The following is a 57,671-nucleotide window of genomic DNA, read 5'->3' as shown; positions in this document are numbered from 1 at the left end:
ATAGCAATGTTTTGAATCTCAGGTCAAGGGGGCGAGCGAGTTTTTTGCTTAGTCGCCTCTTAGCTAGCAATTATGCCAAAAAGATATGGGATAAGCTTACTATGCGTGACAGACTTTTCGTCATCTAGATTCGGGATAGATATGACTTTAACGATAACTAAATGCCTTTCAATTTAGAAAGAATCACTGGTCGTAAGTTACGCCGCCTCAGCCATGTTAAGACTTTTAACAGGTAACTTCTCCCAGTCACTCATTTGCATGGTCAGTTTTACCGAGGGTTTACTATATTTTAATGCGCTGAAAGCAGTGAAGATCCGTTCCCTGAGCGAGGGTTAAAGCAAAGCACTGCTGTGCTCCGAGCGCCAGAGAAAATCGCTTAAAGGGGATTCTCTAAAAGACTAATAACTTATCTTAATGTAATAAATATAGCTAAGGCAGCCATGAGATGCGGTTTAGCCCCGATTGCAGCGGTATCCTGCTCGGCTGGGCGTGTTGCGGTGGCTAGAGTCTGAGATAGTCTCGCCGAGCAGGAATCTCTCAGCTCGTGCCACCGCCACGCCCAGCTGAGGAGATACAAGCGGAAAGCGGGATCGGCTCCATAAACGTCTATTAACTAGCGCTTAGGGAGCCAAAGAATCGCTCTCACTATCCTCACTCATCGAGCTTAATAATGCTCAATGGCTTTTTTGACGGCGTCGATGGCACTTGGGTCGTCAAGGGTGGACATGTCGCCCGGCTCTTGGCCTTCGGCAAGGGCGCGAATAGCACGGCGTAGAATCTTGCCAGAGCGAGTTTTTGGTAGCGCTTTGGGGAAGTAGACGGCAGCAGGTCTGGCGATAGCGCCTAGGGATTTGGAGACAGTACCGACGATTTGCTGCTCGATGCGGAAGCGGTTTTCGGTGTCATCGACGATAGTAGGGTCGCGCAGTACGCAAAAGGCCACGGGCAGCTCGCCTTTAAGCTCGTCATGGATGCCAACGACGCCGCACTCGGCGACTTCAGGGTGGTCGCTAATAGCGCCTTCAATCTCTTGGGTGCCAAGGCGGTGACCGGCGACATTGATGACGTCATCGGTGCGACCGAGGATGTAGTAGAAGCCTTCCTCGTCAGTCATAGCATAGTCTGAGGTGGAGTACTGCTGACCGTCAAAGAGGTTGAAGTAGCCATTGATAAAGCGCTTATCATTGCGCCAGACAGTGGTGAGGCAGCCGGGTGGTAGTGGGGCCTTGATAGCCAGTAAGCCTTTTTCGCCAGCACCGCACGCCTTTCCCGTCTCGGCATTGATGACTTGGGCGTTATAACCGTACATAGGGTAGCCAGGTGAGCCTTGCTTGTGCGTCTTGTCAGCGAATTTGGGCACGTGACTGAGGATAGGCCAGCCAGTTTCCGTCTGCCAATAGTGGTCTAAGATGGGGACGCCAAGATGACCAGAAAGCCACTCTGCGGTAGGCTCATCTAAAGGCTCACCGGCAAGGAAGAAGGATTTGACGCTACTGACATCGTAGCGGGTCATCCAAATCTCGTCTTGTTTTTTGAGCATGCGCACGCCTGTTGGTGCGGTAAAGAGGATATTGACTTTGTTGGCCTCAACGATGCGCCACCAGATACCTGGATTGGGGCGATGCGGCAGTCCTTCGTACATAATGCTGGTCATACCTGCCAAGAGCGGTGCATAAATGGTATAAGAGTGCCCCACTGCCCAACCGATATCGGATATCGCCCAAAAGGTCTCACCCGGCTTGCCATCATAGACATAGTCTATCGAGGCAGCCAAAGCCACCGCGTGACCACCAGTATCGCGCTGCACCCCTTTTGGCGCACCTGTAGTGCCTGAGGTATAAAGTAAGTACGACGGCTCATTGGACTCTACCCAGACTGGATCTACAGTAGCGTTATTATCACTACTGACCTGACGCTGCTCAGCATAATCGACATCGATATCTTCAGGCTCGTACGGCATGATACCGCGATCGATGACCAGCACATGCTCAGGCTTATGCTTGGCTTGCTCGACGCCTTGGCTAACTAGGTTCTTATAGTTAATCACCTTGCCGCCGCGCAGTCCTGCATCGACAGTAATGACCATTTTGGCTTCCGCATCATCCATGCGGACGGCTAGATTGTGCGCGGCAAAGCCACCGAATACCACCGAATGGACTGCGCCAATTCGTGTACACGCTAGCATGGCGAAGGCCGCCTCTAGCACCATTGGCATATAGATAACGACGCGGTCACCGCGGCCAATACCATGACGCTGTAACACATCGGCGAAGTAGTTAACTTCTTTATATAAGTTATTATAAGTTAGTCGGCACTTGGCGTAATCGGTATAAAATTCTACATGCGTGCCCAAGCGTTTAAAAGCGCCTTCGACATTAGGATGGTTATCTAATAGGTCTTGGTTAATCTCAGAGGAGACCCAGACAAAAGCATCTTGCTCGGCGCGCGCCTCTAAGTGACGGTCGACGCAGTTGTAGCAAAGATTGGTCTCGCCGCCCACATACCATTTGGCAAAGGGCAGCTTGCTGTCATCGAGGATTTGCTCGGGTGCTTTATGCCAATAAATACGCTCAGCTTGCCTGCCCCAAAAGCTCTCAGGGTCTGTCATAGAGGCTCGGTACAAATCATCAAAAGTCGTGGGGTCTTTGTCGATATTAAGCTGGCTAAACGGGGAGGTTTGGTTAGTCATAGTGGCTGTCCTTAGCGGCGTTGATGGTCAAAATTGCGAATCAATATGACGGTTGAGGTGGCAGTCCCTGCCGACCCTAATGCAAAATCTTAAAGATATTTGAATCGTTTAACGGTTAAACCGTAATAAAAAAGCTAGCTCACAGTTTAAAAACCGATACATAATGTATCATTTTAAAATGTAGGATTAAATTTAACAGAGTCAACGATAAAGGTCAATTCTTGATGGCGATAAAAAAGGCCACAAGGTATCTCATGGCCTTTTAAATAAACTGTCACTGACTTAAATAAACTGTCACTAACGGTTTAAAGCTTGCTACTTAATACCAGCAACTAGGTTTTAAATACCAGTTTGGTCAGCGAACAGTTCACGCATGGCTTTTTTGTCGTGCTTGCCTACCGAAGTCTTCGGTAGCTCATCGACAAATTTAAACTCACTTGGTACGCCATACTTTGGAATCATACCCTTTTCAACTGCTTGCTCAGCTACCGCTTTAATATCATCGGCAGTAGTGTCTTTATGATTTGGCTTTAAGATAATAGCCGCTATTGGGCGCTCACCCCACTTCTCATCACGAACACCAATCACGGCGACATCGGCCACAGACGGATGCAATGATAAAATAGTCTCAATCTCTAGTGAGGAGATCCACTCACCACCGGATTTAATGACGTCTTTTAGACGGTCGGTAATCTTAATAGTACCAGCTGGCGTCATATAGGCGATATCTGCGGTATGCATATAGCCGCCCTCCCAAAGCTCACGGCCTGCATCGTCATTTTTAAAGTAGCTTTGTGTGAGCCACGGTGCACGCAGAACCAGCTCACCTGTCTGCTTGCCATCATGCGGCAACGCTTTATCAGAGTCATTCCAAATCTGAGCATCGACCATCATGACAGGATTACCCGTCATACAGCGGCGGCTAATGTCTTCTTCTTCACTCATTTCAGGCTCAGCAGTACTGAACTTACTAAGACTAATCAGCGGCGCTGTCTCTGACATGCCGTAACCGGTATAGACTTCAATGTTGCTCGCTAAAGCAGCTTTGGCCAGACCTTCAGTCAAGCGTGAGCCACCGATGATCATCTTCAGACCAGCAAAGTCAACACCGCGCTTGTGCGCCTCGCCTAAGACCATCTGCAAGATAGTCGGTACACAGTGCGTAATACTGACCTTCTCATTGAGGATGAGATCCATCAAGGTATCCGGCGCATAACGGCCTGGATAGACTTGCTTGAGACCAATCATGGTCGCCGTGAATGGGAAGCCCCAAGCATGTACATGGAACATCGGCGTCATTGGCATATACACATCACCAAAGCTTACGCCTTGCTTGCTCGGCAATACGCCAAGTGAAGCCGCTTCAGTTAAGGTATGTAGCACAAGCTGGCGATGGCTAAAGAACACCCCTTTAGGGTCGCCTGTGGTCCCTGAGGTATAGAAGGTACTGGCGATGGTATTCTCATCGAAGTCTTGGAACTCAAACTCGTCGCTGGCTTGCTCTAGTAGTGCTTCGTACTCGCCGATCACACGGCTTTCATTACCACCAAAGACGCCTTCGTAGGAGACGCCGTTATCATCTAGCCAGATAATGTGCTCAATAGAGGAATTTTCAAACTGATAGTCTTTGACCAGCGGGGCAAATTCAGAATTAACCATCAATACTTTAGGCTTGGCATGGTTGATGGTGTATAGGATCTTTTCAGGCGACAGACGGATATTGACAGTCTGAATCACATACTGCGACATCGGCACCGCAAAGTATGACTCAAGATAGCGATGGCTGTCCCAGTCCATGACTGCCACCACATCACCATGCGCTAGGTTTAGGCCGTCTAGGACATTGGCAAGCTTAGCGATGCGCTTAAAAAAGTCTGCATAGCTCATGCGCATCTTGTCCGCATAGATGATCTCTTGCTCAGTCGAGACCGTCTTAGCACGGTTCAAAAGCTGCTTGATAATTAGCGGATAGGCGTACGCTGATGGGGCGCTGCTGTAATGGTTCGACATAAAGACGACTTCCTTGTAATAGGGTTAAAGATAAAAGGCAATATGGGTTTAACTATCATTTATCGTTCGATCTGATGTGCCCTCAAGGGTTACCGAGAGTTAGAAATTGATACACTAAGCAAGCTATTGTCTATCGGCACTATTTAAGATCGACATTATGTGAGACTAACCATAAAGCCTACAAAACCGAGCATGTCATTATTTGCCACTTTCGAACAACTGGTGCAAGAGAAGGTAATGAATTACTAATACCAACTCTTAAAAATCCTAGAAATTCTATAAGCTACTGCATAATCATGACTACTCTAACTCCTGATAGTAGGCAAAAAGTATAAGCTTGTAAAGCCACTCTAGTATTATTCAATTTTACTTCAATAATATAGGGTGATTATTTAGCCAATAAGCTGACATTAATTGATTAATGTTAACTATAACTTAAGTCTCTTAGCTATCATGCCCTTAATTAAATCGCGTATCAAGTCGCTTTATTCAGGCTTGTCTTCACCATGCCCAAGCTGGCAATAAGCAGCGCTACGACTTGAATAGCGAGCAATAACCAAACGGTCCAGAGCCACTGACCACGAGCATAAGCCAATCCACACGCCCACGCCCCCAAGGTGCCACCTGCATAGTAGCTCATATAGTATAGTCCAGATGCCAATGAGCGCCCCTTAGCGACATTGACCGCGATATAGCTGATGGTTGCCGATTGGGTAATAAACACCCCAGATGACATAACACTTAGCCCAACGATGATCAACCATAACGGTGCAGACAAAGTCAATAGAACCCCTAACATAGACATAATAACCGCAGCAATGACGGTCCGAGCAGAGCCAAAACGGCGCACAATACGCGAGGACAACGGCGTAATAATGACCCCAATTAAATAGACGGCAAAAATATTGGCCAGCTGACCGGTGCTTAAGGTATAAGGTGACTCGGCCAAATGTAGATTAATAAAGGTAAAGCAGCCGACTAAAGAAAACAGTACACAAGCACCAAGTAAGCATGCCGAGATGACATAGCGATTGGTCAAGTGACCCGCGAGTGTCTGCAGCGCCGAGCGGAAATTAGGATTTGCCTCAAAGTGCTGCGAGGCCGGTAAGGTCCTAGTCACCCAAATCGCCCCCGCTAGCGTCAGGCCCGCCATCACGTAATACGCATTGCGCCAGCCCATCCATTCATGCAAGTGCCCTAATATAAAACGCCCCATAAAGCCGCCAAAGACCGTCCCTGAGACATAATAAGACATCAGCTCTGTCACCGCGCGACCTTTGAACTCCTCACCGACATACGCAATCGTCACCACGGTAATCCCTGGCACAGAAAGCCCCTGCATAAAGCGCCAAAAGGTTAGCCACTCCATACTAGAGCTTAGCGCAATCAGCGCCGTAGGCACTGCTAAGAAAAACAGTGCTCCTGTGATAAGCAGCTTTCGACCGATGGCATCAGACAGCATGCCTAAAAACGGTGACATAATGGCAATCGCCATAACCGTCGCACCTACGCCCATCCCGACCTGAACCTCTGTGGCTGAGAAGCTGTGCATTAATACGGGTAGTATCGACTGAATCGAATAGACCTGTAAAAAGGCAAACATACCAATCAAGGCAATCGTAAGCTTTAAGATAAATGATGGCGACTCTGAAGGCGTATTCTGAGAAGCATTAGCGGATATATTGGAGCTTGAAGCTATTTTAGATGACATGAAACAGACCCTCTGATTCACCGAATCAAAGTAACAAAAAGATAATAGGGAATAAGGCTATAACCATAGTGCTGCAAATATGACCTTGGCATAAGGCTGACACGCCTATAGCGCTAATAAAAAAGCCAGCAGTCTAATCCTAAAGCCCAGTGTAAGTTGCTTCGCAATAAAAAGCATATATTAACGCAATAATAATAAAACCGCAGTCTTTCTTGAAGCTTATATAAAAACTTATCTTAAACTTCACAGGCGACAATTGTTGTCGTCTAGTTCCGCTTATCTATTGTGAACTTGAGAATGACCGAGTATGCTTTTTAAATACTTAGATTAATCATGGTTTTATAAAAAATATAAACGGAATAAATTATGGCAAAACGGAGTAACCCTTATACCGATAATAGCTTTGTCTCCTCTGACCTCAAGACTATATTGCACTCTAAGCGCGCCAATATCTACTATCTCTCGCACTGTAGGGTTATGCAAAAAGATGGCCGCGTTCTCTATCTAACTGAAGACGATAAGGCCAATGAGTACTACAACATCCCTATTGCCAATACTACCTCGCTACTACTCGGCACAGGCACATCCATCACCCAAGCCGCTATGCGGCTACTGTCGCAGGCAGGCGTATTGGTTGGCTTTTGCGGTGGCGGCGGTACACCGCTGTTTATGGGGTCAGAGCGTGAGGTCTATGTCGAGTGGCTAACGCCGCAATCTGAGTATCGCCCTACTGACTATATGCAAGGTTGGATGCAGTGGTGGTGGGATGATGACAAACGCCTGCAAGCGGCCAAACAAATTCAGCATGCCCGTTTGGATTTTTTAAAAAAAGTCTGGCGCAAAGATGGCGATTTAAAACAGCAGGGCTTTGATAGTGGTAATGATGAAATTGCTAGGTTAATCGATAGCAACCAGCGTCAAATTGATAAGCAAGAACAAACCATGCATTTATTGCAATTAGAGGCGCGTCTGACCAAACAGCTGTATAAACTCGCTGCTGAAAATACGGGCTATTCTGGCTTTAGCCGAGACCATGAGGGTATCGACAAGGCCAATGGCTTCCTCAATCATGGTAACTATCTCGCTTATGGATTAGGTGCAACGACTGCTTGGGTATTGGGTATTCCGCATGGCTTTGCAGTGATGCATGGTAAGACCCGTCGCGGGGCATTGGTTTTTGATATTGCTGATATCGTCAAAGATGCCTTGGTGCTGCCACTAGCCTTTATTTGCGCTAGCGAAAACTTAAGTGAACAGGAATTCCGCCAAGAGTGTCTCAATATGTTTACCACGCATAAGGCGCTGGATGTCATGTTTGAGGTAGTGAAGGCTTTGGCTTTGAAGACGGATTGGGAGGTTTAGATGATCGTCACCTTTGTCTCCCAGTGCGAAAAGAAGGTGCTTAAGCGTACTCGGCGAATATTGGACAGTTTTGCCAATCGCATCGGTAGCAATGTTTGGCAGACAGCGATTACGGAAGATGGTCTGGCTACTGTCAAACAGTTGCTGCGCAAGTCGGCTACCAAATCTACGGCTGTAAGTTGCCATCGTATCAAGACTCGTAGGCAGTCTGAGCTGGTTTGGATCGTGGGTAATAAGCGTAAGTTTAATGAGGTAGGAATTGTGCCTGTGAATACGACTCGGCGGAATTTATTGCACGCGGAATGGGAGAATGGTTGGCAAATCACTCAGTTGATGGCTGTTGTAGCAGGTATAGCCGGCCTATTTCATGACCTTGGCAAAGCCAATGATCTGTTCCAAGAAAAACTAAAGCCTCAAACTTCCTCTTTGAGATTCGAACCTTATCGCCATGAATGGGTTTCACTTCGTCTATTTGAAGCTTTCGTTAAAATGCATGACAATAAGAGTGATACGTCTTGGCTAGAGCAATTAGAACACTTACACACGCAAAATATTAATCAGCACCTGCTAAATCAATTAACGATTGATACTCCTACGGATGTCAAGTTCGTTAACCCTATAACTAACCTACCACCATTAGCTACCTTGATAGCTTGGTTGATAGTATCTCATCATAGACTGCCTCAATATAACAATAATCCAGAGCATGCTCCGTCTTTTTCTTTTGTGAATGAGTGGTTAAATAGATGTTTTGATAATAGCTGGAATTCACTCAATCATAATAATAGTAAAGTTGAACCTAAACACATTCAAAAAAACTGGCAGTTTAGTCTCGGCCTCCCTTTTGATAGTCAAACTTGGATAAGGAAAGCGCACGAACTCTCTAGGCGTGCGCTGGTTCAGCTTAATACTAACCCAAGTAAGGACTACCTCTCTCACCCCTTCTTAAGTCACATTAGCAGACTTTGTCTTATGCTGGCTGACCATCATTACTCTGCCCAAGAACCTAAAATTCAATGGCAAGATCAATCTTATAAGGCTTTTGCCAACACCTATAAAGCCACTAGGCTGTATAAACAGCGCCTAGATGAGCATAATGTTGGGGTCGCGCATCATGCTTACTTCATTGCAAAGCAACTGTTTAACTTTAGTCAAAACTCAAATGGCGAATTACCAGCATTAGATGATGACAAACGGATATTGCGAAATGGACTGCTCACACGTCAATCTAGCGACGCTAATAAGCGTGATTTTAAATGGCAAGATGATGCTTTCTTAATAGCCAAACGCTATCAAACTCAAGCTAATAAACACGGCTTTTTTGGGATTTGTATGGCTTCGACTGGTAAAGGTAAAACACTGGCTAACGCTCGTATCATGTATGCTTTAGCCGATAGAAATAAAGGCTGTCGATTCAGTATTGCCCTTGGGTTAAGAAGTTTGACACTACAAACTGGCAGGGCTTTGCAAGCTCTACTAAAAATCGATGATATGGATGTAGCTACTGTTATCGGCTCTCAGGCAATCTTAAATTTGGAGAATCAGATACCTCTAGATAATTTTGAAGAGGAAGTAAGGTCGGCTTGCGCAAAGATAGGCAGTGAAAGCTTAGATATCGGTGAGGAAGACTATGAGATTGAGTATGATGACATCGACATCAATGAAGGATTCACCTCTACTTATTTAGCCGATAATAGCAAGGCGCAAAAGCTCTTACACGCCCCTATATTAGTCAGTACTATTGATCACTTAACGCCAGCTACCGAAGGTGCCCGTGGTGGTCGGCAAATCGTACCTATGCTTCGTTTGCTTACAGCGGATCTAGTCTTAGATGAACCAGATGAGTTTGGCCCTGACGACCTACCAGCTCTATCCAGACTGGTGAACTGGGCAGGAATGCTGGGCGCTAAAGTTCTGTTATCTACTGCTAGTATGCCCCCCGATTTTGCTTATGCATTATTTGATGCCTACCAATCAGGGAGACAAGCTTATCATAAAGATACCTCAATAGACCCCATGCCAGCTGTCATATGTGGTTGGTTTGATGAATACAAACAGCATATCGCAGAAATTGCTGATTTCAAATCCTATCGGCAAAGCCATAATGAGTATGTTAAAACACGATGTCAAAACCTAATAAAAAACGCACAACCACTGCGTAAAGCCAAACTCATTAGTACTGATATCAAAGATGATGATACTGATTTGTATCAGTCCTTAGCCCAGCTCATTCAGCATAATTGTATCGAATTACATCACCACCATCATCAAATACATCCTGCTAACCAACAAGCTGTCTCTATTGGCTTGGTTAGATTTGCCAATATCAACCCACTGGTCGCTATAGCAAAAAGACTGTTTGCAATACCGGTTCCTGCTGACACCCAATTACATTATTGTGTCTACCACAGTCAATATCCATTACTACAACGAGCAGAAATTGAAAAGACTCTTGATTGTACCTTGGATAGGCACGATCCAAGTAGTTTATGGCAAAATTCTAGCATAGTGTCTGCGCTGAACGGCAGTAACGCTCAACATCATATATTTGTCGTTCTAGCCACCTCTGTGGCTGAGGTTGGACGGGATCATGATTATGATTGGGCCATTGCTGAACCAAGCTCTATGCGTTCATTAGTTCAATTGGCAGGTCGAATTCAACGACACCGCAAACAAGTTCCTGATACTCATAATTACTATATTTTAGAGCAAAATATTCGATCGCTTAAAGGTAGGGCTATTTGTTATACCAGGCCTGGGTTCGAGACTAAAAATAACCGTCTTGTATCTAAGAATATCCAAACACTATTAAGAAAAGATGAGTACACTCAAGTTAATGCTATTCCTTGTATTCAGTATCCCAGTCAATTATCACCACAAGACAAATTAGTCGATATGGAGCATTTAGCCTACCGTCATATATTGTTTGGTGGTCATGAAAATTATAAGTTAAATGCTAAAAACTGGTGGCGATATAACATGCACTGGAATAGTGAGATGCAAAGACGAACGCCCTTTAGAAAATCAATGGCTGATATAGGCTATTGTCTTAACGTCAGTGAAGAGTACCCAAACGGTATTTGGCAAAGAATTAATGAGCAGTCATCACCCCATGAATATTATGATACGGACGATATCCAAACAATTAATATCTCTATCTATCAAGGCAACAACGCATGGGGAAGTACGAATGTCAGTGAGGCTTATTTTCAGCTTGCTGAAAAGTTAAATAAACCCTTACCTTATATTAGTAGGGTCTATGGACAAGTAAGATTGATGAAATCAAAAAAAGTTGCCAACTGGCTGTATTCACCCTTACTAGGTATCCATCAAGCCCTTTAAAAGGAGTTAGCATGAATAATACATCGACCACTCAGCTAGGAGTAGAAAAGATAAAGCAATTTTTCGATGAAAAAATCGAAAAATCTCTCTTAGCTGAATACCAAGATATTATCAAAACCATCAAAGCTGATGGCTTAAAAGAAGAAGTGGAAAATATTACTAAAGGGTATGAGGCCACGCACCATCTGAATATACGGCTAAATCAATTACTGCAACTAAAACAACATTGGGAATCCATATCATTAAAAGATGACCAATGGCTAGCTCGATTAACCTTAATCATTGATGATCTTGACCTGATTGACAGCAATAATACTAATAACATTGAACAGAAAAAGCAGGTCGAAAAAGCTATTAGGATACTACAAAAAGTTATCGTTAAATCATCAGAAAGCAAAGAAGTTAAACAAGCTTTTGACCATATTCTGCAAGCGACTATTAAAGTGGATGAGATAGAAAAAAGTATCCATATTATCGATACACTAAAAAAGAATAATCCATCTATTGGTCATTTAATCATCGCTAAAAGGCAAAAAATTACTGAAAAGTTTGAACCTAATCAATGGATTACTGATGCTTCTATAAATGCAAAAAACATATATTTAAACGTAAGCCATGTTGGAAAACTGACTCACTCGAGTGCTCGAAGTAAAAAAATTAAGGAGAATCATGGAAATTTAAACGCTTTTAAATATGAAAAGTTACATAAAGATGGCTTTGTGTCCACATATCATATTAAAGACCCTATTTTGGACTATGCCTACACTGACTCTAAATATAGCCCTATAGCGGAATTTATGACTATTCCAGTTGGTAATAAATCACTTGGAGAAGCAGTCTGTGAGGATATTAATATCTTATCTGCTTTTTCTACAAATGATGAGCAATTGCAGTCATGGATAAATGGGTTCTTATTATCATTGGAAAGTGAAAAGATTTGTACTCATGAATTACTAAAACAGGTCTATTTCCCTGTTAAAGATGGTTATCACCTACTATGTCCACTAATGTCGTCAACCCTTGCACAAGCGGTAGATGAACGAGTTTGGCAAACTCGGCAAAAAGATATGCCTGCTAAGCTAGCTCGTAAAAATGCTCAGTTTTTTAACGAGCCAGATACTTTTTATCCCATTACTGCAAAGCTTCAGGTCACCCAGTCTAAACACCATAACGTCTCTAGTCTCAATGGCAAACGTTCTGGTAGTTTAACCCTACTCCCTAGTGCTCCACCTCCGATGCATCCAAGAGCACAACAGCCTATCGATCGCTACAAATTTAAGGAGAATACCGTTTTTAATCAGAACTTAGCCTATATCGCTAGAGCCTCATTTAGAGAACTAAGAAACCTCTTATTAGTATTAAGAAACAAACAACTAGAACAAAACTTAGTGAGAAAAAAACGCATCATATCTATCATCAATGACATTGTGGATGTGGTATTAGCAGAGGTAGCATTACTACAGAATAAATTAAAAGATGCGCCAGAATTTGATCTCAGTCAATTACCTTTGCATGAGCAGTATTGGTTGGGTAGCTACTGGCAGGACGAAGATTTTCAAAATGCAAGGCAAGCTACCGATTGGCAAGAAGATTTGGCCAAGAGCTTCGCTCACTGGATAAATGCTTTTATCGATCATAAAGGTGGCAAGCTGTCTTTAGGGACTCAGTATCGTCAGCAATGGCAAAAAATACTGACACCTGCTCTACGAGAATTTATCGCCCAAACTGAAGCTAGCAGACTAACAGAGTATGAGTTAAATGCTAATAAGGAGAGTCCATTATGAGTCGCACCTATATCCTTTTAGAACGAATTCATGTACAAAATGCCAACTGTGTGGCTGGTCTCACTTTTGGCTTTCCTGCTATCACCCATTTCTTAGGATTCAGTCACGCCTTAGGACTAAAACTTCGAGACAACTATCCCATTGATATTCAGGGTTGTGCGGTATTTTGCCACGCTCATGAGTCGCATACTTATCAAGCTAAAGGCTTTGGAGATTTTACCTTTATCCAGCGCAAAGCTTCGCCTACTTTTAAAAAGCACGCCTCTTCTTCTCCTCCTATTATTGAAGAAGGTAAAATGAACCTATGCGTGTCATTATTACTAAGTTGTGACCATTTATACCTTAGCCGTGAGCAAGAGATTTTAAATATTAAACAGCAAGTTATGAGTCAAGCCAATCGTCTTAAGCTAGCAGGCGGAAGTATTACCAAGATTGAAGGTATCTCTGTTTACAATCAGCCTGAAAGTGCTGATGACGCTGAATTACAAGTAAGACTGCTCAAACGAAAGCTGATGCCAAGCTTTGTATTGTGCGATCGTCATTCTGTACTAATTGAGCACTACAAAACCTTGAAAGCTGATAATAACGATATCGACCTACTAGAGGCTTGGCTGGACTTCTCACGTCTAACGTACCAAGCGAAGTCTGATTCGTTGACCGAGTCAATCAACACCTCTGATAGTTCTTTTGATCGAGTAGAATGGGTACTAAAGGAGAAGCCTGCAAAAGGCTGGTTAGTGCCGATAATGACAGGATATAGTGCTATCGCTCCTTTGCAAGAAAAAGGAGAAGTGATAGGCGCTAGAAGTCCAGAATATCCATTTAGCTTTGTAGAGGCTGTTTATAGCATTGGCGAATGGCTTAGCACTCATCGAATTAGTAGTATCGATGCTTTAATTTGGCAGTATCACTATGAAGCTGATTGGTATCTATGTCGTCAATCAGCTTTATCCAACCTAGAAACAACGAGCGACGATTATCAATACGAAAGCTCTGTTTATGAGTTTAACTACGACGACTAACCTATCATTATAAGGAGTTGAACATGAAATTCCCAGAAGTACTAGCCTTTAGCCGTAACCTTGAAATATCTGACGCACTAATGCATTCAGGCGTCTGGAACGACAATATGTCAGAAATGCAAAACTCAGCTTGGCAACCTATTGAGCTTCATGAAAAGCGTAACAGAGCTACGCACAGCCAATATAGTGCCAAAGATGCTGATAAATCGAAGTCTAACCTATCTTGGGGCGATGATGCTGCACTACCTCACGATTCTAATACCTTGAAACTGAGCTTCAGTCTTAAAATCATGGGTAGTTTAGAGGATGCTACAGCATGCAATCAGCCAGAATTTCAATTGGCTCTATCAAAAATTATTGAAGAGTATCGTGCAAGTTTGACATTCGAAGAACTATCTCGTCGCTATGCTTATAACTTAGTTAATGGTAGGTTTTTATGGCGTAATCGTGTGGGCGCTGAAAGCTTAAAAGTAGTAATAATTACTGCTGATAAACAATGGGTCTTTAATAGTTATGACTACCCTCTAAATGAAATGGATACCATTAGCAATGACACAAAGGACTATAATGAGTTGGTTAACTTGATTCAAAGTGGCTTGAGTGGAGATAGCTTTGAATATATTGAAGTCATCGCTTATGCAAAAATAGGTAAAGGACAACGAGTCTGGCCATCACAAGAAATGGTGTTAAACGTACCTGCTGGCGAGAAGTCGCGTATTCTATTTGCCATCAATGACTGTGCGGCAATGCATTCAGAGAAAATTGGTAATGCTATTCGAACCGTTGATACTTGGTATAATGTAGATCAAGCGAAAGTTTTACCTATTGCTATTGAACCATATGGATCAGTAACCACCAAAGGTGAAGCGCATCGTAGAGGTAATAATAGCTTCTATAAGTTATTAGCCAAATGGATAGATAAAAACAACATTACTGAGCAAGATAAACACTACGTTATCGCTACCTTAATCCGTGGTGGTGTATTCGGTGGTAAGGATTAGGTTATGAAATACTACCAAGAGCTAACCCTAGTACCCGACCCCGACATATCGCCCTACTTTATCTGGCAAAAGCTCTATACCCAGTTGCATATAGCCCTAGCCGATATCAAAAATAAACATGGCATCGACAGTATCGGAGTGAGCTTCCCAGACTATCATTACGATGATAAAAAGGAGAAGTCTTCAAAGCTGGGGCATAAGCTACGCGTCTTTGCCCCAAGCCAAGCAGACTTAGAAAAGCTGGACTTGAAAAACTGGCTATCTCGCCTCACCGACTACGTGCATATAAAAAGCATCGCTGAGGTAGGTAATAAAGCGACAGGCCATGCGGTAGTCAAACGCTATCGCTTTAAGCCAGCAGAGACTCAGGCGCAGACTCTCGCTAAAAAGCTAGGGGTTAGCTATGAAGACGCTATGGTAACGGTTAAAAAACGCAAGCCAGAGTTGAAAGTCCCTTTTATTAATATGAAAAGTGAAACAACTGGTGTTCCTTATAGGCTGTCTATCCTACAAAAATTGGTAGACAGCCCTCTTGAAGGGACTTTTAACACCTATGGTCTCAACACCATGACTACAGAGGTAACTGTACCCCATTGGTAAGTTAATAAATAGGTAATGACGAATTACCCAAAAATTGGAATTAAAAACCCTTTTTTTGAACTATTTAAAAATTTATAATGAAATCAACGAGTTGAAATAAGATAAAAAATGGAGGGTAATAAAGGGTTTTTAGCCCTCCAAACCTTGTTAAAACTACGTTTCGAGGTTTATAATTCCTCTTCACCACCGCACAGGTGGCTTAGAAAACAATGCAAGCTAAAGCGCAGAAATACAACTCCTTCACCACCGCACAGGTGGCTTAGAAACATGCAAAGCTTGCACCATGAACACGTTTAACCTTCACCACCGCACAGGTGGCTTAGAAAAGTGTCGCCATCGCTTCGTTTTTCTTATCCCACTTCACCACCGCATAGGTGGCTTAGAAAAATGAAGACCAGTTTAATAGACAGCTTGGCTTCTTCCACACCGCATAGGTGGCTTATGAGAACCGTTAAAACAAAGCACTGCTTTGTTAGGTTCGCAAGGAAAATCCTTTAAATAGGATTTTCAAAAGTTATGCTTCCAACGTAAGCCTAAAAAATAAGAAAACACCGCATAGGTGGCTTATGAGAACCGTTAAAACAAAGCGCTGCTTTGTTAGGTTCGCAAGGAAAATCCTTTAAATAGGATTTTCAAAAGTTATGCTTCCAACGTAAGCCTAAAAAATAAGAAAACACCGCATAGGTGGCTTATGAGCGCCGTTAAAAAATTGCATGCCAGAAAATCACAGATTTTCTCTTGCGTCGGGACAAAGGTTCCCCAAACCTTTGTTTTATCCCTCCTCATAGGCAGCGCAAGACCAATTTATCAAAACTACTTTGAATAGGACTCTCAAAGGTTTAATTTCCTATAAAGCTCTGTATCGAAAAATTATAGACTCTCCCTTGCGACAGGCTGATACTCATTACACTTCGTGTATTCCGTCTTGCGAAGCATTGATTCTCAACCACTCATGCATAAAACCCTTAACTCACACACGCATAGCCAACCGATAAATAGCGCTAAGTAGAATTGTCAAACTCATACTTTAACAAAGACTGCAGAAGCGAAACGATCATCAGCCAGACAATTAAGACGACTTAATACCTAACCTGAACCTTTGCAATTATTAATACAAAAAGCACTTTCTAAGATTGTACATCTAATAATACCGTGCTAAATTCTACTTAAATTAATAACTAGAAACCTAATATGACCAATAAAATACTATTAACCATCCTCCTATCCTGTAGTCTATTGTCCCTAGCTGCCTGTACCACCACAGGCTCAGGCTCTATGACCGGCGCTGCTAGCACTAACAAACTCGACGTCAAGCATCTGAGTAGATCCGAGCAAATCCGAGCTTACGAGAATCAGCTTATAACAGACCCTACAGCCCCCTATGCCACTTTGAGCAATTTACAAGTAGTCACAGACTATCGTACCGCCAGTAGCTATGCGCCCAATCCCTATGGTATCTATGCAGTAGACGGGGTCGAAGTGCGAAAACTGCCCTACAACCCTTTTACCAGCGTCGGTTGGTATCAACATGCTGCACAAATGGCCGTGGCCGATGTTAAAATACCTAGCGGTAAGCACGTCATTGAGCTAGGACAGATCACTGCTTGGAATAGAAGTGACTACACCCTACCTGTCATCGACTTCCAGCCCAATACTGCCTATATCACGGCCTTTGAGGGCAGTAAAGATGATCGCCATCTATCCGTCTATACCTACGAGCAGGACGATCGATTCTCTAGACTTGATCGAGACTCTATCATCCTAAAAGATAAAGTAGCCTCTATAAAAGTCAAATAAGCAAATGAGCTAAATAATAGCGCCGAAGCGAAAATACAGATTGGCTCTTAGCAGGACTTAATTCTTAATGAGTCACAGCAGTGCTCAAACCTTATGCTGAATACCAAAAAAGACGACCGATAGCTATCAGTCGTCTTTTTGCTTATTGTTTGTATTAAACTGTGGCTTTAGATACTCAGCTAATGAGTTTATCTTTACTCACAGCTTGCCTTACCGGTTCGATGATTGATCGCTCCATTCGCTGCCAGTAGCTTTTGCATCTCGACATGACCCCGAGTACAGGCATAGGAGTAGGCGCTTTGGTTGTACGAGCCCATACTCTTATTTTGTGTCGTCGCTACCAAGTTAGGATCTGCCCCTTGCGCCAATAGGTACTTCACCGTTTCGAGACGATTGTTACTGGCCGCTACCATAATCAATGTTTCACCATCGCTCTCTATGGTCTGATCATTTAAGTCCACTGGCTTGTCAGCATTTAGTAACCGATGTACTTTTTTGACAATATTGGTATTTTTACCCAATACCGCAGACTTCATAACATTATAGACATCACCTCTATCGGTGGCATAAAGGTCTGCACCTTGAGCGATTAGATAATCCACCATGTCTTCGTAACCGATGAATGCCGCCCAGCCCAATGCGGTTTGTCCAAGACTACCCGTATCTTTCGCCTCTATATCTTGGCCATTCTCTACCATATATTTTACGGTAGGTAAGTCACCACGTTTTACTGCATCGAACCATTTGGCATCAGCCCCTGTGGATGGCTGAGCATAGAAGATTCGGTGTGCCAGCTTGTTTTTATTAGCGATGTCGAAGTTTTCATCATCACTAAAGCGGAATCCAGACTGTAGAGGCGGCGCTGCATTGACATTAGACGTCGCACTATTATTAGCTTCAGCTGGGCTAGTAACTTTTGACTGGCCAGTAGCTTGCGATTGGCTAGGTACTTGCGCGCTAGTATCGGCTTTTTCTACTGCGATTGGATTCACATTGGAGCAGCCAGCTGTCAGCCCCACGCTCAGTATCGACGCCAGCCCAATAGACAAATACATATCTTTAGCAATTTTCATAAGGTCACTCTAATAGGGTTTGAGATTGTTGAAAGTGTTATTCTAAAGGGCAATTGTTTGACTGTTCAAGTGACATATCATTAATAACTTATTACAACGGTAATTACCCTATCGATCGCTTACACTATCTATGCTCTACTAGCTGTTATAGTTAATGTTATTTAGCGACTTAATTAGTTAATCAGTTAATTACTTAGTTACTTAGTTACCCTATTACAGTTAATAGCTAGCAGATTACCTAGCCTTTAATTATAAAACTCACTTACTTTACATATGCTATATGCTGGAGATCATTATGAGTCAAGAACATAACAGTCATAAAAGACATGAAATCGTCGAAAAACTGCTCAGCAAACTCACCCAAGATGACCCACAGATGTATTATGCGAGCACTGCTGTAGTAGCTCGGGCCATCCACAATATGATAAAAGAGCATGAAGCTCAGTTGCACACTGAAGACCAAATAATAGCCAAGCATATGACCATTGCAGATATCGAGCAGACTCTAAGCTATCATCATGATAACCAATAAAGATTAGTGTACGGACAAAGGTATACCAGCGACAAAGATTGGCAACGAGCTGAGCTGAGCTTAACCACCTTTTGCTTCCCAATAATAGCCATCAATTAAAATAGACCAGCGCGAATGTCACAGTAAGGCACTCAGATCCGTATTAGGACGATAGAGTGCCTTTACTGTTATGTGATGCCTTAATAATGACTTAACCCAATGAGAACGATATGATCGATGAAAGTGACGCCATCAAAAGGCGCAAAATTGTCAAAAGATTTTTGGCCAAGCTCACCCAACAAGACCCACAGATGTATTATGCCACCACCTCTGAGGTCGCTCGTGCTATTCAAATCATGATTAAGGAGCACCTCAATCGACTCGACATTGCAGAGCAACACCTTGTGCGACAGCTGACCATTAGAGATATCGAAGTCATACTAGGGTTTAATTATAAATAAATAGAGCTGGATCGTGTGCGACATAGCTAACTTAATCAAACAACAGAAGCTAGCACCCTACTGTTTTTGGCCGTGCAACTTACCGTCATAAAAAAGGCCACCGATTGGCAGCCTATTTACTCGTTGTTTAATTCGGGCTGGTTTCTCTTAGCATAACCCCACTAAAAAGCATACTGACGCGGCTGATGCTGCATCGAGATCCAATGCACGGTGGTAAATTCTTCGATTGCCATCTCGCCATTGAAGCGGCCAATACCAGAGTTTTTCTCCCCACCAAAGGGAACATGGCTTTCATCATTGACTGAGATGTCATTGATATGGGTCATGCCTGCCTTAATACCGCGAGCGAAGCGTAGTCCCTTCTCCATATCCTCAGTAAATACGGCGCTAGATAAACCAAACATAGAGTCGTTAGCTATGGCCAATGCATCCGCCTCATCTTTTGCACGGATAATCCCCACTAGCGGACCAAATACTTCATTCTTTGCTAAGTCCATATCTCGAGTGACTTTGGTGAAGATATGCGGCGGAACGACTTGACCTTGGATATCTCCCCCTAAGATCAGCTGCGCACCCTCTTTGCTAGCAGTAGCAATTTTCTCTTTGAGTGACGCTAACTGCTGCTCATTGATAATGGGGCCGACAGCAGTATCTTTTTCACTGGGATCACCGACTTTTAAGCTCTCAACATGCGCTTTAAAGCGGCTGACAAACTCATCGTAAACGCTGTCTTCGACGATAATTCGATTAATGGCGATACATATCTGACCTTGATGCAAGAACTTACCAAAAGCGGCTGCGCGAACAGCTTGCTCCATATCGGCATCTTTTAATACCACAAAAGGGCTGTTACCACCCAGCTCTAGCGCAACTCGTTTAATCCTATCGCCACCATTGGCCAGCTCACCGATATGTTTGCCGACAGCAGTAGAGCCGGTAAAAGAGACTAACCCTGACGCCTCATGAGTCACGATAGCATCACCGATCTCGCTACCTGCTCCAACGACGACGTTCAGTAGACCATTAGGCAGGCCAGCTTCTTCGAATATCTTGGCCAATAGAAGCCCCCCAGTTACTGGCGTGTCACTAGCAGGCTTAAGGACCACCGCATTACCCAATGCCAAGGCAGGAGCAATTGAGCGCTGGGTCAAGTGTAACGGAAAGTTCCAAGGACTAATGACGGCGATCACGCCTATCGGCTCACGGTAGATAAAGTTCTCTTTGCCAGGGATATTTGATGGCCGGATTTTACCATGTACTCGATTAGGGAAGCTTGCTGCCTCAAGAGTAATGGCTCGGGCGCTGCCCCACTCTACCATGGCCTTGATTCGAGTACTGCCCGACTCCTTTACCAGCCAATCGATGATCTCATCTTTACGCTGATCAAAAATATTTACCACCTTATACAGCACTTGAGCGCGATCTGCAGGCGTCTTCTGCGCCCATTCGACTTGGGCGGCCTTGGCGGCATTAAAGGCCTCATTGAGCTGGTCTTTATTGGCTTGCTTAATCTCTACCAGTGTCGCCCCATTATATGGATTGGTATTGGTATTGACGCTGTCATCCTTACCAGACGTCCACTCACCAGCGATGTATTGAAGGTGAAAATCTTTATATAAGACAGGATTATTAGCATTATTTGCAGTGTTTGATGGCATTGACATGATTGTCCTTAGTTATGGCTATTGTGATTATGCTCACTCTGATGGTCTTAATGACGGCTGTTTAATTGCCATTTGCTTTTATACTTTTATATAAGCAGCTTGGTTTAGTAGAAGTCGGTTTGGTAGAAGATAGGGCAATGCTAGCACCAATCACGAATGCTTCGCGCTAGTAGATGGTTAAGGCGTGTTGAATAATCGTAAGCCATTTACCGGCTCTTTGGGTCTGTTATATCTCATCTTAGAGATTAATTTTCGCGAAGGCTACTCATCAACGGATAAAACCCCCGAGACTCTGCTGTCAGCTCAAAAGCTAACGCTATAGCAAATTTACAGTACTATAATCATTGGTCCAATGTCTTTTATTAAGCTGGAGGTAGCTGCTAACGACACCCTACTCGTTCAGTCCCCCCTAAATAGCTATTTAATAATTTATATAGTTGTTATTTATGCAGTCGCTATTTATTTAACAGCGATAGACCCAATAAATAATGCTTAGACTTTCATTATTGTAGTTATTGTTACTTCTTTCAATATAATGCGTTAGCCCTCTATGAGCACCGACTATCAATTTAAGCCTCATGAGCAGCCCATCATGGTCGGCTCGCCTGCTAATCCAGACCACCCCACCCTGCGTAAATTTTGCTATCTACTCGTGGGCATTCTCATTGGCATCACGGCTGGGTTTCAAAATGGTTTGCTGGTGGCCAATTTGAGTCAGATTCAAGGGGTATTTGGATTAACACCGGTAGAGGGCGGCTGGATCTCCGTCGCGTACAATATGACCAATGCTTGTATTACCGTACTGCTATACAAGATACGTCAGCAGTTCGGTATGGCATTATTTACCAAAGCCACGCTGATATGCTTATTATTGGCTAATGTCTTACAGTGGCTTGCCAGTAGTGATGTGCTCTTATCAGGATGGCTGCCTTTGTCCACTTGGTTGGACCCTTATCATTTAGAGCTGTTTGCTCGCGGTCTTAGTGGTATGGTCGCCAGTGCTATGACCATTCTCTCTATTTTTTATTGCCTACAAGGCATGCCGACGGCCAAGCGTATTAGTGGTCTGATTATAGGCTTTGGTCTATTGCAGTTTGGTGTGCCTTTATCACGCATTGTCTCTCCATACATGGCAGCAGATGGCCAACTTGAATGGCTGTTCTTGTTTCAATTTGGCCTATCACTGATCTGCTTTGGGGCGATGAATTTATTAGAGCTGCCACCAGGTATCACCCAAAAGGTATTTGAAAAGCTAGATTTCTTAAGTTTTGCCTTATTGGCGATTGGACTGGCGTCTTTAGCGGTATTTTTAGTGCAAGGGCGAATATTATGGTGGGACACGCCGTGGCTAGGTTTTCCCCTGATGATAGCCCTAGTAACCATTACCACTGGCCTCTGGATTGAAACTCACCGTAAAAACCCGATGTTACAAGTTCGCTGGATGCGCAGTCGAACTATATTGGCCTTTATGATTACTGGCGCTATGCTACGACTGCTACTCTCCGAGCAGACCGTTGGTACTGCGGGGCTATTAAATGCCTTGGGCTATGGTCGCGACCAACTTATCTACTATTATGGCGTCATATTGGTCGCTAGCATATTATCGCTGGTCATTAGTGCTTGGCGGACCAATGCTACAGAGCTGCGTCGTCCAGTAATTTTTGCCGTTACCCTTATTGCTATCGGCGCGTGGATTGATACTGGGGTAGCTATAGACTCTACGCCAGAGATGTTTTATTTGAGTCAATTTATTATTGCCTTTGCCGCTATTTATTTTATGGGTCCTATGGTTTTTGAGGGAATGTTTCGTGCTATTGCTAATGGCCCAGCTTATATCATTAGCTTTTCAGTGATTTTTAGCATCTCTCAAACTGTGGGTGGTCTCGCCGGAGCAGCCGCCATTCAGGCTTTTACCACGATTCGCACCCAGTCCCACTACTTAGATATGATCAGTACCATGAATTGGGGTGACCCAGTGCTGTCCGCACAAATCAAAGGCGCAACCAGCGCTATGATGCCTATGACGCCTGATATTACACAGGCAAGTACCATAGCTGGCGGACAGATACTTCAAGGCATAAGGCGTGAAGCTATGGTGGCAGCCTATAATGATCTTTTTCTCATCATAGCGCTGGCCAGCACCCTTACCGCCATTGTGCTACTGATGAACTATGCCTATTATCGCCATAAGAAGCTCAACCCCTTGGCCAAAGAGCTACAGATCTTAGCCAAAATGCGTGAGAACAGATCCTAATTTCAATTCTATCTTTTACTAGCATCCTATTAGCCATCACTTTGTAATGAATGATGGTGAAACATTTTTAGATAAATATCGTTTTAGTCCGACAGGAGATCCCGATGAGTCCAGCGCCCAAAGCGGCAGAATCTATAGCGTCAGAGCGTAACGACACAAGCTCGACAAGCCATCGAGAAGTGACCGACTCTACTAGAGGGATGACAGACAATAGTCCCTCATCATCGACTGTTGACGAGCATAGTAAAGTTGCTAGCTCTAAGCCTAACTCTGCTAATTCCACCACCAATATACCCGTAGTCGATCACAAGCTAAAGAGCGATGCAGAAAAAGGAAAGGACCAAGCAGCTGACATTACTATTGACGTCAATACGGACGGTGGCGGGCCACCAAAAGAGCCTATCCCCTCAGCAGCAAGCTGGTCTCCTAAGAAGAAGTCTTGGCTCAGTATCTTGCTCTTTGTGAGCTTCATAGTCATCGGTGTATTACTTATATTATACACTTGGAAGCTGCCACCATTTATCCCCACTGTTCAGCATACTGATAATGCCTTTATCAAAGGCAGAACCACTGTTATCAGCCCACAGATTTCTGGCTATGTTACGCAAGTGATGGTCAATGACTTTGCTGCGGTAAAAGCCGGTGATGTACTGGTAAAATTAGATGACCGCAACTTTAAGCAGCAGTTAGAGCAAGCTCAGGCCAATATTGAAGTGACATTGACCGACTTATCGACGAATGATCAGGATGCAGCAACCAGTCAAGCGCAAATCAATGCCCGAATGGCCGACTTAAATAGCGCCAAAGTTAGCGTGGCGAGTGCCGCTCAAGACGTGGCACGCTATGAAGGTCTAGATGAGATTGGTGCCGTCTCAAAGGCAGAAGTCATGCACACAAGAGCGCAGCTGGCTCAAGCTCAAGCTGAGGTGCAGCAAGCCCAAGCCAACTTACAAGCCGCCATAGAAGCAGCTAAAAAGACCAGTGGCAGTAAGGCCTCCTTAGAGGCCAAAGTCCAAAACGCTGAAGCTGCTGCCAAACAAGCTCAGCTAAACCTTGATAACACCATAATTAGCGCACCAGAATCAGGTCAGCTAAGTCAGGTCAGTGTCAAGCCCGGACAATATGTGAATGCAGGCACGCAGCTGATGTATATCGTCCCTGATGGGGTTTGGGTGATTGCTAACTTCAAGGAAACTCAGGTTAAGAATATTCACATTGGCGAGCCTGCCAATATACGCGTTGATGCTTTAGGGGGTCAGACCTTCAGCGGTCATGTGAGTAATATCTCACCTGCCACGGGTAGCGAGTTTAGTGCGGGCGCTAACAATCCAGCAACGGGCAACTATATAAAAGTTGCACAAAGGATTCCGGTACGTATTGACTTGGATGCCAATCAGAGTGGTCTCAATCAGTTGCGCCCCGGTATGTCAGTGACCGCCAGCGTCGATACAGAGTCTAATACTTTGATAAAATCTCGCTAGTACAAAAACTCTACCACCCAACGATTTTTTAAGTTTACTTTACTTAAGCTCAATCTTGTTGTAGAGAAAACCTTAAAAGAATTGGCTTTAAAACGCTCAAACAACCGACTGTACCAAGAATAAAAACCCCCCTTTATAGGCTGATAAAGGGGGGGGGGTTATTAGCAAACGCTCGACTAGCCTTTAATGGCAAGCTTAGACTTTACGGCAATAGGCGCTTGGTCATCCAGCCACCACCTTGTTGCTGGCTATAGACAATGCGGTCATGCATCCGATTGGCACGACCTTGCCAAAACTCGACCTCGTGCGCGCTCAGCTCATACCCACCCCAAAACTCTGGGGTCGGCACATGACTGCCTTCAGGGTATTGCTGCTTTAATTCAGCAAATCGAGCCTCCATCACCTCACGAGACGATACTACGCCACTTTGTGGTTCACTAACCCAAGCAGCTAACTGACTGTCATGCGGGCGCTTATGAAAATAGGCGTCAGTTTTAGTCTGGGCCACTTTAGTAATTCGACCACGGATACGCACTTGCCGCTGCATCTCATGCCAAAAGAACAAGACTTCAGCATTAGGATTTTCAGTGAAATCTTGGCCTTTGGCACTCTCATAATTGGTATAGAACACGATACCTGATTCTGTGATCTCGCGCATCAACACAATACGCACCCCAGGTTGACCATCTGCGCCGCAGGTCGCTAGACTCATGGCATACGGCTCCGGAACTGCTTGAGCTATTGCTTCATCCAACCAGACTTGCAATAAATCGAGCGGCGCGCTAGGCAACTGCTGGCTATCGAGCGTCCCCTTCTCATACGAGAGGCGCTGATCGGTAAAGTCTTTGCTCATATCCTACTCCTATTGATAACGTCAAACTTGATGCTTGTAGCAGTTATAATTCTAAATTTAGTTGACAGCTTAAGACGCTAAATTCTCACAACTGCCCACGGCTAGCATGAGCTGTACAGCCCCACTGACTTATTGTCCTAATACACTTTGAATCTTATCCGCCAGCTCATTAGCCATAACGTCGCACTCGATCTCATCATCTGACTCAACCATGACCCGAATGACAGGCTCGGTACCTGATTTACGAATGAGTAACCGACCACGACCTTCTAAAGTCGCCGTAGCCGCCTTAAAAGTATCGACCAGCTCTTGGTGCTCATATGGGTCTTGCATGGTTTTTAGGCGTACGTTGACCAGCTTTTGCGGCAATAGCGTAAAGTCCTCTGTCAATTGAGCTAAGTTCTTGCCTGTCTCTTTCATAATCGCTAGTACCTGCAGCCCTGCCACAATAGCATCTCCAGTACGGCTCTTATCTAAGCAAAGAATGTGCCCTGATGGCTCACCACCGATGATCCAGCCCTGAGCCTCTAAGCCTTGCATGACATATCGATCACCGACCTTAGCTCGATCAAAGCTAATGCCTGCCTTTTTAAGTGCCAGCTCTAACGCCATATTGCTCATTTGAGTGCCGACTACCCCAGCGACATGAGTAGAGGCTTGGGTTGCCAGTATAAAAAGAATGCCATCACCATCGACGATTTTGCCATGCGCATCCACCATGACAATACGGTCTCCATCGCCATCAAGCGCGATACCGACATCAGCACCATGCTCTAGCACTGCTGCTTGCAAGGTTTCAGGGTGCGTGGAACCGCAGCCATCATTAATATTGACGCCATTGGGTTTATTATGAATCGCTATTACTGTGGCACCAAGCTCACGGAAGACTCGCGGCGCGACACTATAGCCTGCGCCATTAGCACAATCCACAACGATGGTCATACCGCTTAAATCATGCTGATAAGGAAAGCTGCCCTTACAGAACTCAATATAGCGACCTTTGGCGTCATCGACACGGTGATTTTTCCCTAATGCAGCGGGATCATGGATAGGCATGACAATATCAGACTTACTCTCAGTGTCTAAAATAGCAGCAAGCTTGGTATTGATTGCCTCTTGCATACTATCAGACAGTTTGCGCCCGTCAGCCGTAAAGAATTTTATCCCATTGTCTTGATAGGGGTTGTGCGACGCCGAAATCACCACACCTGCATCCGCGTGAAAGCTGCGTGTAAGGTGAGCAATTGCTGGTGTTGGTAGTGGACCTAGCATATAAACGTCGACACCAGCAGCATTAAATCCAGCTTGCAAAGCAGCTTCAATAACATACCCTGATAGCCGCGTGTCTTTTCCGATAACGACGCTAGGTCTACGCTCTGGCTGAGCATTATTTTCAATGAGCACCTGACCGGTGACATAGCCAAGCTTTAAGAGAAAGTCGGGCGTGATCGGTGCCTGACCAAATTGACCACGAATGCCATCGGTACCAAAATAGCTCATGATTGAGTGTCCTTATTATAGGGTTTAAATCGTAATTGCTGAGAGGATTGCAACGAGTATAGATAATAGAGAGTTTTGAGATATAAAGCTGCAGTAAGTCAACAACACTAGATAAGTTTTATTCTACAAAAAAACAGCCAACAAAGCACTAACCTTGTTGACTGTTCTTTAAATTGATCACTGATAATAAAAGCAAACAGTACAGTTACCAGTAACGCCTATACCGCTATTAGTTGACACGGTAGTTAGGGGCTTCTTTAGTAATCTGCACATCATGAACATGAGACTCTTTCATACCTGCAGAAGTCACTTTAATGAACTGCGGCTGACTGCGCATCTCATCAATTGTGGCGCAGCCAGTGTAGCCCATTGAAGAGCGTAGACCACCGACCAACTGATTGATGATACCATTAACTGGGCCTTTATAAGGCACTCGGCCTTCAATACCTTCTGGTACTAACTTCTCTACCCCATCTTTAGCATCTTGGAAATAGCGATCTGATGAGCCATTTTGACCAGACATAGCGCCTAAGCTACCCATACCGCGGTAAGCTTTGTAATAGCGGCCTTGGAACAACTCGACCTCACCTGGTGCTTCTTCGGTACCAGCAAGTAATGAGCCGACCATAATGCACGAGGCACCAGCAGCAATAGCTTTGGCCATGTCACCAGAAAAGCGAATTCCGCCATCAGCGATTAAAGGAATGCTATCTTTTAGCGCACTCGCCACATTATCAATAGCTGAGATCTGCGGCACACCGATACCAGCGATAATACGAGTGGTACAGATTGAACCAGGGCCGATACCTACCTTGACAGCATCTGCACCGGCATCACGAAGGGCCAAAGCAGCATCACCTGTGGCGATATTACCACCAATGACTTGAATGTGCGGGAAGGTCTTTTTGATCCAAGCGACTCTATCGATTACGCCTTTTGAATGCCCATGAGCGGTATCAACAATAATCACGTCGACATCAGCAGCGACAAGCGCTTCAACACGAGACTGAGTATCTGCCCCTGTGCCAACAGCAGCGCCGACTCGAAGGCGACCTTGATTGTCTTTACAAGCATTCGGATTGTTTTCTGCTTTGGTGAAGTCGTTAACCGTGATTAAGCCGCGAAGGTTAAAGTCATCATCAATCACCACGACTTTTTCGATTCGGTGCTCATGCAGCAGCTTCTTGATATTCTCGTTACTCTCACCTTCTTTTACGGTGACCAGCTTATCTTTAGGCGTCATGACATTTCTGACAGGCTGCGACAGATTGGTCTCAAATCGTAGGTCACGGTGCGTGACGATGCCGACGACCTTGTCAGTACCACGCTCTACCACAGGCACGCCTGAGATATTATTGTCTTGAGTAATCTTCAATAGCTCACCGACACTCATCTCTGGGTGCACGGTTATAGGATCAACGACCGTACCAGCTTCAAACTTCTTAACGCGGCGTACTTGGGTGGCTTGCTTGCTAATATCCATGTTCTTGTGCAAGATACCCATACCACCAAGCTGGGCCATGGTAATGGCCATCTCTGACTCTGTCACAGTATCCATAGCAGCTGAGACCACGGGCAGATTGAGGGTGATATCACGAGTTAGGCGGGTGGAGAGGCTAGCAGACTTAGGAAGGACTTCAGAATAGGCGGGTAACAACAATACATCATCAAAGGTTAAAGCTTCATCGACAATTCGCAACATACATACCCCTTAGCGTGGTCATGGTCATTTTGGGAATGAATTCGCCAACCTTGCCAAATAAGGAAAATTGGCGAACCCATTAAAATAACGCCATATTATAACAAACTCTAGAAGTAATCACAGGACCATTTATCGATTCAACTGATAGAAGATTGACTTTGGCTTAGCTTATTGAAGCAATGATTGCTGTGAAGATTTCGCTAGATTTAAACAATATCTCTCAGTCAAATGCTAGAGGTTATTTAAGCTTAGCATTTGACTGAGTTTTAGCTTTAAAGAGCAGCGACCATCGACAACCTTAATTCACCAGCTTATGTCTACAATTTTAGAGATTGCCATTAGTGATACGTTCAATGATCCCGCCCCTTTTCGCCTTTGACTTGTTTTGCCCATCATGTCCCGCCTCAGAGCCTTTTAAAGTGAAACGCTCCGTCGGTAGATAGGCTTTTTGCTCTTCGTTTAGATAGTTCAGCATTGCTTCACGGACTTCACACTCAAGCGACCACGCATCAGCCGGATTGCTAGCGGCTACCTTACCTCGTAAGGTAATGGTATTTTCATTCACTGAAGAGACTAGCATTGCTGGCTCCGACTCACCATCCCAAAGCTCATTAGCTTTGACCACATCGACGAATTTTTGCCGGATCTCCTCAATATCTGCCCCATAATCGACATATAGGTACACAGCACTGGCTTGATGAGCATCGGTATGCGACCAGTTCTCTAATATTTCAGTGACAAAATAACGCATAGGAACGATCAGACGGCGCTCGTCCCAAGTGAGTACCACCGCATAGGTATATCGCAGATCCTCGATAGTACTCCAAATATCATTGATTATTACGGTATCGCCAATACGCACAGGCTGGGTGACAGCGACTAACATGCCAGCAATGATATTGCCTAAGATAGGCTGCGCTGCGATACCAATCACTGCACCAGCGATACCTGCCGAAGTCAATAGTGTCTTGCCAAGACCTTCTAGATTAGCAAACTCACTTAAACCAATCCAAAAGCCGCCGAGTATCATAACGAAGATAAATATCCGGCGAAAGATAGACACATAGGTTCGGCGGCGACGCTCTTTATGAAACTCCTCATCACTGAGGCTCTCGATCTGAAAATCTTGGTAACGATTGGCAAAGAAATTAATCGTACGAATACCTAGCCATAAAGTAACAATGACCAATCCCACCCAAACGATGGGTCTCGTTGAAGAAGCGATTGCATCAATGTATGGAAAAGCACCGGATACCAATGCAAATACTAAGGTAAAGCTAATAGTAAAGGTAAGTGGAACCAGTAGCTTATTAATCAGGTCAGGTAAACTGTCCTTTTTGGTGTATTTAGGATTTTCAGTATTATCACTATCGGTATACCAATTGACTAGCATGGCTGTCGCTCGGCTAATCAGCCACCCTAACCCTAGAGTCAATGAGACAAACAGCACTAATGCTAGATATTCCCAAATGGCTATACCAAAGAACCGCGCGGTAAGCCAGTTTGGCAAATACTTGGCAAATTCTGCAGGCTTGTGCTGCTCATAAAGCATCTCAATATTTTCAACCGTCTGCGCAGAAAATACCCAAATAGGCGCTGCCTCCCCCACCCGTACTCGCTCTAAAAATATAGGTACTCTTCGTGAGTTATAGTCGATATAGCCTAGTTTGATAGAGCGGCGTGGGATACCTTCAATACTACTGCCACTACCTAGGGGAGGCTCTATTAACCCATCTGCTCGATCTGGCAAATCTTCAAATAAATACAGCTTTTTTTCAGTTAATAAGAAATCAAGCTTCTTTACTAAGTCTATGGCAGAGGCCACTTGTTGATCTTTTTCTAGCAAATTCATATTGAGCGCGTAGGATGCTAGCGCAAACTTCTTTTGCATTATCGCTGTCTGAAAGAACTCTAAAGTCGCAAGCGGCGTTAAAAGGTTAACTGGCTTATCCAGCTCTGGTAGACCAGCGTTTAACGCTTCGAGAGGGTAATAAGCTTCATTATACTCACCCGTTAGCGCGAGATTGGACTGTAGCTTGAGCGCCTGCTCTCGAGTATTTTCGCCCATAGCTGCCGCCGCTACTGACAGCTCGTCCTCATCACTATCGCTCGATGAGGTATTCTTATTAAGGCCTGCAGCTACCTTACCTTCGGCCTTTGCTAGCTGCTGATCGACATACTCCGTTAAGCTCTCTGGTTTACTTTCAAGTACTTCAGACGTCTGCTTCTTAGTACCAAGAGAATCAATAGCCTGATGATGTTGATGATTAACCTCGTCAGTGGCCGATTCAGAACTCATCACCGTAGTATCAGCAGCCAGACTGGTCAGTGGCGCAGCGAATAGACTGACCACTATCAACAATAAAATGCTGACTCTCCGGATTACCGGTGCTAACACATCATTTTCACGTGCCGAGCAGTCAGTCGCTTGCTCTGACTTCATTACTACCTTGTCCATTCTTTAAATATCCTTAACGTCTTAGCAGACTTTTAAATAATTTCTTAAATCAAATCAATATGATCTTTTGGTTTGAATAGTAACTTGTCATCTTGCGTAATTACCATAAAAAACACCTACGACTTAGACCAGCGGTTAAATTCGGTTATTAGAACTAACATTGACGTGGATAGCAAAGCTATTATGAGTAGAGTGCTCAATAGATAAGCCCTATAAAGAATCAAGCCAGCATAATGCTGGCTTGATCTGTAAATGTGCAAAATCTTATTAGCGTATTACTTGAGATATAAAACTAACTCACGCTTAAACAGCTCTAGGCGCGACGCCACGTAGTACCTGCGCGGCTATCTTCAAGCTCAATACCTGCCTCTTTAAGCAATGCTCTAATCTCATCAGCACGAGCGAAGTTTTTGTTGGCTTTCGCATCGGCTCGCTCTGCTATTAGCGACTCAATCCTATCATCGCTAAACGCATCTGCCGCGGCATCACCCACCACCGACTGTAAAAAGGCTTGCGCTGGCTGCTGCAAGATATTCAGGACTTGAGCTAAGGCTTTTAACGTCATCGCTTGCTGGTGTGCTGCCGATAGATCATCAGCTTTGATTGCTTTATTGACATCACGTGCCAGACCAAACAACACGCTGATGGCCTGCGCTGAATTAAAGTCATCATTCATCGCGTTGGTAAACGCTTGCCCAGCATCACTGGCATACGCATTAGTAATATCAGCATCAGTCAATACGATCTCGCCGGACTGCTGCTCGGTCGCCTTAATCGTTTGGTACAATCGGCTTAGGCTATTATGCGCTTCATCAAGCGCACTATCAGAGAAATTGACTTGACTGCGATAGTGGCTAGACAATAAGAAAAACCTGACGGTTTCAGGATGATACTTAGCAGTCACCTCACGAATGGTAAAAAAGTTACCCAATGATTTAGACATCTTCTCACCGTCAACATTGATAAAGCCAACGTGCATCCAGTTGCGTGCGTACTCACAGCCATTTGCCGCTTCTGACTGAGCAATCTCATTTTCGTGATGCGGGAATTGCAGGTCATGACCACCGCCATGAATATCAAAGGTCGAGCCAAGACACTGATTCGACATTGCTGAGCACTCAATGTGCCAGCCTGGGCGACCTTGCCCCCAAGGAGATTCCCATTGCGGCTCACCTGGCTTGGCAGCCTTCCACAGTACAAAGTCAAATGGATTGTTCTTTTTTGACTCAATCTCTACCCTAGACCCTGCTTGCATATCCTCTAATTTACGACCCGATAACTTGCCATAGCCGGCAAATTTTTCGACCGCATAATACACATCACCATTGTCAGCAGGATAAGCATAGTCATTATCTACTAGTGTCTGGATAAGCTGATGCATATTATCGATATAGTCAGTCGCTCGAGGCTCCTTATCTGGTAATTGACAACCTAGAGCCTGCTCGTCTTCATGCATCGCCTTGATAAAACGCTCGGTCAACTCATCAATAGGCTCATTATTCTCTGCAGCACGATTGATGATTTTGTCATCAATATCAGTGATATTGCGCACATAATTGACGTCATAGCCGACCTGACGCAACCACCTTGAGATAACGTCGTAGGCCACCATGATTCGTGCATGTCCAATATGACAATAATCATATATCGTCATGCCGCACACATACATACCGACTTTACCTGCCGTCATCGGTACAAAAGGGCGTTTGCTTGAGGTCATGGAATCATAAATGCTAAGTTCAGCCATCGCATTGGGCAGAGCTTGGGACATAAATCAGTCGCCTTATTTTGATTAGTAAGTTAGTCTCATGAGTCGTTTTATTTGCAGCTAGTTAGCAAAAAAGTCAGTCAAGATGATGCAAACTACCAAAAGCTGCTTGCTACTGACTACCTTCTATCTCGCTAGTCGCTTGCTTTAAGCGGTTATCTTAGCGAAATTGACTTAAAATTGCTATTAGACTGATGGTAATTTAGCAGATGACTGGGGTATTATCAGTGCCTATACTCTTCTAACAGGGAATAACTATGGGCAATCGCCTAAGCAAAATCTATACCCGCACAGGGGACGATGGCAGTACTGGTATGGCTGATGGCCGCCGCGTCAGTAAAGCCGATCTAATATTTGAGGTGATGGGCGATATCGATGAGCTCAACTCACATCTGGGTCTGGTCCGATCACACTATCAAGAGGTCTTAAACGCTTCGGCAGACGACTCAGCTCTTAGCGCCCTGCGCGCCCAGATTGGCTCACTTAATGCACCAGACTTTGAGACGACTTTGCAGGTTCTCCAGCATCTGTTATTCAATCTCGGTGGCGAGCTTGCTATGCCGGAGTTTGAAGCCATCAGTAACGACCATACTAGCTGGATTGAGCAGCAGATAGATATTATGAATGCTCAGCTACCAGCGCTCAAAGACTTCATCTTGCCGACAGGCTCACTGCTCGTAAGCCAGCTGCATGTTACTCGTAGCATCTGTCGCCGTGCTGAGCGTCATGGTGTGGCCCTGCGGCAGCATAACCCTGATGCCATCCGCCCTACTGCCCTGACTTTTATTAACCGGCTATCAGACTGGCTATTTGTCGCCGCCCGATTCTGCTGCGCCCCTGAGCGGCGTAAAGAGGTGCTTTGGGATGCCAAAATTCTTCAATCCTTATGAGCAAGTCTTATACTCTGGCTCAATTGCGGCCTATTTAATTCTAGTCTCTTGGCTAAATATGTTAATCAAACCTCTCAATAATAAGTCGTGACTGTGATTAACTAGAATAGCAACCTCGCTAGTTTAGCCAGTGAAAGTCAGTTAATAAAAAAGCGAGATAAGCCACTAACGCCTATCTCGCTTCTTTAAATGTCACTTAAATAAGCCTGTATGACAGGCCCGTTAAACCACTACTTACCAATATAATGGCTTGATAGTCACCTATTCTTAATAGGTAGCACTTTCGTCTTCGATGATTACCATGTCGATACTATCATCAGTGGGTACCTTTAGATTTTTATTACCACTAGTATCGATGTTTGATGAGCTACTATTAGCTTGCGGCGCACTAGGCGCAGCAGGTTTATTTTCTTCAGTAGCGTTTGTTTGTGGTGCTGGCGCTGCTGGTCTAGGTGTTGGCGTGGCCGGTGCTGCTGGACGCGTTGGCGCTGTAGGCTCCGCGGGACGAGGCTGGCGAATGCGTGACTCTTCAGGAGCCGTATTACGAGCCTGTTGCGCACGGCGCTCTTGTTGAGCTTGTGCTCTTTGTGCGTTAATCGCAGCTCGGCGAGCATCAATACTGGACTGAACCAAGGCGCTTGCCATCACATCTGAGATTAGCTCTAGGATAACAGGTTGGCCCGCAATTCGAGTTTTGACGCTACCATCTTGCTGCCCGACCACATAACTAAAGCCATCATCGACTAACATATTATTATTCAGGCGGATATTTTGCTCTGCAAGACGATCTTGTAAGCTTGGACGACCCGCTGCCGCATAGACTTGATTGGCTTGATACAAGTCTTGACTAGGCAGAGTCATACTGACGCTAGCCTGACAAGTCGTCATGCCTGAGCTGGTAGTAGACTGTAAGACGCTTGGGTTTTGAATATCAATCAACACATTTCTGACTCGGCCACTTACCTCGCCTGAATCAACAGTGATATCTGCTTGGTTGGCGTACGAGCCAGCAAAGCCTTGCACTTTTTGGTTCAAGGTAGACTGTAATACCAGTTTTAGTCGATCTAGGACCATCGGGTCATCACAAGCTACGACTGGTACGCTTTGTGTTTGCCCATCAGTGGCAACTGGCTCACCTTCTTGAGCAGTGGTTGTGTCGGCAGTCTCTTTTTCGCTTCGATCACAGCCTGTTAAGGCCAAAGTGCTGATCAATCCAACGCCGGCTAGTGCTAACCAACCTGACTGTTTATGCTTTTTGCAATTCTCTGCGAAGTTCATAATGACCTCATATTAATATTAATAGTAACGGTTTGATAGGCAATACATTTATCAGTGCTTATTTGCGCTTGGCTTAGCTTTAATTAGATAAGCTAATGTTATGTCAGTACCGAGTATACAAGTGCAGATAGCAGCTATTTTTATAGTAGCCGCGCCAATCAGCTTCTTTTAATTGCAGCTATACCTATAGCAGATGCACTAGAGCTAGCCCTAGTACGCTAAGAAGGTACTTAGTGACGCTATAGTGAGTTCAATTTAAAAAGAGTGTAGTGATGCTGGGATGAATTTTTGTAGCCTCTGCCAGCGTACTCGCAGCAAGCAAGAAAAATCTATACCCGTATTATGTCCGAAATTACTCGTATCACTGATAGTTCAATCTGACTCAATAGTAGATAGAACAAAATTGGCTTACTAAAACCAACTCAATACCTCTAAACGCCGGATTCTCAAAAATTGACTCTATATCTTTACTTTATCAATAGTGATTTTATTGTCTAAACAAATGATAAGAGTTTATTCGATTACCCTAAAAGACAAGGACTGCTAATCCTATTGTGCCAATTTATACGCCTACTGATAGGACAAAAAATACTGCCTTTGTTGATATTTTACTGTCATAAAATTTCGTTATTATACGAGGTTTTATAGCCTTGTTCATTATTAACTTTTTGGCTTGATACCAGTAATTACAACTATTCTATTGACCTCTGCAAAAAGCATCAATACGTTTAAAAAATGACCAAGACGTTTAGCAAGATCTGCACCCAAGTTTGGCCTAACATAACACCTCTTTATAGCACCTACTCTGGATAAATTACATGGCAACAATGGATAATTATAACCTCGTCAAACATCAGCAAGGCGGTATCAACAAACGATCCGCTCCTCTCCTATTGGGTCATCGCGGCGCTCGAGCTGAAATGACAGAAAACATGCCAGCAGCCATCACCCACGTCTGTCACCTGCAAGCGTATGGTCTCTCTGGTATTGAATTTGACGTTCAATTAAGTGCTGATGGTCAGCTGGTCATATTTCACGATGATTCGCTAGTCAGATTGGCAGGGCATCAGTCCCGAGTAGATCAATTGACGCTTGCAGAGATTCGCCGAGTTCGTATTCAAGGTCAATCTATCTTCGCCCTTAATGACCTCTTGACCTACCCACTTCAACCGAACCCGCTCACTCCTAATGCAGCAGCGAGCTATCTTCCATCGAGCATCTATCAGGCGATGATGAGCTTTGAGCATATCGAGCTTGAGGTTAAGACTCATGAGCGGACCAACTACTCCGCTCTGCTGCGTGCACTTGAAGATAGTCTTATTGGTAGTCAGATAGCGCAGCTGCCGATAGTACTAACCAGCTTCGATCAGCAGTTATTAGCCTTATTACCGCTCAACCGTAAACTGTCCGCCATTCCACGCGGACTCTTGAGCGAAAATCCAGCCATGATGGCTGATCTGGGTCATATTGCAAGACGACTGGGCTGTAGCCAGGTAGGCATCTATTATCCCCTAATTGATGCTGTATTAATGCGACGCTGTCACCGCTTAGATCTCTCCGTTAGCGCGTGGACTGTCAACGATGTTGATGAGGCTAGAAGGCTCAGAAAACTTGGGGTTGATACGCTAATCACCGATTATCCTACTGCATTTATTACTTCCCTATAACCTCGCATAATATTAAGTATTTTATGCTAATGACTCTATTTATTTAAGCTTTATTAAATAAGCAAAAATTATACATCCAGACATACTGTAGTAATGATTCTTGCGTCACTATTTTTTAGTGTATAACCGTTCACTTTTATCAATGATTAGCGTATCATAAAGACATAATACGTAGTCTACTTAGGAACGCTTATGTTAGCGAAACTTGTGATTAATTTGCCACTTAAAAGCCTCCGCGCTGCCATGCAAGCTTCATCTTCATTGATTGAGGTCGCAGGAGCAAAAGCCTTGCAGCTGAAGTCTCAGTTGAACAACACAGCTGATAATGTCGCTAATTCTGCCCAGTCTGCAGCGGCAAATGTACCTCGCTTAGAGGCAAAGATATCGTCTGATGTCGCTGCAAAAACTGCTCCAGACTTGTCAGATACTGAAGTCAAAGAATGGCAGTTTAAGCATGCGCCTATTAATTGGATTCCGGCTGCGGTACTCATCTCGACGCCGCTTGCTGCCGCCATTATTACCCCATGGTATTTAATGACTCATAAAGTCAGTGCGCCTGTGTGGGGAGTATTTGGTGCCTTTATGGTATGGACAGGCCTTAGTATCACTACCGGCTATCATCGTCTTATGGCACACCGTGCTTATAAAGCCCATCCTTTGGTTCGCAATTTCTTCTTAGTGGGGGCTACGCTTGCCGTTCAGGGTTCTGCCTTTGACTGGTGTGCCGGTCACCGTATTCATCACCGTTATGTCGACGATCCAATGGAAGACCCGTATTCTGCCAAACGCGGTTTTTGGTTTAGCCATATTGGTTGGATGCTTCGTGAATATCCCAGTGGTAAGTTTGACTACAAAAATATTCCTGACTTAACCAAAGATAAAGTACTTCAGATTCAGCACAAGTACTATGGCTTATGGGTATTAGCGGCGAATATTGGTATTGTCAGCGCTGTAGGTTGGCTTGTCGGTGACGTTTGGGGGACTTTGGTACTTGCAGGACTACTACGTCTAGTATTAACCCATCACTTTACCTTCTTCATTAACTCTTTATGCCACATGTATGGAAGCCGACCTTATACCGATACCAACACGGCACGTGATAACTTCTTACTGGCTATCTTTACTTGGGGCGAGGGTTATCATAACTATCATCACTTCTTCCAGTATGACTTCCGAAATGGCGTAAAATGGTGGCAGTATGACCCAACTAAATGGACAATCTTAGCTTTATCTAAGCTTGGTCTGGCTAGTGATCTACGTACAGTCGATGACTTGACGATTAAACATGCTGAAGTAAATATGCAGTTTAAAGAAGCTCAGTCGCATATTGATAAGTTGCCACAGAATCCCCTCGATATCGGTCAAAAAATGCATCAATTCAAAGATCGTATTAAGTTTGAATACGATGCCTTTACCGAGACTGTAGAGGAATGGCAAGCGCTCAAAGCCAAAGCTATTGAGATGAAAAAGAACGAATTTGCTGACCGTTTACATGAAGTTGACGACGTACTTAAGCATGAATACGCTAGGATTGAAAAGAAAATCTTGGCTCACAATGACAACCTTCGTAAAGCCTTTAAACATATCGGCTACCGAGCAGCTCAGTAAGTTATTTTAATTGGTTTCTCCTACCCTTTATTCTAGTGAATAAGGGGTTTTTTTATTTTTAGTTCCCCAAGTTAATTCTTATAATTAGCAATATTAGCTACTGTCACAATTCTCGCTTAGCTTAACCAACCGCTCATTAGTCATCTACTTACCGAAACCCTAAGGCAGTACTCTTAAAATGGGCTACACTGTGATAGAGTGATTAGCCTTGATTTACAATTACTCCTTGGCTTTGTCTTTTTTTACACCCCTACTGCCCGTGGCACAAAACTATGAAATATCAAAACAGCTATGTCTGCCTAGACCCTAGGCTTTTTAATCGTCAGCCGCCTACGCCGCTTGATAACCCAAAAGCCGGCCATTTCAATTTGCAAGTTGCGGAGCGTTTGGGTTGGTGCGATGATGACACATTGACGACGCGCTGGGTGGATATCTTAGGTGGTCACTATGTCCCAGAAGCATTCGAGCCACTCGCTATGGCTTATGCCGGGCATCAGTTTGGTCAATGGGCAGGTCAGCTCGGTGACGGCCGTGGTCTCTTGATGGCCCAAGTCATTGACAAGCAGGGCAAGCTTAATGATCTACATCTCAAAGGCAGCGGACTAACGCCGTATTCACGGATGGGGGATGGCCGAGCGGTGCTACGCAGTACGATTCGTGAGTACCTCTGTGGTCATGCGCTGAATCAGTTGGGTATTGCTTCCTCAAATGCACTGGGCTTCGTGGTATCCGACACCCCTGTACGCCGTGAGCGTATGGAGCAAGGTGCAGCGCTAATGCGAGTGGCAGATTGCCATGTTCGCTTAGGACATGTGGAGTGGATTGCTAGTTTTGCGCCTGATCTATTGGCAGAATTCACTGACTATATGCTCGATACCTATTATCCGGAGTGTCGCAATGAGACCAACCCTATCGCTGCATTTTTGACTGCGGTGGTCACGCGTACCGCGAAGATGATTGCCGACTGGCAGTTGATTGGCTTTGCTCATGGCGTCATGAATACTGATAATCTATCGATAACTGGTCGCACTCTCGACTTCGGGCCATTTGGCTTTATGGAGCGCTTTGATCCAGCGTGGATCAACAACCACTCAGACCATACCGGTCGCTATAGCTATCAAAACCAGCCGGCCATCGGTCATTGGAACCTCAATATCTGGCTGCCTCATTTTATGCGCTTGCCTACCCTAGACCGAGATACTTTAGCCGAATGCCTCGCCCCTTACGAGTCAGCATTCATGACACACTACCAACAAGGCTTATGTCGTAAGCTTGGCCTACCCTATTCACGCGATAGTTTAGCGATAGCCTTTGACTGGCTCAGCTTACTTGAAGACCATAAGCTCGACTACACCAATAGTTTCCGAGCTTTGAGTGGGCTGATATCCTCAATGTTAGACAACAATGCCACCAATAATGCCAATAATGAAGCCGACACTGATGATGGCTCTAATGCTACAGATATTGATAATAGGCAAAAATACGATAACCGTCTTGAACAGACTAACCGTCATGATCAACAGCTACTCGCGACTTTAGAGTCCGAACTCAGCGGTGCAGCCGTGGCAAATTGGCAAGACTGGAAAAAGCGCTATTTGGCGCACATTCATGCAAATGACGATAACCTTACCAACTCTCTGAAAACTGCATTAGAGATCATGCAAAAAGAAAACCCAGTTTATATCTTACGCAACTCTATGGCTCAGCGCGCTATAGATCAGGGCGAATTGGGGGATTTTACTGAAGTTGATCGCTTATATAAGCTGTTAACGCAGCCTTACAGCGTCCAGACTATCGCTTTACCTTCCGACACCACAGCACCCGAACCCGGCGCGCCCATGTTGCCTATTAGTTGCTCCTCTTAAGCACATGTTGCAGAATAATAGATATGCTGGAGGATAAGCGAACTCTTGCAGAATAGTAGAAAAATAGAGCCTAGCTTAGAGCCTAGTTTGCGAAGACATTTTATATTAGCTATTAGTGTCTATTTAGCGACAATTGCAGCTTAGCAAGCTTGAGTTAAGCCAAGGTAACTATAAATAACCTAAAATAACTTAATTTTAGCCTTTTATGGGTCCTCGACTGGTCAGTGAAATATTAATGATGCTAAAATACTTTACCAATAGCTTTGTTACCCCTTTTCGGACTTAGTTTTCTACTGAATGATGTATAAATTTCGCGGCAATCACTAGTATTCAGTCATTAACTAGCTAAAGATAATGCAATACTAATATATGTGCTGCGGTAAACCTTATTGATAAATTTTCGAACAATGGCACTTCTATATGATTGATGATAGCAACACCACCCCCTCAAAGGACACCTCAAAAATGGATCAAGAACAGTTCGAGCAAGCCGCCCTTCATTACCATGCGCATCCGCGCCCCGGTAAAATCTCAGTCACCCCTACCAAGCAACTAGCCAACCAACGTGATTTAGCGCTTGCGTACTCACCAGGTGTAGCAGTGCCGTGTTTAGAGATTGAAAAAGACCCTACTGCGGCGGCCAAATATACAGCTCGCAATAATTTGGTGGGTGTTATTACCAACGGGACAGCCGTATTAGGTCTGGGTAATATTGGCCCACTAGCTTCGAAGCCTGTTATGGAAGGTAAAGGAGTATTGTTCAAGAAATTTGCTGGTATTGATGTCTTTGATATCGAAGTTGCTCAAAATGATCCCGATAAATTCATTGAAGCGGTAGCAGCATTAGAGCCTACTTTTGGCGGCATTAACTTAGAGGATATTAAAGCGCCAGAGTGCTTTAAGATTGAGCGAGAACTACGCGAGCGCATGAATATCCCAGTATTCCATGATGACCAACATGGTACTTCTATCATTGTCGGCGCTGCCCTATTAAATGCGTTATTAATTACCGGAAAAGACATTGCAGACATCAAAATCGTCTGCTCAGGCGCTGGTGCTGCTGCTATCTCATGTCTAGATCTTGTTTGCGCTCTTGGCGTCAATAAAGACAATATCTTTGTCTCTGACTCGCGCGGTATTATCTCGAATAACCGTGAAAATTTAGATGATACTAAACGCCGCTATGCGCGTGATACCGTCTCTACGACTATTGACGATGTTATAGATGACGCCGATGTGTTCTTAGGTTTGTCTATGCCTGGTGTCTTGACGGCCGATATGGTACTTAGAATGGCAAAAGACCCTATTATCTTTGCCTTAGCCAACCCTACTCCTGAGATTATGCCTGAAATAGCGCACGCTGCCCGACCAGACGTTATTATGGCGACGGGACGCTCTGACTATCCAAACCAAGTCAATAATGCCTTATGTTTCCCATACATCTTCCGCGGAGCGTTAGACGTGGGTGCTACCACGGTTAACGAAGAGATGAAAGTGGCTTGTGTTAAAGCCATTGCCGCTATGGCCCACGTCGAGCAGCACCCGACTAAGAATGTCAGAAGCCTTGAGAGCATGAAGAGCTTCGGCCGCGACTATCTGATTCCAGGGCCGCTAGAGCCAAATCTAATCATTGAGATTGCCTCTGCGGTAGCTCAAGCAGCGATGGACTCTGGTGTCGCGACCTTGCCAATAGCTGATATGGATGCTTATCGTCAGCAATTATCTGAGTTTGTCTATAACTCTGCCTTTGTTATGAAGCCAATATTTGCTAAGGCTAAAGCTGATCCGAAGCGTATCGTCTATTGTGAAGGTGAAGATCAAAACGTCTTATTGGCTGTCCAAGTCGTCGTCGATGAAGGGCTAGCTCATCCTATTCTAGTCGGTCGTCCGTCAGTCGTTGAAGCCAATATCGCCACTTTGGGCTTACGTCTAAAAAATGGTGAGAATATTGACATCGTCAACCCAGACGATGATCCACGCTATAAAGACTACTGGCAGTTCTACTACGAGCGTAATAAGCGCCGCGGTGTCAGTATTGAGCTTGCTCGTCGCGATGTGCGCCGTAAGACCACACTAATCGGTGCGCTATTGGTCGAAAAAGGCGATGCCGACGGTATGATCTGTGGTACGTTTAGTTATTACTCCTTGCATCTACAGTACGTCAAAAACGTCATTGGCAAGATGGAGGGCGTAAAAGACTTCTATGCTATGAATGCCATCTTGATGCAAGACCGCAATATCTTTATTGCCGATACTTACATCCACGAAGACCCAAGCGCTGAGCAATTAGCCGAAATGACCGTCCTAGCAGCAGCTCAATTACGTCGGTTCGGTATTACTCCACGCGTAGCGCTAGTCTCGCATTCTAACTTTGGCACTTCAGATAAAGCCAGCGCGGTGAAAATGCGTCAGGTGCATGAGTTATTGACGCAGATGCAAGTTGACTTTGAATTTGATGGTGAGATGCATGGTGATGCTGCACTCAGCGAGCGCATCCGCTATGACGACCTGCCTTCTAGTACCCTAAAAGGCGCTGCAAACTTGTTAATTCTACCGACTTTAGATGCGGCTAACATTGCTTTCAATCTGCTAAAAACCGCGACCAATAGCGCCTCAATTGGTCCTATATTATTAGGTGCTAATAAGCCTGTCCATATCTTGACCCCTTCTGCGACAGCACGCCGTGTGGTCAATATGACGGCTCTTGCAGTAACTGAAGCGCAAGACTTAGAAGCAGCTAACAAGTCTTAATCATCCCGGGCAAAAGCTTGGGGTGACTGCTCTGAAGCTTTTGCTTGTCTGTTATACTAAAACCCGATCATTCTCTCTAAGAATGGTCGGGTTTTTTAATTTTGACTGACTTTAGGATATTGATATGCAGGTTTATCTGGTGGGTGGCGCGGTACGTGATCAGCTTTTGGGTCGACCAATAAAAGATAAAGACTTCGTCGTCGTTGGTGCTACGCCAGAAGCGATGTTGGCCGCAGGATTTTTGCAAGTCGGAGCAGACTTTCCAGTGTTTTTGCACCCGACCAGTAAACAAGAATATGCTCTAGCACGAACAGAGCGAAAATCAGGGCATGGCTATCAAGGCTTTCATATTCATGCCAGTCCCGATGTCACTTTAGAAGATGACTTACAGCGCCGCGATCTAACCATTAATGCCATGGCAATAGAAGTTAAAGGCCTATTTGATGACACCCCACTCAGCGGTGAGGTGGTCGATCCTTATGGCGGTCTTCAGGATATTGCCCATAGGCAGCTGCGACACATCTCATCAGCCTTTAGCGAAGACCCACTAAGAGTACTGAGAGTTGCGCGATTCTATAGCCGCTATTTTGATGAAGGCTTTACTATTTGTGATGAAACTCAACAGCTTATGCGTCAGCTGGTAGACTCAGGCGAGCTTAATCATTTGAGTGCTGAGCGAGTTTGGCAAGAGTCAAGTCGAGCGATGATGCAGACCTCACCGCACGTCTATTGGCAGCAGCTCTATCATATTGGGGCTCTTGCAAGCTATTTCTCAGCGCTAGATGACGCATGGCAAGACAGTTATTCAAGAGAAATTATCCAATCCGCTCTCTACTTCGCGGGTCAGATGCAGCTAAACTTATCTCAACGCTGGGCATTATTAATGGCCAGTCTAGATCGCACACTATTTACATCTGAGCCAATCACTGAGCCTACTACAGACAACAAGGCTAATGGTAAGCCTGCTGCTACGCAAGCCATTGCACAGATTGGCAATACAGCAAAAGTGCCTAAAGCTCAGACCCAGTTCGCTACCCTCTTTATGCTACAGGCAAGCCACTTGAATAATATAGAAAGCCTGTCTGCGGCGCAGCAGATAGAGCTTGTTCAATCCTGCGGTGCTCATAAGCAACCTGACAAGCTCTCACAGCTGTTAGTGACAGCCCAAGTCTTGCGCCTAGCACGCCAACATATCCAGATAATGCAGGCACTCAGTAGCTATCACGCGATTAACATGCAAGATATCGACCCTACCCTCAAAGGTGCAGCCATCGGCGAGGCACTGACGCAAGCACGGATTGATCATTTGCGCAAATCAAACCACGTTAGCCTTTAATATAGTTAATCCTATTTAAAACTGCGACGTAAAAGAGTAGCTGGTATAGATTTACTGGCTAGAAGTCATGAAACGCCTGAGGCAGGGGGAGATTTATACCAGCGACTTTGTGTCAACTATAAAATGGATTAACTATACTTTATAGTCAATGACTGCCTTAGTACCACAATAATCTCTTGAAACGCTTAGCTTTGGAGCCTTTATGTCGATAAAGCCTAAAGAAAAACCTAAATCAGCGATTAAACCCATGTATGAGCCAACAACAACCCATCAAAAACCAAATCCTGAGAATCTGCCATTCTCAGATACACTGCGCTCTGAGCCTCTAAGCGCTGACACTGCGGCCGTTATGTTAGTAACAGGGAGCGCTAAACGTATTGGCGCAGCTATTGTTTGCAGTGCTCACGCGGCAGGCTACCGGGTTATTATCCATTATCACCATAGCAAGCAAGCAGCGGCTGCTCTTGCCGAGACATTAAACCGTCAACGTCCGTACAGCGCCGCTCTTATCCAAGCAGATTTGGACATCGTCAATGACCCTTGTGCATTAGCCAGATTTACTGAGCAAGTCATAGCCCAATTTGGCCGACTCGATGTGCTAGTACATAACGCTTCACGATTTTATCCCTCACCTATTGGCGATATCTCCGCCGCTCAGTGGCAAGAGCTCTTCTTAACCAATGCCAAAGCCCCGTTGCTTCTCTCTCAGTCACTGTTGCCCTATCTTATCGAGCAGCAGGGCAATATCATAAGCTTGCTAGATATCCATGCACATGACAGACCCTTTCCTAATTATTCGGTCTACAATATGGCCAAAGCCGCACACCGATCTATGGTGCAGTCTTTGGCACTCGAATTAGCGCCTGATGTCCGAGTGAATGGCGTCGCGCCGGGAGTGAATATACTGCCAGAGCCTGACAGTGACCAGACTATCGCCCCTCAGATTCAGGACGCTATTATTAACTCCATACCTTTACAACGTATCGGCCGCCCTAAAGACATCGCCCAATGTGTCTTATATCTGGCGACTGCTGACTACGTTACGGGGCATATTATTACGGTAGATGGCGGACGCAGCCTAACATTGGCTGGAAATTGTTAATGACTTTAGGTGATTTTTACTTGAATAATTTACAAATTCAGGTATCATAATCCGTCTACTACATGGGCCCATAGCTCAGTTGGTTAGAGCATCCGACTCATAATCGGCAGGTCGACAGTTCAAGTCTGTCTGGGCCCACCATATTCAGCCCTGTTACATTATTGGTGTAACAGGGTTTTTTATCACCTTAATTTTATTGTTTACCTTTTACCAATGCCTTTATCAGCATTAACGTATCAAGGCTACAAGCGGCTCGTTATCAGGGTAAAGAGAACGCAGTGGTTCAATGAACATACCGGCGACTATCAGCTGCTTACCTTTGCCTGTGGTTAGGAGCGTAACACCATCGTGATTGCAAGCTGCTCCCAGTCACTTTGTTGCACATTTACGGTAGTTTAACTATAAAGCTTCGACTTCTTGGTCAAAAAACACTAACTGTGCCGTAATAAATACCAAAAAACCCGAATCAACACGGCTACTTTAGCTCCAATGATTCGGGGAATTCTGACTGTAAAATTAGCTAATAGCTATTAAATCACGCACCTTTAGGCTTAAGAGCGGCAGCGATGTCCTTAAGCAGTGGTGGATAGTCGTGCTTATTGGTTACTACCTCGACAAATACCATCTTATCTTCAATATTCTGAACCGTATTTAATGCTTCTTTCAATTCAGCAGGTGTGGCTACCTTAAGTATTACGCAATTATCCTCAGTCGCGCCAAATGCTTGCGGCATGATCTGCCAATTACAGTTTGGAATGTCGTTATAAGGCTGATTCTCACCATGGATAGCACGCTCAACACTATAGCCGTCGTTATTAATCAAAAATATAACTGGATTGAGCTTTTCACGGATCATCACTGCTATATCTTGAATAGTCAATAATGCTGAACCATCACCGATGAGCAGTACACTACGCTTATGCGGTGAAGCGATGCCCGCACCCAAACTTGCTGGCAAGGTATAGCCAATGGAACCCCATAGTGGCTGACCATAGAATGTCACACCTATCGGTAAGCGCACGTCGCTCATACCAAAATATGAAGTACCTTGCTCCGCAAATATTAGTTTACGATCATCTAGACTGTCTGCGATGATGTGCCAAAGGTCGTCTTGTCGCAGCTGCTCGTCATCGGCTCCTTTTTGCTCATAAGCTTCTACTTGATCAATAGGCTTGGGAGTAACCTCAATACCTGAAGTAAGCACATCGTGTAGCGCTTGTAGGGCGTCTTTTAATGCTAGCGGAGCAAAGGTCTTGCCACCGACAGTGGAGCGCTCATAATGAATATCTACCACTTTAGATTCATCAATATTTTGACTAAATCCTGCGGTGGTCGTATCAGTATAATTAACCCCAATTTTAATCAGGCAATCGCAGTTTTCGACCGCATCTTTGACGACGGGCCTAGAGGCAACTCCAGCATAGATACCGGCCCAGCGCTCGCTGTGCTCATCAAGCAACGTCTTACCCCAAGATAGCGTGGCATAGGGTATATCGGTATCCGCAATTAGCGCTTTTAGCTGCGGTTGCAGCCCCATACGATGTACCATTAAATCCGCCATTAAAGTAGTGGTCTTACCAGGGATAAACTCCGTCAAAGCCTGCTTGAATCCTGCCAGTGCTGCTTGACTAGTGATATCTTCAGTACCATCTAACAGCTTGGTTGAAGGTGGATATATAGGCAATCTGGCCACATCAGGAGATAATGATAAATAACCGGGGCGATGCTTTTTGAGGATCATCCGAATCACTCGATCTATCTCAGAAGCAGCGTTTTCAGGTGTGATATGTGCACAGGCGACCGTCACTGGCTCTACTATTTTTATAAAATGGTTAAACATGCCATCGCCTAAGGTATGATGAATGCGCCGCTTAGAGTCTTGCGCTTCAATAGACGGCGCCCCAACGATATGCAGTACTGGTGCATACTCCGCGTAAGATCCAGCAATTGCATTAATAGCTGACAGCTCCCCCACTCCAAAAGTGGTAACCATTGCTGCAAAGCCGCGCTCACGAGCATAACCATCCGCAGCGTAACCGGCATTTAGCTCATTGGTATTGCCGACCCAGCGCAGCTTATCAGAGGCAATGATATTGTCTAAAAACGGTAGGTTAAAATCACCCGGCACGCCGAATACCTCACTAGCCCCTGCCTCAGCGACACGCTCAAACAAGTAATCTGCAATCGTATAACTATTATCTGTCATTACCTTCTCCTTATAATTTTTTATGAATAATGATTTTTGCTTATTCGATATTAGCTACGGATTAGCTTAGTCCACTTAACCGTATTGTTTGTACATTGTCAGACTGTTTGCTGCTCAAGTTTTAGTATAACTTCTCATTATAAAATAACAGTTATAACGTGTATTCCAAAGATTACTGAGTAGTAAATACCAATATTTGCAATTTTTTTGAAAAAAAAGTTGACAGGTAAATATAATCACGTATAATACGACCCCACAGCGATACAGCAATCGTTGTAATTAGCGGGATTAGCTCAGTGGTAGAGCATAACCTTGCCAAGGTTGGGGTCGAGAGTTCGAATCTCTTATCCCGCTCCAAATATTTAAAAAGCCTCACTTCATAGTGAGGCTTTTTTTTGTCTAAAATTAGGAATTTACGAGTATAAAGTTAATTTTTAAATTCTTTTATATTTAATATAACTAAATAATAAAAACTGTGTGTCTAGCGTGATGCCCATTTGGTACTCAAAACGTGCCCACGCACGAAAACCCCGACTATAAAAATGACACCAACCTACAAAATTACTAAAGCGTTCGATATTCACGCTAATAGTATCTACTCCTCTAAACTAAGCGCACTGGCATACCTGATTTGGACTTTTGAGACTCGTACTGCTGCATTACTTCAAGCATCTCTTGCAAGTTTGCTTTATGCATACCAGTGTAGCGTTTAAAACCTACATTACTTTATTTGAGTAGTTTGTCTATGTTTGGCATGGTTCTTAGTGAGTTATGAATATGTCAGGTATTTTAAAAGCCGGTGCTGCTTTTGCAAGAGGTCTAATGAATTTTTTGTGTTATTGATAAAAATAAGGAGCTGTGGATATTCTTAACTAAATGATCACCGATTATTAAATAAAGAGGATCATTCATTCCTACAATAAATGGACAGTTAATAATCTTCTCTAATGAAAAAGAGGTTAAGTTGGTATAAACAAAACAGGCTTATTGAACTATTTGTTGCAGGCTCTACAGCAAGAACAGCAGCAAGTTTAGTTAGTGTCAATAAAACCACAGCCAGCTATTACTTTCATAGATTACCACTGCTAACTTATGAGAACTGCCAAGAACATGGTCTATTCGAAGGAGAAATCGAAGTAGACGAATCCTACTTTGGCGGAGCTCGTAAAGGCAAACGAGGATGAGATGCTAGTAGTATAAAGTACCCGTCTTTGGTCTATTAAAGAGTAATGGCAAGGTTTACGCCTGTATTATACCGAATGCTAAAGCAGATACTTTAATCCCGATTATCAGAGAAAAAGTAGTACCTGATAGCATTGTCTACACTGACTCATTTAAAAGCTACAAAGCATTAGATGTCAGTGAATTTACTCATTATCGTATTAACCACTCAAAAACCTTTGTTAATGATAAGAATCATATAAACGGTATAGAGAACTTCTGGAACCAAGCAAAGCGTCATTTACGTAAATTTAACGGTGTTCCAAAAGAGCATTTTCATCTATATTTAAAGGAATGTGAGTGGCGTTTTAATCACAGTGACCCAAAGTCACAATTATTGCAGTTAAAACAATCGGTTAAATAGGGTTTAAGCTAGTTACCTAGGACAGCCCCGAAAACAATACTTTACGACTTTTGGGTTAAAGCACACAACTAACTATAACGCAATATCAGTACTATATATAGCAGCCGATATAAAATAATAATAATTTTAATAATCATTATCATTAATTAAATTATAATGTTAAAATCTGTAAACAGTATTAGTAAAAATTATTATGAAGTTAAAAATTCTGTTTTTATTTTCAATAAATTAACCAAATAAACTTTGTTTAATCATCAACTAAAAATTATAACATTGGAGCAACTATGCAAGCTTATCGTAAATTCACATTATCCATATTAACTCTCTGTATAAGTCAACACCTCCATGCAGAAATAAATAAACCCCTTGAGTATGAAAAAATTCCAATGGTAAAACTTGACGCTATTGTCGTTACCGCTGGTAAAATCAACCGCACTGCACAGGAAACACTAGACAGTGTCAACATCACGACTGCTGATCAAATGCAGGATGACCCGACACTAGATGATGTCTCAGGTATTTTGAACAAAGCTCCGAATGTTAATATAAATGCAGAAACAAATTTTTCTATTCGTGGTATTTCACGCGGTGGTGTCGGTGGTGGTGTAGCAGACACTTTTAGTGTCGTAGTTGATGGCGTTGCTCAAAATTATATGGCAAATATGCCAGGGCTACTATCTACATGGGATTTAGAACAAGTAGAGATTCTACGAGGTCCGCAATCAACAACATCAGGACGGAATGCTTTAGCGGGTGCTATTGTAGTAAGTAGTAAAGATCCTGAATTTACTCAAAGTAGTAACCTACAATTGGGTTATGGTACTGATAACACTTATCAAGTTGCCGTTGCAAATACAGGTGCAATCACCGAAAACCTAGCTTACCGTATCAGTGCTGAGCGCAAACATACTGATGGGCATACTACCAATATTACATTTAATAAGGACGACTGGAATAGTCAAACAGCGATCAGCGTTCGTGGTAAGTTGCTTTACTTTATTGATAATGATAGCAAAGTTATGTTGACCGTATCAGATGTGAATCATGATCGAGATGGTATTCGTACTAGCATATCTCCTGACGAGCGTATAAATACAGATAATATACCTGTTTATTTTAATACTGATGTAACTAATGTTAGCCTTAAATATCATGATCGAATATCTGATGATTGGTCATTAACTTCAACTACGGGCTACCAGGATTTAACTTTTGAACGTCAGAGCGATTATGATGGTAACAATGGTGATGCAGCTTATAACAATGATCGTAGTTCAAATAACTGGTCACAGGAATTATTGTTTAACTACGATAATGCTGATGATATTGAGGCTGTTTTTGGGTTATATGCAACACAAGGGGACTTTAAGAACTCTTTAAGCACCTTAGAACTGCCTTACAATATCCAAGGTTATAAAATTACCGCTGACTACATTACATATAATGTCGAGGAATATACTAATTACGCTGCTTTTACGAATGTAGATTATCACATTACACCTAAAGTGACATTGATTGGGGGTCTGCGTTTTGATTATGATAAGCGAGATACCTTATCAGACCCAACTGCTAGATTGGTTCAAGGTACTGGAATTACACCCGTTGATCAAGTAGTGGAGGGTGTTATCAATCAAATAGGTGGAGACTTTGATGACAGTAATTCTCAAACTGTCTGGCTACCAAAGCTTGGTATTGATTATGCTTGGACTGATAGCTTAAATACAGGGTTTGTCTATCAACGTGGCTATCGTCCTGGGGGTATATCAGCGAATGTTGTCACACAGTCAAGTCAAGAATATGATGAAGAATATACAGATAATTACGAGTTTTCACTGCGTGCCCGCAATAATAATGGCTTTTCATTAACTGGTAATATCTTTTATACTGATTGGAAAGACCAACAAGTATCTGTAAATGGAGAAACAGGACTACCAGGCGATTATTTTGTAATGAATGCTGGTGAGTCTCATTTATATGGTGCAGAAATAGAAACTGGTTATAAAGTAACACCTAAAATTGAACTAACTGGAGGGGTAGGTTATGTAAAAACAGAATTTGATGAATTTGTCAGTAATGAGACAGACTATAGTGGCAAAGAGTTTACAGAAGCTAGAGATATAACGGCCAGTATAGGTGCTACTTACCGTACTAATAGTTGGTTTGCTGGATTAACGGCTACTCATCAAGGCGAAGCTTGGAGCGATTTAGCCAATACGAACAAGATAGATGATTATACGTTAGTAAACCTCAAAGCCGGATATGAAGCAGATAGTTGGGGGGCTTTCATACAGGTGAACAACCTTCTTGATAAAACATATATTCAAGATACGATAGGATATCGCTACCGACCAAATACTTATAATTTAGGAGACCCACGTACTGTAGGTGTTACTGTGAATTATAAGTGGTAAGTAACCACTTTTACTCCGTCCGAAGAAAACAAACAAAGCCTACTTCTATAAAGTAATACTAGTCAGTTAAGGCAAGAAAACTTAAGAATTAATAAAATAGCTCATCTATAACAGATAGGCTATTTTATTTTGATACTACAAAAGACTATTTGTGAGACATGCAAAAGAATGAGCTACTGTGTTTTAATGCCTTTAGTTCCAATAAGCTCGTACTCGATTAAATTTACCTTTTAATCCATGTTCTTCATTAAGATACTTTTTAATAGGTTTGCAATCATTTTTTCCTATAGCTCCCCAAGCACAGTCGATTTTTTTATTCTGCGCCTTAATTTGATCAATGACCGCTTGCGCCAGATTATTGGTTTGACTAGCATTAATATAGATAATATCCAGATTATTTTGTAGTAACTTTGGCAATAGCATCTCATCGAAATAGCTAAAGTCAGTATTTTCATTGGTAATACTAATCACTATAGGCACAGTCTGGCTTTGCCAACGTTCGAGCATTGCCGCAACTGCCGGCATAGAGGTCTCATCACAGATTAATAGTGGCTGTCCAATTATCATAGTTTTAATAGATTCTTCATAGTCGCTATCAGCGTAAATGATACTGCCAGCTTTTAGCGACCTAGCCCACTTACTTCCAGGACTATCTTCATGAGTGTAGATATCTACCTCACCCTTTAGTGTACTGTCTGCCGTACTTAGTTGTGGCTTGTACAATTGCCTTAAAGTGTAATAGCGACCTTTGTTTGATCCTGCAACTTGAGCTTCAAGCTTGTCACGTTTAGACTCTGGTAGACGCTTTAATACTTCAATGAATACTATTGAAGACTGTTTTTTAGCTATTTCAATAAGCTTAGTACCAAAGGGTAATTCTTCCACCTTCGGCTTTAGTTGTTGAAAAATTTTTTTAGGTAGGTTACAAACGAGGAATTCGTCTTTTTCACTATTGCGGTCACCCTTTTGATAGTTTAATGTGGTTAAAACAAAACGATAGGCAAACCCTGGGTCGTTAGCAGGAATACTTACCTCACTTTTGATATAAAGCCGTAGCATGTTTTTAGTGATATAACGTGTTCCAGTTACTTCAAAATAATATCTAACAACCTTTGATGGTTGGAGAACGGATAGTTCATCTTCTTTTATCAAAGCTTCATAGAATAAATAATATACACGATCTTTTAGTGAAGCACCTTGGATTCGAAATGGTACAAAAACAATTTTACTATCTTTATGCTGTTTTAAATTATCAACGGATATAGTCTTTTGTATAGATTCGGCTTGCTCGTATGAAATGTTATGTGGTAAATAACGCACCTCTAAGCCTTGTTCAAATATGTCATCTACAATTGGCCAAGCTTGCTCATTGAATTGCACTGTAGTAAATGATTTTAAGACATGCATGAGCTCAAATCGGTAGTTACTTAGATAGTCTAAAATTTCCTCTTTCTCAAAAGCGTCCTCACTGCTAAGCATAGTACGCTTCTGGTCAACATAACTAGTAAATAGAGCATTACTAACAATATTTAAACCAGCAGATTTAATGCTATTAAGCTTCGCCATAACGTGCATCGGTATTATTCCTTATTATTTATTGATTTGTGAATATAGAGTTTTATTTAAACTTACGCATCATAATTAAGAAGTAAACACCGCCGATTACTGAGGCCAAAATGCCTGCAGGTATTTCATAAGGAAATATCGCATAGCGTCCTATCCAATCTGCTGAAAGCATGAATAAGGCTCCTAATAGCGCAGATAAGGACAGTTGTTTTTCTACTGTTACTGCACCTAAAGTTCGTGCAATATGGGGAATCATCAACCCAACAAAACTTAGTGGTCCTATAGTGACAGTAGCTATAGTGCTTAACACTGCGATGAAGACTAGAAGTCCTGCTATATTAGCTTTCACAGATAACCCTAAACCACGTGCTACGGGTTCAGTTAAACTTAATAGCTTTAATGGCTTGATAGTTAAAAAGCTTATCAAATAAGTTAATACTGCCAAAATTAATAAAATATACGCGACTTGCGGTAAAATATGATAAGTAGTACCCGATAACCAACTTAGAATAGCCTGTAACTTTGAGTCATTACTGAAAGCTATTATTAAACTAAATGGTGCCGATAGTGCTCCAATTGCAATACCTATAAGCAATAGATAACTATTATGTACTTTACTCATTAACCATAAAATAGTTATTAAACAAATAGCACTACCTAATACGCCGAAACCAAGCACCCCTATTATTGGTAAATCAGTAATTAATATAAATGCTAGTACCATTGAAATAGAAGCTACTGAGCTTATACCTAATACTTCTGGACTAGCCATGGGATTGCGAGTCATCTGTTGCAGTACTACACCTGCAATAGCTAAAATAACACCCGAGGAAGCAGCACCTAAACTGCGTCCTAGTCGAAACTGCTTAAGATGCTCAAGATTAAATGAGAACTGCCAACCATGAATCGTTTGTACAAATACTAATGTCAGTGTAAATAATAATATTAATAAAAATATATAGCTCCACAAGTCTATATCTTTACGTCTAAATTCAATATCATAAGTTTCTTGATTATTAATCTGTTTACGTTGTTTAAGTATCAACCATATAATTAGAGGAGCGCCTAGAAGGCTGGTAAGAACTCCTGCAGGCAATGGGAATGATAGAGGCAAATAGTGAGTTAAAATATTAAGAAAATTATTAGTAAGCCAAAGTAATAATCCACCAAACAGGAACCCTAATAGTAATCTATGGCGAATATTCTGTACTTGCATTGCATTAATTATGGTTGCTGCTCCTAAACCAACAAAACCAATGAGGCCAACTTTACTCACTACCATCGCAGTTAATATAGCGCATAGGATAAACATGCTAGTACGAAGCCATTGAACAGACAATCCTAATCTAGTAGCCTGCCCATCATCTAACGACATCAGCATTAATGGCTTTTCAAGCAGCATTAATATTGGTAAGCTAACTATAGTAATTAAAAATAGATGTAGTAGTGGTTGCCAACTAACTTGATATAATAAGCCACTACTCCATAGAGTTAGCGTACTAAAATACTCAGGATTAAACATCATTAATAAATTAATGCAAGAATTAGCCAAGATACCAACCACAAAGCCTGCAATTATCAACACTAACGGATCTAGTTTGCTTGGTAAAGCAATAAGCACTACCAATCCTAATGTTATTAACGCTCCGATAAAAGCTATCCAAAAGCTACCATAAATCGCCCAACTGGGAAAAAACAACATCGCTAATACTATAAAAAATAAAGCACCACTACTTACAGCAAGAGTACTATCAGAGGCAAGGTTATTTTTAACTATCTGCTGAAGCAATATACTAACGACTGCAAGTAACCCCCCGCTTAAAAAAGCTACACCAGATTGAGCTATTAGAATTAATTGGATGATTATAGCTTTAGGCGTTAGTTGAGTAGGTTGAGCCAATAAATCAATTAGTGACCACTGCCATTTTAGATGGATCAGATACATCCATGAAAGTATCGTAGCCAAGCTAAATAGAACAATAAATAGGTAATTTTTGGGCAAACGCGATGTCATTTTTTACCTTCTACTTGGGTAACATACTCATAACTAAGTTCATTTATATTTCCTATAGTAACTGCGTCTTCTAAATTTTCTGCAAATGTCAACATTGATTGCATACCACCTCTAGTCCATACTGGTTCTATTTTATATATGCAAGCTTCAGGACGAAAGAAAGGAGATTGTTGCCAAATAATACTATTAACTATGTCTCGTTTAGTCATTTCTACAATCGGTTCTTTAATTATCAAGCAAACATTATCAGGTAACTCATACAATGTATGTATGGGTACAGAAGCGTAGCCGTATTGCTTTGCCTTTCCAACTGAAATAAGCTCTAAACCCATCATTTTCGCAGTCAGCGCTATAGGGTTATTTAATGTTACGACCTCTATTTCTCTAGTATCCCTAAGATTGATAACTATTATTTTTCTATTTTTTCCTAGATACTTTTGGACATTTTTTCCTGCCTCTATGATTCTGTTATAACTTGTTTCTATATATATATTTGCTTTTTCTTCTTTATTAATATTTCGACCAATTGTTCTTAAAGCTTCCACATATTTAGACCATTTAGGTAATTTACCAATATTATCGACATTTTGTCCGAAATCAATTGTACGTAAAGGAATATCTGGACTATAAAGATCCCTATTGTAGGTATAAAAATCAGTATCCAAGATAAAGTCTAGTTTTATTTGAGACATCGCTTCATTATTTGGTGGTACTTTACTACCTAAGTCTATGATATTTTCAGGTAGTTCAGGTTTGGTTACTGATCTAGAATATAATTTTTTATCACTGATAGCATATGGCGGATAACCCAAACTAGTCATAGTCGCTACTATTCCCCTTTCGGGGGAGTATACTTTAATATCCATTGTCTTTGGGCGCAATGAACTCAATTGACTGTGAGTAATATAATCAGCTAGTAAACATATACTTATAATTAACAGTGAGCTCACAACTATTAATATACGATTTTTTGTTTTAATCATGGCATATCATACTTAATATCAGCCTTTATAATTAATTATATAGATGAATCTTACGCACTATCCCAAATCTGAAATTATAGTAAAACAGCAACAACCCAAGGTTTAAAATAAAACCACTGTCTAGCAGAGTTGACTGACTAGTATTAGTCCTACATTCAATATTTTATTTCGTAGATATTTATATCTAGAACTTATGACTTTACTCATATCAGCGATGATGAAGTTTAGTTCAGTAAGAATAATAAGCGGTTAAAAAACGGTTATATCTTAAATCTCCTAACTACTCCTTGATACTATCTAGTGTTGTACTTGTTCTATTAATCTAAGCCCAAATTTAGATTGAAATCTTCTATAAACTCAGATGATTTTAAAATTTGAAAATGGTCTGAGTTTAGAAAATTTTCGTATTTAGAATCTTTACCGATCATTTGATAAAATCTATCTATATCCTGCTTTTCCCTACTATCGGCCCACCAACAAAACTTTCTCTATCTATCTTGCCATATTGTGTATCAAGCGTTCCTACAGCTGGCAAAAAGGTAATATATTTCGTATTAATTTGGTGATAATCAGCTTGTAGTGTTAATTGAGTAGCATCTGATGGTTGCCAAGTTAATGATGGCGCAATATATATTGCATCATCTGGAACGTAATTAACAAAAGAGTCACTATTTTTGTAAACACCTACTAACCGTACAGCAATATCATCAGTTAATTTCTGATTAATGTCAGCTGATATTTGTTTACGATTAAAGCTACCTATTTCCGCATTAACCTCGTATCCATCTGCAAAATACGGCTTCTTAGTAATGTTATTAATAGTACCGCCTGGCGGCATAGCACCATTTAATAAGGAATTGGGACCTTTGATAACCTCAACCCGTTCAAGCCCGTATGTTTCAAAAGGACCATCAAAAGAATTCGCTAGAATTCGCTGCCCATCTTGATAATAATTCTGGAAATTCCTAAAACCTCTTATTACATATGAAGTTGAAGCTTTATCACTAGGTTGCCAAGCAGTAATACCAGAAACGTAACCTAGCGCATCCTCCATATCGTTTGTACCAATCGTTTCCATCTCTTGCTGACCGACTACCGTCACCGATTGTGTTGACTTGAGGATTGACTCATCAAAACCTGTGGTAGAGCTAACTCTACTAGCAGCGATACCTTGAACAGGCCCATCGGCGGTCTCAATCTCTGTTTCGGCAGTCACCGTAATGGTAGGAAGTGTCACTGAAGGAAGGTCTTCATCGGCAGCTTGAGCGGCAACGGGAGTGATCAGAGCGGCATTCACAGCCAACGTTAGGGTGGCGAGCTTAAAGCTAGGGGGCATAAGAAGTGTCCTATCTCAGTCAGATATAAG

The 57,671-nt window shown here is 43.1% G+C and carries 36 protein-coding genes, 2 tRNA genes and 1 pseudogene; 23 read left to right on the top strand and 16 right to left on the bottom strand.

Annotation, left to right across the window (positions count from 1 at the left end; translation table 11 throughout):
• Nucleotides 1-664 precede the first annotated feature (664 nt).
• The 3 genes from EGV92_RS10025 to EGV92_RS10015 all read right to left on the bottom strand — a co-directional run bounded on the left by EGV92_RS10025 (nucleotide 665) and on the right by EGV92_RS10015 (nucleotide 6,410).
• The gene (locus tag EGV92_RS10025; RefSeq protein WP_131669129.1) at nucleotides 665-2,689 is read right to left on the bottom strand and encodes a propionate--CoA ligase; all 2,025 of its coding nucleotides are present in this window, start codon (nucleotides 2,687-2,689) and stop codon (nucleotides 665-667) included.
• A gap of 339 nt (nucleotides 2,690-3,028) precedes the next feature.
• Entirely contained in the window at nucleotides 3,029-4,699 is a 1,671-nt protein-coding gene (locus EGV92_RS10020) for a fatty acid--CoA ligase (protein WP_131669128.1), read from the bottom strand.
• Nucleotides 4,700-5,174: 475 nt separating this feature from the next.
• Nucleotides 5,175-6,410, bottom strand: coding sequence for an MFS transporter (locus tag EGV92_RS10015; protein WP_131669127.1), 1,236 nt, complete (start codon nucleotides 6,408-6,410; stop codon nucleotides 5,175-5,177).
• A 366-nt stretch (nucleotides 6,411-6,776) separates the two neighbouring features.
• On the opposite strand from EGV92_RS10015, the gene cas1f reads away from it, so the two are divergent.
• The 7 genes from cas1f to EGV92_RS09980 all read left to right on the top strand — a co-directional run bounded on the left by cas1f (nucleotide 6,777) and on the right by EGV92_RS09980 (nucleotide 17,318).
• Complete coding sequence (cas1f, locus tag EGV92_RS10010; protein ID WP_131669126.1) at nucleotides 6,777-7,772, top strand: type I-F CRISPR-associated endonuclease Cas1f; 996 nt, start codon at nucleotides 6,777-6,779, stop codon at nucleotides 7,770-7,772.
• Nucleotides 7,773-11,114: a type I-F CRISPR-associated helicase Cas3f gene (gene cas3f, locus EGV92_RS10005; RefSeq protein WP_131669125.1), complete on the top strand. Its 3,342-nt coding sequence runs from the start codon at nucleotides 7,773-7,775 to the stop codon at nucleotides 11,112-11,114.
• 11 nt (nucleotides 11,115-11,125) lie between these two features.
• Nucleotides 11,126-12,898, top strand: a complete 1,773-nt coding sequence (gene csy1 / locus EGV92_RS10000; RefSeq protein WP_131669124.1) for a type I-F CRISPR-associated protein Csy1 — start codon at nucleotides 11,126-11,128, stop codon at nucleotides 12,896-12,898.
• Nucleotides 12,895-13,920, top strand: coding sequence for a type I-F CRISPR-associated protein Csy2 (gene csy2 / locus EGV92_RS09995; protein WP_131669123.1), 1,026 nt, complete (start codon nucleotides 12,895-12,897; stop codon nucleotides 13,918-13,920). Before csy1 ends, csy2 begins: the two co-directional genes overlap by 4 nt.
• Nucleotides 13,921-13,943: 23 nt before the next feature.
• Nucleotides 13,944-14,921, top strand: a complete 978-nt coding sequence (gene csy3, locus EGV92_RS09990) for a type I-F CRISPR-associated protein Csy3 (protein ID WP_131669122.1) — start codon at nucleotides 13,944-13,946, stop codon at nucleotides 14,919-14,921.
• Between the two features lie 3 nt (nucleotides 14,922-14,924).
• Nucleotides 14,925-15,521, top strand: a complete 597-nt coding sequence (gene cas6f, locus EGV92_RS09985; RefSeq protein WP_131669121.1) for a type I-F CRISPR-associated endoribonuclease Cas6/Csy4 — start codon at nucleotides 14,925-14,927, stop codon at nucleotides 15,519-15,521.
• A gap of 1,191 nt (nucleotides 15,522-16,712) precedes the next feature.
• On the top strand, nucleotides 16,713-17,318 hold the full coding sequence (locus EGV92_RS09980; protein ID WP_131669120.1) for a hypothetical protein: 606 nt from the start codon (nucleotides 16,713-16,715) through the stop codon (nucleotides 17,316-17,318).
• Nucleotides 17,319-17,512: 194 nt separating this feature from the next.
• Here the strand turns inward: EGV92_RS09980 and EGV92_RS09975 are convergent, their stop codons facing one another.
• Entirely contained in the window at nucleotides 17,513-18,391 is an 879-nt protein-coding gene (locus tag EGV92_RS09975) for an ankyrin repeat domain-containing protein (RefSeq protein ID WP_242678690.1), read from the bottom strand.
• A gap of 295 nt (nucleotides 18,392-18,686) precedes the next feature.
• Between EGV92_RS09975 and EGV92_RS09970 the strand changes: the two genes are divergently transcribed.
• Together EGV92_RS09970 and EGV92_RS09965 are read left to right on the top strand one after the other, a co-directional pair.
• On the top strand, nucleotides 18,687-18,923 hold the full coding sequence (locus EGV92_RS09970) for a hypothetical protein (RefSeq protein ID WP_131669119.1): 237 nt from the start codon (nucleotides 18,687-18,689) through the stop codon (nucleotides 18,921-18,923).
• 209 nt (nucleotides 18,924-19,132) lie between these two features.
• Nucleotides 19,133-19,363 (top strand): hypothetical protein, encoded by a 231-nt coding sequence (locus EGV92_RS09965; protein ID WP_131669118.1) that lies wholly within the window; start codon nucleotides 19,133-19,135, stop codon nucleotides 19,361-19,363.
• Nucleotides 19,364-19,524: 161 nt separating this feature from the next.
• Here the strand turns inward: EGV92_RS09965 and EGV92_RS09960 are convergent, their stop codons facing one another.
• Nucleotides 19,525-21,027 (bottom strand): aldehyde dehydrogenase family protein, encoded by a 1,503-nt coding sequence (locus EGV92_RS09960; protein WP_131669117.1) that lies wholly within the window; start codon nucleotides 21,025-21,027, stop codon nucleotides 19,525-19,527.
• Between the two features lie 184 nt (nucleotides 21,028-21,211).
• Between EGV92_RS09960 and EGV92_RS13940 the strand changes: the two genes are divergently transcribed.
• The 3 genes from EGV92_RS13940 (at nucleotide 21,212) to EGV92_RS09950 (ending at nucleotide 24,762) form a co-directional block, all read left to right on the top strand.
• On the top strand, nucleotides 21,212-21,349 hold the full coding sequence (locus EGV92_RS13940) for a hypothetical protein (RefSeq protein ID WP_165525606.1): 138 nt from the start codon (nucleotides 21,212-21,214) through the stop codon (nucleotides 21,347-21,349).
• 228 nt (nucleotides 21,350-21,577) lie between these two features.
• Nucleotides 21,578-23,281: an MFS transporter gene (locus EGV92_RS09955; RefSeq protein WP_131669116.1), complete on the top strand. Its 1,704-nt coding sequence runs from the start codon at nucleotides 21,578-21,580 to the stop codon at nucleotides 23,279-23,281.
• Nucleotides 23,282-23,385: 104 nt separating this feature from the next.
• Nucleotides 23,386-24,762 carry an HlyD family secretion protein gene (locus tag EGV92_RS09950; protein WP_131669115.1) on the top strand — a complete coding sequence of 459 codons (1,377 nt, stop codon included), beginning with the start codon at nucleotides 23,386-23,388 and terminating at the stop codon, nucleotides 24,760-24,762.
• A gap of 202 nt (nucleotides 24,763-24,964) precedes the next feature.
• Here EGV92_RS09950 and pdxH read toward each other — a convergent pair whose 3' ends face one another.
• The 5 genes from pdxH to cysS form a co-directional block, all read right to left on the bottom strand.
• Nucleotides 24,965-25,615 carry a pyridoxamine 5'-phosphate oxidase gene (gene pdxH / locus EGV92_RS09945; RefSeq protein ID WP_131669114.1) on the bottom strand — a complete coding sequence of 217 codons (651 nt, stop codon included), beginning with the start codon at nucleotides 25,613-25,615 and terminating at the stop codon, nucleotides 24,965-24,967.
• A gap of 129 nt (nucleotides 25,616-25,744) precedes the next feature.
• Complete coding sequence (glmM, locus tag EGV92_RS09940; RefSeq protein WP_131669113.1) at nucleotides 25,745-27,115, bottom strand: phosphoglucosamine mutase; 1,371 nt, start codon at nucleotides 27,113-27,115, stop codon at nucleotides 25,745-25,747.
• 229 nt (nucleotides 27,116-27,344) lie between these two features.
• The gene (guaB, locus tag EGV92_RS09935; RefSeq protein WP_131669112.1) at nucleotides 27,345-28,817 is read right to left on the bottom strand and encodes an IMP dehydrogenase; all 1,473 of its coding nucleotides are present in this window, start codon (nucleotides 28,815-28,817) and stop codon (nucleotides 27,345-27,347) included.
• Between the two features lie 325 nt (nucleotides 28,818-29,142).
• Nucleotides 29,143-31,275: a mechanosensitive ion channel family protein gene (locus EGV92_RS09930; protein WP_242678689.1), complete on the bottom strand. Its 2,133-nt coding sequence runs from the start codon at nucleotides 31,273-31,275 to the stop codon at nucleotides 29,143-29,145.
• Nucleotides 31,276-31,588: 313 nt separating this feature from the next.
• Nucleotides 31,589-33,022 carry a cysteine--tRNA ligase gene (gene cysS, locus EGV92_RS09925; RefSeq protein ID WP_423227910.1) on the bottom strand — a complete coding sequence of 478 codons (1,434 nt, stop codon included), beginning with the start codon at nucleotides 33,020-33,022 and terminating at the stop codon, nucleotides 31,589-31,591.
• 278 nt (nucleotides 33,023-33,300) lie between these two features.
• Here cysS and EGV92_RS09920 point away from each other — a divergent pair, with 278 nt between their 5' ends.
• Nucleotides 33,301-33,933, top strand: a complete 633-nt coding sequence (locus EGV92_RS09920; RefSeq protein ID WP_131669110.1) for a cob(I)yrinic acid a,c-diamide adenosyltransferase — start codon at nucleotides 33,301-33,303, stop codon at nucleotides 33,931-33,933.
• Between the two features lie 267 nt (nucleotides 33,934-34,200).
• Here EGV92_RS09920 and EGV92_RS09915 read toward each other — a convergent pair whose 3' ends face one another.
• Nucleotides 34,201-35,211, bottom strand: coding sequence for a hypothetical protein (locus EGV92_RS09915; RefSeq protein ID WP_131669109.1), 1,011 nt, complete (start codon nucleotides 35,209-35,211; stop codon nucleotides 34,201-34,203).
• Between the two features lie 818 nt (nucleotides 35,212-36,029).
• Here EGV92_RS09915 and EGV92_RS09910 point away from each other — a divergent pair.
• The 7 genes from EGV92_RS09910 (at nucleotide 36,030) to EGV92_RS09880 (ending at nucleotide 45,681) form a co-directional block, all read left to right on the top strand.
• A complete protein-coding gene (locus EGV92_RS09910; protein ID WP_242678688.1) occupies nucleotides 36,030-36,878 on the top strand; it encodes a glycerophosphodiester phosphodiesterase in 849 nt (282 codons plus the stop codon).
• A gap of 192 nt (nucleotides 36,879-37,070) precedes the next feature.
• Complete coding sequence (locus EGV92_RS09905) at nucleotides 37,071-38,486, top strand: fatty acid desaturase (protein WP_131669108.1); 1,416 nt, start codon at nucleotides 37,071-37,073, stop codon at nucleotides 38,484-38,486.
• A gap of 272 nt (nucleotides 38,487-38,758) precedes the next feature.
• Complete coding sequence (locus EGV92_RS09900) at nucleotides 38,759-40,351, top strand: protein adenylyltransferase SelO (protein WP_131669107.1); 1,593 nt, start codon at nucleotides 38,759-38,761, stop codon at nucleotides 40,349-40,351.
• A 420-nt stretch (nucleotides 40,352-40,771) separates the two neighbouring features.
• Entirely contained in the window at nucleotides 40,772-43,102 is a 2,331-nt protein-coding gene (locus EGV92_RS09895) for an NADP-dependent malic enzyme (RefSeq protein ID WP_278248259.1), read from the top strand.
• A 124-nt stretch (nucleotides 43,103-43,226) separates the two neighbouring features.
• Nucleotides 43,227-44,438 carry a tRNA nucleotidyltransferase/poly(A) polymerase-related protein gene (locus tag EGV92_RS09890; protein ID WP_131669106.1) on the top strand — a complete coding sequence of 404 codons (1,212 nt, stop codon included), beginning with the start codon at nucleotides 43,227-43,229 and terminating at the stop codon, nucleotides 44,436-44,438.
• A gap of 202 nt (nucleotides 44,439-44,640) precedes the next feature.
• Nucleotides 44,641-45,540: a pteridine reductase gene (locus EGV92_RS09885; RefSeq protein WP_278248258.1), complete on the top strand. Its 900-nt coding sequence runs from the start codon at nucleotides 44,641-44,643 to the stop codon at nucleotides 45,538-45,540.
• Nucleotides 45,541-45,604: 64 nt separating this feature from the next.
• Nucleotides 45,605-45,681, top strand: a tRNA-Ile gene (locus EGV92_RS09880).
• 394 nt (nucleotides 45,682-46,075) lie between these two features.
• Here the strand turns inward: EGV92_RS09880 and EGV92_RS09875 are convergent.
• A complete protein-coding gene (locus EGV92_RS09875; RefSeq protein ID WP_131669105.1) occupies nucleotides 46,076-47,746 on the bottom strand; it encodes an alpha-keto acid decarboxylase family protein in 1,671 nt (556 codons plus the stop codon).
• Between the two features lie 282 nt (nucleotides 47,747-48,028).
• Between EGV92_RS09875 and EGV92_RS09870 the strand changes: the two genes are divergently transcribed.
• The 3 genes and pseudogenes from EGV92_RS09870 (at nucleotide 48,029) to EGV92_RS09860 (ending at nucleotide 51,742) form a co-directional block, all read left to right on the top strand.
• Nucleotides 48,029-48,103, top strand: a tRNA-Gly gene (locus tag EGV92_RS09870).
• A gap of 590 nt (nucleotides 48,104-48,693) precedes the next feature.
• Nucleotides 48,694-49,331, top strand: a pseudogene (locus EGV92_RS09865) (IS1595 family transposase).
• Between the two features lie 284 nt (nucleotides 49,332-49,615).
• On the top strand, nucleotides 49,616-51,742 hold the full coding sequence (locus EGV92_RS09860; RefSeq protein WP_131669104.1) for a TonB-dependent receptor: 2,127 nt from the start codon (nucleotides 49,616-49,618) through the stop codon (nucleotides 51,740-51,742).
• 192 nt (nucleotides 51,743-51,934) lie between these two features.
• Here the strand turns inward: EGV92_RS09860 and EGV92_RS09855 are convergent, their stop codons facing one another.
• From EGV92_RS09855 to EGV92_RS09840, 4 genes are all read right to left on the bottom strand, one after another.
• The gene (locus EGV92_RS09855; protein ID WP_131669103.1) at nucleotides 51,935-53,317 is read right to left on the bottom strand and encodes an SIP domain-containing protein; all 1,383 of its coding nucleotides are present in this window, start codon (nucleotides 53,315-53,317) and stop codon (nucleotides 51,935-51,937) included.
• Nucleotides 53,318-53,360: 43 nt separating this feature from the next.
• The gene (gene fhuB / locus EGV92_RS09850) at nucleotides 53,361-55,322 is read right to left on the bottom strand and encodes a Fe(3+)-hydroxamate ABC transporter permease FhuB (RefSeq protein WP_131669102.1); all 1,962 of its coding nucleotides are present in this window, start codon (nucleotides 55,320-55,322) and stop codon (nucleotides 53,361-53,363) included.
• Nucleotides 55,319-56,305: a TroA family protein gene (locus EGV92_RS09845; protein ID WP_131669101.1), complete on the bottom strand. Its 987-nt coding sequence runs from the start codon at nucleotides 56,303-56,305 to the stop codon at nucleotides 55,319-55,321. The genes fhuB and EGV92_RS09845 overlap by 4 nt, the downstream gene beginning before the upstream one ends.
• A 442-nt stretch (nucleotides 56,306-56,747) precedes the next feature.
• Nucleotides 56,748-57,641 (bottom strand): TonB-dependent siderophore receptor, encoded by an 894-nt coding sequence (locus tag EGV92_RS09840; protein ID WP_131669100.1) that lies wholly within the window; start codon nucleotides 57,639-57,641, stop codon nucleotides 56,748-56,750.
• Between the last annotated feature and the right edge of the window lie 30 nt (nucleotides 57,642-57,671).

Source organism: Psychrobacter pygoscelis, assembly GCF_004335015.1.
Lineage (GTDB): Bacteria > Pseudomonadota > Gammaproteobacteria > Pseudomonadales > Moraxellaceae > Psychrobacter > Psychrobacter pygoscelis.
This window is presented reverse-complemented; position numbering and strand designations above follow the sequence as displayed.

What these genes read in the sequence shown, in the direction of transcription:
- fhuB (WP_131669102.1), bottom strand. Translation starts at nt 55,322, where the DNA reads ATGACATCGCGTTTGCCCAAAAATTACCTATTTATTGTTCTATTTAGC.
- csy3 (WP_131669122.1), top strand. Translation starts at nt 13,944, where the DNA reads ATGAAATTCCCAGAAGTACTAGCCTTTAGCCGTAACCTTGAAATATCT.
- EGV92_RS09885 (WP_278248258.1), top strand. Translation starts at nt 44,641, where the DNA reads ATGTCGATAAAGCCTAAAGAAAAACCTAAATCAGCGATTAAACCCATG.
- EGV92_RS09910 (WP_242678688.1), top strand. Translation starts at nt 36,030, where the DNA reads ATGGCAACAATGGATAATTATAACCTCGTCAAACATCAGCAAGGCGGT.
- EGV92_RS10020 (WP_131669128.1), bottom strand. Translation starts at nt 4,699, where the DNA reads ATGTCGAACCATTACAGCAGCGCCCCATCAGCGTACGCCTATCCGCTA.
- EGV92_RS10015 (WP_131669127.1), bottom strand. Translation starts at nt 6,410, where the DNA reads ATGTCATCTAAAATAGCTTCAAGCTCCAATATATCCGCTAATGCTTCT.
- EGV92_RS09840 (WP_131669100.1), bottom strand. Translation starts at nt 57,641, where the DNA reads ATGCCCCCTAGCTTTAAGCTCGCCACCCTAACGTTGGCTGTGAATGCC.
- EGV92_RS09980 (WP_131669120.1), top strand. Translation starts at nt 16,713, where the DNA reads ATGACCAATAAAATACTATTAACCATCCTCCTATCCTGTAGTCTATTG.
- EGV92_RS09955 (WP_131669116.1), top strand. Translation starts at nt 21,578, where the DNA reads ATGAGCACCGACTATCAATTTAAGCCTCATGAGCAGCCCATCATGGTC.
- pdxH (WP_131669114.1), bottom strand. Translation starts at nt 25,615, where the DNA reads ATGAGCAAAGACTTTACCGATCAGCGCCTCTCGTATGAGAAGGGGACG.
- csy2 (WP_131669123.1), top strand. Translation starts at nt 12,895, where the DNA reads ATGAGTCGCACCTATATCCTTTTAGAACGAATTCATGTACAAAATGCC.
- cas3f (WP_131669125.1), top strand. Translation starts at nt 7,773, where the DNA reads ATGATCGTCACCTTTGTCTCCCAGTGCGAAAAGAAGGTGCTTAAGCGT.
- EGV92_RS09915 (WP_131669109.1), bottom strand. Translation starts at nt 35,211, where the DNA reads ATGAACTTCGCAGAGAATTGCAAAAAGCATAAACAGTCAGGTTGGTTA.
- EGV92_RS09860 (WP_131669104.1), top strand. Translation starts at nt 49,616, where the DNA reads ATGCAAGCTTATCGTAAATTCACATTATCCATATTAACTCTCTGTATA.
- EGV92_RS09845 (WP_131669101.1), bottom strand. Translation starts at nt 56,305, where the DNA reads ATGATTAAAACAAAAAATCGTATATTAATAGTTGTGAGCTCACTGTTA.
- EGV92_RS09855 (WP_131669103.1), bottom strand. Translation starts at nt 53,317, where the DNA reads ATGCACGTTATGGCGAAGCTTAATAGCATTAAATCTGCTGGTTTAAAT.
- EGV92_RS09970 (WP_131669119.1), top strand. Translation starts at nt 18,687, where the DNA reads ATGAGTCAAGAACATAACAGTCATAAAAGACATGAAATCGTCGAAAAA.
- guaB (WP_131669112.1), bottom strand. Translation starts at nt 28,817, where the DNA reads ATGTTGCGAATTGTCGATGAAGCTTTAACCTTTGATGATGTATTGTTG.
- EGV92_RS09900 (WP_131669107.1), top strand. Translation starts at nt 38,759, where the DNA reads ATGAAATATCAAAACAGCTATGTCTGCCTAGACCCTAGGCTTTTTAAT.
- EGV92_RS09930 (WP_242678689.1), bottom strand. Translation starts at nt 31,275, where the DNA reads ATGGACAAGGTAGTAATGAAGTCAGAGCAAGCGACTGACTGCTCGGCA.
- csy1 (WP_131669124.1), top strand. Translation starts at nt 11,126, where the DNA reads ATGAATAATACATCGACCACTCAGCTAGGAGTAGAAAAGATAAAGCAA.
- EGV92_RS09920 (WP_131669110.1), top strand. Translation starts at nt 33,301, where the DNA reads ATGGGCAATCGCCTAAGCAAAATCTATACCCGCACAGGGGACGATGGC.
- cas1f (WP_131669126.1), top strand. Translation starts at nt 6,777, where the DNA reads ATGGCAAAACGGAGTAACCCTTATACCGATAATAGCTTTGTCTCCTCT.
- glmM (WP_131669113.1), bottom strand. Translation starts at nt 27,115, where the DNA reads ATGAGCTATTTTGGTACCGATGGCATTCGTGGTCAATTTGGTCAGGCA.
- EGV92_RS09875 (WP_131669105.1), bottom strand. Translation starts at nt 47,746, where the DNA reads ATGACAGATAATAGTTATACGATTGCAGATTACTTGTTTGAGCGTGTC.
- EGV92_RS09960 (WP_131669117.1), bottom strand. Translation starts at nt 21,027, where the DNA reads ATGTCAATGCCATCAAACACTGCAAATAATGCTAATAATCCTGTCTTA.
- cysS (WP_423227910.1), bottom strand. Translation starts at nt 33,022, where the DNA reads ATGGCTGAACTTAGCATTTATGATTCCATGACCTCAAGCAAACGCCCT.
- EGV92_RS09905 (WP_131669108.1), top strand. Translation starts at nt 37,071, where the DNA reads ATGTTAGCGAAACTTGTGATTAATTTGCCACTTAAAAGCCTCCGCGCT.
- EGV92_RS10025 (WP_131669129.1), bottom strand. Translation starts at nt 2,689, where the DNA reads ATGACTAACCAAACCTCCCCGTTTAGCCAGCTTAATATCGACAAAGAC.
- EGV92_RS09975 (WP_242678690.1), bottom strand. Translation starts at nt 18,391, where the DNA reads ATGAAAATTGCTAAAGATATGTATTTGTCTATTGGGCTGGCGTCGATA.
- EGV92_RS09890 (WP_131669106.1), top strand. Translation starts at nt 43,227, where the DNA reads ATGCAGGTTTATCTGGTGGGTGGCGCGGTACGTGATCAGCTTTTGGGT.
- cas6f (WP_131669121.1), top strand. Translation starts at nt 14,925, where the DNA reads ATGAAATACTACCAAGAGCTAACCCTAGTACCCGACCCCGACATATCG.
- EGV92_RS09895 (WP_278248259.1), top strand. Translation starts at nt 40,772, where the DNA reads ATGATTGATGATAGCAACACCACCCCCTCAAAGGACACCTCAAAAATG.
- EGV92_RS09965 (WP_131669118.1), top strand. Translation starts at nt 19,133, where the DNA reads ATGATCGATGAAAGTGACGCCATCAAAAGGCGCAAAATTGTCAAAAGA.
- EGV92_RS09950 (WP_131669115.1), top strand. Translation starts at nt 23,386, where the DNA reads ATGAGTCCAGCGCCCAAAGCGGCAGAATCTATAGCGTCAGAGCGTAAC.